The sequence below is a fragment of the Shewanella aestuarii genome (assembly GCF_011765625.1).
In the GTDB taxonomy this organism is placed as follows: domain Bacteria; phylum Pseudomonadota; class Gammaproteobacteria; order Enterobacterales; family Shewanellaceae; genus Shewanella; species Shewanella aestuarii_A.
In genome coordinates this window covers 2,835,390-2,893,060 of record NZ_CP050313.1, presented here as the reverse complement: position 1 = coordinate 2,893,060, position 57,671 = coordinate 2,835,390, and the positions used below count along the sequence as shown (strand labels likewise).

Annotated in this window: 52 protein-coding genes, 3 pseudogenes and 1 other annotated feature (2 of these 56 cut by a window edge); of the genes and pseudogenes, 38 read left to right on the top strand and 17 right to left on the bottom strand. The window is 39.9% G+C overall.

Going from position 1 to position 57,671, the window contains the following annotated elements; all coding sequences use genetic code 11:
* From lepA to HBH39_RS12675, 8 genes are all read left to right on the top strand, one after another.
* Positions 1-1,750 carry the 3' portion of a translation elongation factor 4 gene (gene lepA / locus HBH39_RS12710; protein ID WP_167678831.1) on the top strand. Its footprint begins 41 nt before the window's first position, so only the last 1,750 of its 1,791 coding nucleotides appear in the window; the start codon falls outside the window, past its left edge; the stop codon is at positions 1,748-1,750.
* 211 nt (positions 1,751-1,961) lie between these two features.
* Complete coding sequence (gene lepB / locus HBH39_RS12705; protein WP_167678829.1) at positions 1,962-2,876, top strand: signal peptidase I; 915 nt, start codon at positions 1,962-1,964, stop codon at positions 2,874-2,876.
* A gap of 2 nt (positions 2,877-2,878) precedes the next feature.
* Complete coding sequence (gene rnc / locus HBH39_RS12700) at positions 2,879-3,559, top strand: ribonuclease III (protein WP_167680077.1); 681 nt, start codon at positions 2,879-2,881, stop codon at positions 3,557-3,559.
* A complete protein-coding gene (era, locus tag HBH39_RS12695; RefSeq protein ID WP_167678827.1) occupies positions 3,556-4,563 on the top strand; it encodes a GTPase Era in 1,008 nt (335 codons plus the stop codon). Before rnc ends, era begins: the two co-directional genes overlap by 4 nt.
* A gap of 91 nt (positions 4,564-4,654) precedes the next feature.
* On the top strand, positions 4,655-5,359 hold the full coding sequence (recO, locus tag HBH39_RS12690; protein WP_167680076.1) for a DNA repair protein RecO: 705 nt from the start codon (positions 4,655-4,657) through the stop codon (positions 5,357-5,359).
* Positions 5,360-5,438: 79 nt separating this feature from the next.
* The gene (gene pdxJ, locus HBH39_RS12685) at positions 5,439-6,176 is read left to right on the top strand and encodes a pyridoxine 5'-phosphate synthase (RefSeq protein ID WP_167678825.1); all 738 of its coding nucleotides are present in this window, start codon (positions 5,439-5,441) and stop codon (positions 6,174-6,176) included.
* The gene (gene acpS, locus HBH39_RS12680) at positions 6,176-6,556 is read left to right on the top strand and encodes a holo-ACP synthase (RefSeq protein WP_167678823.1); all 381 of its coding nucleotides are present in this window, start codon (positions 6,176-6,178) and stop codon (positions 6,554-6,556) included. Before pdxJ ends, acpS begins: the two co-directional genes overlap by 1 nt.
* A 320-nt stretch (positions 6,557-6,876) precedes the next feature.
* Positions 6,877-7,401 carry a DUF962 domain-containing protein gene (locus HBH39_RS12675; protein WP_167678821.1) on the top strand — a complete coding sequence of 175 codons (525 nt, stop codon included), beginning with the start codon at positions 6,877-6,879 and terminating at the stop codon, positions 7,399-7,401.
* A 75-nt stretch (positions 7,402-7,476) separates the two neighbouring features.
* Here the strand turns inward: HBH39_RS12675 and HBH39_RS12670 are convergent, their stop codons facing one another.
* Together HBH39_RS12670 and HBH39_RS12665 are read right to left on the bottom strand one after the other, a co-directional pair.
* Positions 7,477-8,781, bottom strand: a complete 1,305-nt coding sequence (locus HBH39_RS12670) for an HlyC/CorC family transporter (protein ID WP_167678819.1) — start codon at positions 8,779-8,781, stop codon at positions 7,477-7,479.
* A gap of 222 nt (positions 8,782-9,003) precedes the next feature.
* A complete protein-coding gene (locus HBH39_RS12665) occupies positions 9,004-9,792 on the bottom strand; it encodes a cytochrome C assembly family protein (RefSeq protein WP_167678817.1) in 789 nt (262 codons plus the stop codon).
* Between the two features lie 288 nt (positions 9,793-10,080).
* Between HBH39_RS12665 and ffh the strand changes: the two genes are divergently transcribed.
* From ffh to HBH39_RS12625, 8 genes and pseudogenes are all read left to right on the top strand, one after another.
* Positions 10,081-11,454, top strand: a complete 1,374-nt coding sequence (gene ffh, locus HBH39_RS12660; protein ID WP_167678815.1) for a signal recognition particle protein — start codon at positions 10,081-10,083, stop codon at positions 11,452-11,454.
* A gap of 201 nt (positions 11,455-11,655) precedes the next feature.
* Positions 11,656-11,907: a 30S ribosomal protein S16 gene (gene rpsP, locus HBH39_RS12655; RefSeq protein WP_167678813.1), complete on the top strand. Its 252-nt coding sequence runs from the start codon at positions 11,656-11,658 to the stop codon at positions 11,905-11,907.
* A 20-nt stretch (positions 11,908-11,927) separates the two neighbouring features.
* A pseudogene (rimM, locus tag HBH39_RS12650) lies at positions 11,928-12,457 on the top strand (ribosome maturation factor RimM).
* A gap of 15 nt (positions 12,458-12,472) precedes the next feature.
* The gene (gene trmD / locus HBH39_RS12645) at positions 12,473-13,219 is read left to right on the top strand and encodes a tRNA (guanosine(37)-N1)-methyltransferase TrmD (protein WP_167678812.1); all 747 of its coding nucleotides are present in this window, start codon (positions 12,473-12,475) and stop codon (positions 13,217-13,219) included.
* A 35-nt stretch (positions 13,220-13,254) separates the two neighbouring features.
* Positions 13,255-13,608 (top strand): 50S ribosomal protein L19, encoded by a 354-nt coding sequence (gene rplS / locus HBH39_RS12640; RefSeq protein ID WP_167678810.1) that lies wholly within the window; start codon positions 13,255-13,257, stop codon positions 13,606-13,608.
* Positions 13,609-13,858: 250 nt separating this feature from the next.
* Positions 13,859-14,950 (top strand): 3-deoxy-7-phosphoheptulonate synthase, encoded by a 1,092-nt coding sequence (locus HBH39_RS12635; RefSeq protein ID WP_167678808.1) that lies wholly within the window; start codon positions 13,859-13,861, stop codon positions 14,948-14,950.
* Positions 14,951-14,961: 11 nt separating this feature from the next.
* On the top strand, positions 14,962-16,101 hold the full coding sequence (tyrA, locus tag HBH39_RS12630) for a bifunctional chorismate mutase/prephenate dehydrogenase (protein WP_167680075.1): 1,140 nt from the start codon (positions 14,962-14,964) through the stop codon (positions 16,099-16,101).
* 122 nt (positions 16,102-16,223) lie between these two features.
* Positions 16,224-16,562 carry a hypothetical protein gene (locus HBH39_RS12625; protein ID WP_167678806.1) on the top strand — a complete coding sequence of 113 codons (339 nt, stop codon included), beginning with the start codon at positions 16,224-16,226 and terminating at the stop codon, positions 16,560-16,562.
* A 73-nt stretch (positions 16,563-16,635) separates the two neighbouring features.
* Here HBH39_RS12625 and HBH39_RS12620 read toward each other — a convergent pair whose 3' ends face one another.
* Positions 16,636-18,582, bottom strand: a complete 1,947-nt coding sequence (locus HBH39_RS12620; RefSeq protein ID WP_167678804.1) for a chorismate mutase — start codon at positions 18,580-18,582, stop codon at positions 16,636-16,638.
* A gap of 36 nt (positions 18,583-18,618) precedes the next feature.
* Positions 18,619-18,739 (bottom strand) — a sequence feature (Phe leader region).
* A gap of 114 nt (positions 18,740-18,853) precedes the next feature.
* On the bottom strand, positions 18,854-19,204 hold the full coding sequence (gene hpf, locus HBH39_RS12615; RefSeq protein ID WP_167678802.1) for a ribosome hibernation-promoting factor, HPF/YfiA family: 351 nt from the start codon (positions 19,202-19,204) through the stop codon (positions 18,854-18,856).
* 454 nt (positions 19,205-19,658) lie between these two features.
* Between hpf and HBH39_RS12610 the strand changes: the two genes are divergently transcribed.
* Complete coding sequence (locus tag HBH39_RS12610; protein WP_167678800.1) at positions 19,659-20,324, top strand: cytochrome b/b6 domain-containing protein; 666 nt, start codon at positions 19,659-19,661, stop codon at positions 20,322-20,324.
* Positions 20,325-20,399: 75 nt separating this feature from the next.
* Here HBH39_RS12610 and HBH39_RS12605 read toward each other — a convergent pair whose 3' ends face one another.
* Positions 20,400-20,849 carry a c-type cytochrome gene (locus HBH39_RS12605; RefSeq protein ID WP_167678798.1) on the bottom strand — a complete coding sequence of 150 codons (450 nt, stop codon included), beginning with the start codon at positions 20,847-20,849 and terminating at the stop codon, positions 20,400-20,402.
* Between the two features lie 281 nt (positions 20,850-21,130).
* On the opposite strand from HBH39_RS12605, the gene trpR reads away from it, so the two are divergent.
* The gene (gene trpR / locus HBH39_RS12600; protein WP_167678796.1) at positions 21,131-21,409 is read left to right on the top strand and encodes a trp operon repressor; all 279 of its coding nucleotides are present in this window, start codon (positions 21,131-21,133) and stop codon (positions 21,407-21,409) included.
* A 174-nt stretch (positions 21,410-21,583) separates the two neighbouring features.
* On the opposite strand, the gene HBH39_RS12595 is transcribed toward trpR, so the two are convergent.
* Both HBH39_RS12595 and slyD read right to left on the bottom strand, forming a co-directional pair.
* A complete protein-coding gene (locus HBH39_RS12595; protein ID WP_167678794.1) occupies positions 21,584-21,958 on the bottom strand; it encodes a hypothetical protein in 375 nt (124 codons plus the stop codon).
* A 217-nt stretch (positions 21,959-22,175) separates the two neighbouring features.
* On the bottom strand, positions 22,176-22,727 hold the full coding sequence (gene slyD, locus HBH39_RS12590; protein WP_167678792.1) for a peptidylprolyl isomerase: 552 nt from the start codon (positions 22,725-22,727) through the stop codon (positions 22,176-22,178).
* 600 nt (positions 22,728-23,327) lie between these two features.
* On the opposite strand from slyD, the gene thrA reads away from it, so the two are divergent.
* From thrA to HBH39_RS12570, 4 genes are all read left to right on the top strand, one after another.
* Positions 23,328-25,796: a bifunctional aspartate kinase/homoserine dehydrogenase I gene (gene thrA / locus HBH39_RS12585; RefSeq protein WP_167678789.1), complete on the top strand. Its 2,469-nt coding sequence runs from the start codon at positions 23,328-23,330 to the stop codon at positions 25,794-25,796.
* Positions 25,796-26,746 carry a homoserine kinase gene (gene thrB / locus HBH39_RS12580; RefSeq protein ID WP_167678785.1) on the top strand — a complete coding sequence of 317 codons (951 nt, stop codon included), beginning with the start codon at positions 25,796-25,798 and terminating at the stop codon, positions 26,744-26,746. The genes thrA and thrB overlap by 1 nt, the downstream gene beginning before the upstream one ends.
* 59 nt (positions 26,747-26,805) lie before the next feature.
* Complete coding sequence (gene thrC / locus HBH39_RS12575; protein ID WP_167678782.1) at positions 26,806-28,089, top strand: threonine synthase; 1,284 nt, start codon at positions 26,806-26,808, stop codon at positions 28,087-28,089.
* A 182-nt stretch (positions 28,090-28,271) separates the two neighbouring features.
* A complete protein-coding gene (locus HBH39_RS12570; RefSeq protein ID WP_244325650.1) occupies positions 28,272-28,847 on the top strand; it encodes a hemerythrin domain-containing protein in 576 nt (191 codons plus the stop codon).
* Between the two features lie 80 nt (positions 28,848-28,927).
* Here the strand turns inward: HBH39_RS12570 and HBH39_RS12565 are convergent, their stop codons facing one another.
* The 5 genes and pseudogenes from HBH39_RS12565 to HBH39_RS12545 all read right to left on the bottom strand — a co-directional run bounded on the left by HBH39_RS12565 (position 28,928) and on the right by HBH39_RS12545 (position 36,021).
* The gene (locus HBH39_RS12565) at positions 28,928-29,113 is read right to left on the bottom strand and encodes a DUF3545 family protein (RefSeq protein ID WP_167678779.1); all 186 of its coding nucleotides are present in this window, start codon (positions 29,111-29,113) and stop codon (positions 28,928-28,930) included.
* Between the two features lie 194 nt (positions 29,114-29,307).
* Positions 29,308-30,941, bottom strand: a pseudogene (gene pgi, locus HBH39_RS12560) (glucose-6-phosphate isomerase).
* Between the two features lie 15 nt (positions 30,942-30,956).
* Positions 30,957-31,910, bottom strand: a complete 954-nt coding sequence (tal, locus tag HBH39_RS12555; RefSeq protein ID WP_167678776.1) for a transaldolase — start codon at positions 31,908-31,910, stop codon at positions 30,957-30,959.
* Between the two features lie 303 nt (positions 31,911-32,213).
* Entirely contained in the window at positions 32,214-33,317 is a 1,104-nt protein-coding gene (locus tag HBH39_RS12550; protein ID WP_167678774.1) for an OmpA family protein, read from the bottom strand.
* A gap of 337 nt (positions 33,318-33,654) precedes the next feature.
* Positions 33,655-36,021 carry a phosphoketolase family protein gene (locus HBH39_RS12545; protein WP_167678771.1) on the bottom strand — a complete coding sequence of 789 codons (2,367 nt, stop codon included), beginning with the start codon at positions 36,019-36,021 and terminating at the stop codon, positions 33,655-33,657.
* Positions 36,022-36,529: 508 nt separating this feature from the next.
* On the opposite strand from HBH39_RS12545, the pseudogene HBH39_RS12540 reads away from it, so the two are divergent.
* Positions 36,530-37,965, top strand: a pseudogene (locus HBH39_RS12540) (alanine/glycine:cation symporter family protein).
* A 123-nt stretch (positions 37,966-38,088) separates the two neighbouring features.
* Positions 38,089-38,865 carry a peroxide stress protein YaaA gene (gene yaaA, locus HBH39_RS12535; RefSeq protein WP_167678768.1) on the top strand — a complete coding sequence of 259 codons (777 nt, stop codon included), beginning with the start codon at positions 38,089-38,091 and terminating at the stop codon, positions 38,863-38,865.
* Between the two features lie 83 nt (positions 38,866-38,948).
* Here the strand turns inward: yaaA and HBH39_RS12530 are convergent, their stop codons facing one another.
* The gene (locus tag HBH39_RS12530; protein ID WP_167678766.1) at positions 38,949-40,379 is read right to left on the bottom strand and encodes a M20/M25/M40 family metallo-hydrolase; all 1,431 of its coding nucleotides are present in this window, start codon (positions 40,377-40,379) and stop codon (positions 38,949-38,951) included.
* A 134-nt stretch (positions 40,380-40,513) separates the two neighbouring features.
* Here HBH39_RS12530 and HBH39_RS12525 point away from each other — a divergent pair, with 134 nt between their 5' ends.
* On the top strand, positions 40,514-40,810 hold the full coding sequence (locus HBH39_RS12525; protein ID WP_167678763.1) for an ArsR/SmtB family transcription factor: 297 nt from the start codon (positions 40,514-40,516) through the stop codon (positions 40,808-40,810).
* Positions 40,811-40,967: 157 nt separating this feature from the next.
* Here HBH39_RS12525 and rpsT read toward each other — a convergent pair whose 3' ends face one another.
* A complete protein-coding gene (gene rpsT / locus HBH39_RS12520) occupies positions 40,968-41,234 on the bottom strand; it encodes a 30S ribosomal protein S20 (RefSeq protein WP_167678760.1) in 267 nt (88 codons plus the stop codon).
* A gap of 257 nt (positions 41,235-41,491) precedes the next feature.
* Between rpsT and murJ the strand changes: the two genes are divergently transcribed.
* From murJ to HBH39_RS12460, 12 genes are all read left to right on the top strand, one after another.
* A complete protein-coding gene (murJ, locus tag HBH39_RS12515) occupies positions 41,492-43,057 on the top strand; it encodes a murein biosynthesis integral membrane protein MurJ (RefSeq protein ID WP_167678758.1) in 1,566 nt (521 codons plus the stop codon).
* A gap of 225 nt (positions 43,058-43,282) precedes the next feature.
* Positions 43,283-44,218, top strand: a complete 936-nt coding sequence (gene ribF, locus HBH39_RS12510; protein WP_167678756.1) for a bifunctional riboflavin kinase/FAD synthetase — start codon at positions 43,283-43,285, stop codon at positions 44,216-44,218.
* A gap of 31 nt (positions 44,219-44,249) precedes the next feature.
* Complete coding sequence (gene ileS, locus HBH39_RS12505; protein ID WP_167678754.1) at positions 44,250-47,072, top strand: isoleucine--tRNA ligase; 2,823 nt, start codon at positions 44,250-44,252, stop codon at positions 47,070-47,072.
* Between the two features lie 12 nt (positions 47,073-47,084).
* Complete coding sequence (lspA, locus tag HBH39_RS12500) at positions 47,085-47,603, top strand: signal peptidase II (RefSeq protein WP_167678752.1); 519 nt, start codon at positions 47,085-47,087, stop codon at positions 47,601-47,603.
* Positions 47,600-48,043 carry an FKBP-type peptidyl-prolyl cis-trans isomerase gene (gene fkpB, locus HBH39_RS12495; protein ID WP_167678750.1) on the top strand — a complete coding sequence of 148 codons (444 nt, stop codon included), beginning with the start codon at positions 47,600-47,602 and terminating at the stop codon, positions 48,041-48,043. The genes lspA and fkpB overlap by 4 nt, the downstream gene beginning before the upstream one ends.
* A 10-nt stretch (positions 48,044-48,053) precedes the next feature.
* Entirely contained in the window at positions 48,054-49,013 is a 960-nt protein-coding gene (gene ispH, locus HBH39_RS12490) for a 4-hydroxy-3-methylbut-2-enyl diphosphate reductase (RefSeq protein WP_167678748.1), read from the top strand.
* 296 nt (positions 49,014-49,309) lie between these two features.
* Complete coding sequence (gene pilV, locus HBH39_RS12485; RefSeq protein WP_167678746.1) at positions 49,310-49,855, top strand: type IV pilus modification protein PilV; 546 nt, start codon at positions 49,310-49,312, stop codon at positions 49,853-49,855.
* A gap of 8 nt (positions 49,856-49,863) precedes the next feature.
* A complete protein-coding gene (locus HBH39_RS12480) occupies positions 49,864-50,835 on the top strand; it encodes a PilW family protein (RefSeq protein ID WP_167678744.1) in 972 nt (323 codons plus the stop codon).
* Between the two features lie 10 nt (positions 50,836-50,845).
* The gene (locus HBH39_RS12475; protein ID WP_167678743.1) at positions 50,846-51,295 is read left to right on the top strand and encodes a pilus assembly PilX family protein; all 450 of its coding nucleotides are present in this window, start codon (positions 50,846-50,848) and stop codon (positions 51,293-51,295) included.
* A 24-nt stretch (positions 51,296-51,319) separates the two neighbouring features.
* Positions 51,320-54,886, top strand: coding sequence for a pilus assembly protein (locus HBH39_RS12470; RefSeq protein WP_167678741.1), 3,567 nt, complete (start codon positions 51,320-51,322; stop codon positions 54,884-54,886).
* A gap of 3 nt (positions 54,887-54,889) precedes the next feature.
* Positions 54,890-55,279, top strand: coding sequence for a type IV pilin protein (locus HBH39_RS12465; protein ID WP_167678739.1), 390 nt, complete (start codon positions 54,890-54,892; stop codon positions 55,277-55,279).
* A complete protein-coding gene (locus tag HBH39_RS12460) occupies positions 55,279-55,566 on the top strand; it encodes a TapY2 family type IVa secretion system protein (RefSeq protein WP_208764158.1) in 288 nt (95 codons plus the stop codon). The genes HBH39_RS12465 and HBH39_RS12460 overlap by 1 nt, the downstream gene beginning before the upstream one ends.
* Before the next feature lie 27 nt (positions 55,567-55,593).
* Here the strand turns inward: HBH39_RS12460 and HBH39_RS12455 are convergent, their stop codons facing one another.
* Both HBH39_RS12455 and HBH39_RS12450 read right to left on the bottom strand, forming a co-directional pair.
* Entirely contained in the window at positions 55,594-56,085 is a 492-nt protein-coding gene (locus HBH39_RS12455) for a GspH/FimT family pseudopilin (RefSeq protein ID WP_167678736.1), read from the bottom strand.
* 76 nt (positions 56,086-56,161) lie between these two features.
* Complete coding sequence (locus HBH39_RS12450) at positions 56,162-56,683, bottom strand: GspH/FimT family pseudopilin (RefSeq protein WP_208764157.1); 522 nt, start codon at positions 56,681-56,683, stop codon at positions 56,162-56,164.
* A gap of 239 nt (positions 56,684-56,922) precedes the next feature.
* On the opposite strand from HBH39_RS12450, the gene glnB reads away from it, so the two are divergent.
* Positions 56,923-57,261, top strand: a complete 339-nt coding sequence (gene glnB, locus HBH39_RS12445) for a nitrogen regulatory protein P-II (RefSeq protein WP_167678734.1) — start codon at positions 56,923-56,925, stop codon at positions 57,259-57,261.
* Positions 57,262-57,366: 105 nt separating this feature from the next.
* Here the strand turns inward: glnB and HBH39_RS12440 are convergent, their stop codons facing one another.
* On the bottom strand, positions 57,367-57,671 hold the end of the coding sequence (locus HBH39_RS12440; RefSeq protein ID WP_167678732.1) for a LacI family DNA-binding transcriptional regulator. The gene runs 712 nt beyond the window's last position; only the last 305 of its 1,017 coding nucleotides appear in the window; its start codon lies beyond the right edge, outside the window — the gene reads right to left on this strand; it ends in the stop codon at positions 57,367-57,369.

Sequence of the window (57,671 nt, the reverse complement as noted above, 5' to 3'; positions counted from 1 at the left end):
CCATGGTAAATCCACTCTGTCTGATCGCTTGATCCAGGTCTGTGGCGGTTTAGCTGACCGTGAAATGGCTGCGCAGGTTCTTGATTCAATGGACATTGAACGTGAGCGTGGCATTACTATTAAAGCGCAAAGTGTGACATTGGACTACCATGCCAAAGACGGTAACACCTATCAATTAAACTTTATTGATACCCCAGGTCATGTTGACTTCTCATATGAAGTATCACGTTCACTTGCCGCTTGTGAAGGCGCGTTATTAGTGGTGGATGCTGGTCAAGGTGTGGAAGCGCAGACGTTAGCAAACTGTTATACAGCATTAGAAATGAACTTGGACGTGGTGCCAATTTTAAACAAAATTGATTTACCTCAAGCTGAACCAGAGCGTGTTGCTGCTGAGATTGAAGATATTGTTGGTATTGAAGCCAAGGATGCGGTTCGCTGTTCAGCTAAAACTGGTCTTGGTGTTGAAGACGTATTAGAAGAAATTGTCGCTAAAATTCCGCCACCAGAAGGTGATGAGAACGCACCGTTACAAGCATTGATTATCGACTCTTGGTTTGATGCATATTTAGGTGTGGTATCACTTGTTCGTATTAAGCACGGTGTGCTGAAAAAGGGCGAAAAGTTCAAAGTGATGTCAACAGGTCAAAATTACAATGCTGATCGCGTTGGTATTTTTACGCCTAAGCAAGTTGATAAAGCTGAACTTCGTGCTGGTGAAGTAGGTTATGTTATTTCTGGCATCAAAGAGATCCATGGTGCACCTGTGGGTGACACATTAACCCATGCTAAGCATGGGGCGGATAAGCCATTACCAGGCTTCAAAAAGGTCACGCCTCAGGTTTATGCCGGTGTATTCCCTATTTCTACTGACGAATATGAAAACTTCCGTGACGCGTTAAACAAATTATCGCTAAACGACGCATCTTTATTTTTCGAGCCAGAAACATCAAGCGCACTAGGTTTTGGTTTCCGCATTGGGTACCTTGGCTTACTTCACATGGAAATTATACAAGAGCGATTAGAGCGTGAATATGATCTTGATTTAATTACCACTGCGCCAACCGTGGTGTATGAAGTTGAGATGACTAACGGCGATGTGATTTATGTTGATAACCCATCAGATTTACCCGCTTTAAATAATATCGCAGAAATCCGTGAGCCGATTGTTGAAGCTAATATATTAGTGCCAAAAGAATACCTAGGTAATGTGATTACTTTATGTATTGATAAACGTGGTTCGCAAACCAACATGGTTTACCACGGTAATCAAGTAGCGGTAACTTATCACTTACCTATGGGTGAAGTGGTAATGGATTTCTTTGATCGTCTAAAGTCGACCACTCGTGGTTATGCTTCATTAGAATATAACTTTATTCGTTTTGATCCTGCAGATATGGTTCGCTTAGATATCTTAATTAATGGTGACCGCGTTGATGCATTGGCGATGATTATTCACCGCAGTAATATTCGTCATCGTGGATTGGCATTAGTGGATAAGATGAAAGAGCTTATTCCAAGGCAGATGTTTGATATCGCGATTCAAGCCGCAATTGGCAGTCAAATTGTGGCTCGCTCTACCATTAAAGCTTTACGTAAAGACGTAACGGCTAAGTGTTATGGTGGTGACGTATCGCGTAAGAAAAAGCTGCTGAACAAGCAGAAAGAAGGTAAAAAACGCATGAAGCAAGTTGGTAACGTTGAAGTGCCTCAAGAAGCATTTTTAGCGGTATTGAAGTTAAATGATTAATCATAATTAACTAAAATGCTTCACTTATAACGCCGCTTTTAGCGGCGTTATCGTTATACTCGAAAACTTCAAGCGTTGTAGGATACAACTTTGAAGTGTTAAATATATAAAATCTCAATGACTAGCTAAATATCAGCGGCAAATCTGACGCTTTTAGTTGCTGATAAAATGGGGTTTAACGTGTCAGATTAATTTAGGAGTTTCATTAGAAATGGCAGCGCATTTTTCTCTTATTCTTGTTCTTGTCACCCTTATAAGTGGACTTATTTGGTTGATTGATGTGGTTTTTTTTGCTCCTAAGCGAGCAGAGAAATTAGCCCTCGCGCAAGCCGGTTCAGAAAAGCTGACTGACGAAGCAATTGAAAAAATTATTCGTGAACCTGTAGTCGTCGAAACCGCACATTCGATATTTCCCGTTATCGCCTTTGTGATGATTTTGCGCTCTTTTATTTATGAGCCATTTCAAATCCCATCAGGCTCAATGATGCCGACGCTATTAGTGGGCGATTTTATTCTAGTTGAAAAGTTTAGTTATGGTTTACGTGACCCTGTTTGGCGCACTAAATTAATTGAAACTGGTGAGCCTGAGCGTGGTGATGTGTTTGTATTTAAGTATCCTGAAAATCCGAAAATTGACTACATTAAAAGAGTCGTAGGTTTACCCGGTGATAAAGTCATTTATCGCAATAAGCAGCTATCCGTTCAGCCTAAATGTACGGCGACGAATGAATGTCCGGAGCCGATTGTTATCAAGCATACTGAAATTAATCGTGGCCAATTTACTCAAGACCGAACGCCGTTGATTCGCTATACTGAAAACTTAGGCGATGTTGAACATGACATCTTAGTTAATCCATCGCGTCCTGATTTTAGTCAGCATTTTTATCAACAAGCCGGAACACAAACCGGTGAGTTTATCGTACCAGAAGGACAATACTTCGCGATGGGTGATAACCGTGATAACAGTACTGACAGTCGCTTTTGGGGGTTTGTACCTGAAGAAAACTTAGTCGGTAAAGCTGTCGCCATTTGGATAAGTTTTGAGTTTGATCGTACCCCTAATGATTTTTTACCTACTTGGGTACCAACTGGTGTGCGTTTTGAGCGTGTAGGTGGAATTAAGTAATGATGGAACCGATTAAAAATTTACCGCGCTTATGCCGAACTTTGGGCTATGAATTTAAAAACATTGAGTTACTCACGCAAGCTTTAACCCACCGCAGTGCTGCTAATAAGCATAATGAGAGGTTAGAGTTTTTAGGTGATTCGATTTTATCAATCGTGATTTCTGATGCGTTATATCATCAGTTTCCTAAAGCCACAGAAGGCGACTTAAGCCGCATGCGCGCGACTTTAGTAAAAGGTGATACCTTAACTCTTATCGCCAAAGAATTTAAATTAGGCGATTATCTTTTTTTAGGTCCTGGTGAGCTTAAAAGCGGTGGTTTTCGTCGTGAGTCCATTCTAGCGGATGCGGTTGAGGCTATCATTGGCGCTGTTTACCTTGATGCCAATATTGAAGCCTGTCGAACCTTACTATTAAACTGGTATGGGAAACGCTTAGAAACCATTAAACCCGGCATTAATCAAAAAGATCCTAAAACCATTTTACAAGAGCACTTACAAGGTTTTAAAAAACCTTTACCTGAATATGAGGTCGTAAAAGTTGAGGGTGAAGCCCATGATCAAACTTTTACTGTTGAGTGTAGCATCGCTGATTTGCCTAACGTTGTGATTGGCGTAGCCAGTTCTAGAAGAAAAGCTGAACAGCTTGCCGCCGCTCAGATATTGGAGTTACTTAAGAAATGACCAAAAAAACTGACTTGCCACAAACACAAGCTAATCAAGAGCCTAGCTTAGATGAATTATTGGCAAGAATGAATCAAGCCGCGCCGCAAGCCACCGCTCAATATGATGTGACTTACTGCGGTATGGTTGCTATTGTTGGTCGCCCCAATGTGGGTAAGTCGACTTTGCTTAATAAGTTATTAGGCCAAAAAGTCAGTATCACTTCTAAAAAGCCGCAAACAACTCGTCATCGGATCATGGGGATCCATACGGACGAAGCGAGACAAATTGTATTTATCGATACTCCGGGTCTCCATATCGAAGAGAAACGTGCCATTAACCGTTTAATGAACCGTGCTGCTGCAAGTTCTTTGGCCGATGTTTCTATGGTTGTGTTTGTCGTCGATGGCATGACATGGACCGCTGATGATGAGATGGTGCTGCAAAAATTAAAGCATCGAAATGATGATCGTAAAATTGTCTTAGCGATCAACAAAGTTGACAATATTAAAGATAAAGAAGCGTTGTTTCCTTATTTACAGCAATTAGGGCAAAAATTCGATTTTGATGAAATATTGCCAATTTCAGCTAATAAAGGCACCAATGTTCAGCGCATTTTAGAATTAGCACAAAGCTCATTACCTGAGGCGCCATTTTATTTTCCTGAAGATTATGTGACCGACCGCTCACAGCGTTTTATGGCATCAGAGATTGTCCGTGAAAAGTTAATGCGCTTTCTAGGTGATGAGTTACCCTACGATTGCACTGTTGAAATTGAACAATTTAAAATGATGGAAAACGGTGTTTATCAAATTAATGCATTAATTTTGGTTGAGCGTGATGGCCAAAAACGCATGGTAATTGGTAACAAAGGTGAGCGTATTCGTACCATTGCTACCCAAGCTCGCTTAGATATGGAAACCTTATTTGATAATAAAGTTTTCCTCGAAATTTGGGTCAAAGTTAAATCGGGTTGGGCTGATGATGAACGCGCTTTACGCAGCTTAGGTTACGGTGAAGATTAAAAGTAACTAAAATAATGCCTAGCATGTCGAATAAAGGATTGATTGATGCATAACCACTTTTCATTAATGCGATAGAAAGATAATGAGCAATATGAAACGTGGTTATGTATTACACCATCGCCCCTATCGAGAATCTAGCGTTATCGTAAATCTTATTATTGACGGTGTTGGCCGTGTTGATGCCATTACACGATTAGGCAACGGGAAACGTTCTATCAAATCGATTGTACAGCCATTCCAACCGCTAATTATTCAATTTAGTGCCCAATCTGAAGCTAAAAATTTATCTTTAAAAACCGTCACTCACATCGAGCCTGCATCACCACCAATTCCATTAACGGGTAATAGTTTATATTCTGGTTTTTATCTTAATGAGCTGTTGGTGCGTTTATTAAGTGTAGATCACCAAGCTGATAGCCTATTTTTAGCTTATCACCGCGCATTGATGTCACTCGCTGAGTCATTTTGTTCTAGTCATTTACGTTATTTTGAAAAAGCGCTATTACTTGAGCTTGGTGCTTTACCGTCTTTGCAATATGACTGTGATGGCAATACTATTGAAGCACTAAATTTTTACCGCTTAGTGGCAGATAGTGGATTTATTCCAGTACTTCAGCAATCTATTGGCCATTTTAGTCATGGTAAAAGTGTCGTGCCAGGAGCGATGCTGATCCAGTTGCATCAACACGACTTACAAGCAGAATATTTAAATTCCGCAAAAGGCTTAATGCGCTTCTTATTAAAGCCACTACTGGGAAGTAAACCACTATTAAGCAGACAATTATTTGTTAAATAATGTCGAAATCCCGCGCTTTGCCGATTACAATGACCAGCAATAACAATCCTACTCTTATCCCGCTGTTAAGGAATTTATCGTGAGCGCCATTTTATTAGGTATAAATATCGATCATATTGCCACCCTACGTCAGGCTCGTGGCACAAATTACCCAGATCCTGTTCACGCTGCCGCGGTTGCTGAACATGCAGGAGCAGATGGCATTACCATTCACTTGCGAGAAGATCGCCGTCATATCCAAGATAGAGATGTTTATCTACTGGCTAAAACACTAAAAACGCGGATGAATTTTGAGTTTGCTGTTACCGAAGAAATGATTGCTATCGCGTGTGATGTTAAACCCGCTTATGCCTGTTTAGTGCCTGAAAAGCGTGAAGAATTAACCACAGAAGGTGGACTAGATGTAGCTGGGCAACTCGAAAAAATTACTTCTGCAGTAAAGCGCTTGGCAGCGCAAGGGATTAAGGTGTCATTATTTATTGATGCGGACAAAGCCCAAATTGATGCTGCAGTCGCCTCTGGTGCCCCATATATTGAGATCCACACGGGTTGCTATGCTGATGCGCATACAGATGCCGAGCAAGCGGCAGAATTAGCGCGAATTACTGAAATGGCAAAGTATGCTCATAGTCAGGGTTTAGTCGTTAATGCAGGGCATGGTTTGCATTACCATAACGTCAAGCCTATCGCCGCTATCCCTGAGTTATATGAATTAAACATTGGTCATGCCGTTATTGCTAGGGCTGCGATTGATGGTTTAGAGACGGCTGTACGAGACATGAAGAAGTTAATGTTAGAAGGTCGTAGAGGCGAGTAATGGCAATTGTTGGCCTTGGTACTGATATTGTTGAAATATCTCGTATTAGCGAGCAACAAGCTCGCATAGGTGATAAGTTGGCAAAGCGGGTGTTAACGCCTGAAGAGTTTGCAGTTTACCAAGCGTCAAACCAAGGTGCACGTTACCTAGCAAAGCGTTTTGCTGCAAAAGAAGCTGCAGCTAAAGCCCTAGGCACAGGTATTGGTCGTGGTGTGTCGTTTCAGCATATTCATATTAGTAATAATGAATATGGTGCGCCCTTAATCCGTTTTACCGATGGCGCATTATCAAGGCTTGAGCAGCTTAAAGGTAAACAGGGATTTATTAGCATTGCAGACGAGCAGCATTACACGGTTGCCACCGTCATATTGGAAGGTTAGTAACTTTCCTATTCAAATCATAGGCGCCTAGGCGCCTTTTTTATTTCTAGGAATAATTAAACCAATTGTAATAAATAATTGATCGCCCTAGCTTGTTAAAACGCGCGATAATAGCGTTAATTTTTTGATTGTAAAATAAATGCTTATCGAAAAAATCTGCCTTGTTTGCAAGTGTTTTTCCTACGCTATTTTTGATCACTTATTTATCGTGATTAGGATAAAACCTTTAATTAGACTTTTTTATTTAGAGTAGTTACGCTAGATTAACAAAATAACAACAACATCTTTAAAATAAGATCAACAAGAGAAAGAGAATCGTTATGAAATCAGCCGTTGAACAATTATCGACTTACAAAAGTGTCCATCTCAACCCTAAGAATATTCGTACTCATTTTTTTGGCGTACCTATGATTATTTGGTCAGTTTTTGTGATGTTAGCCACAATCAGGTTTGAGGTGGCAGGTTTGCCATTAAGTAGTGCAATTGTGCTTATGTTAATTTCGCTAGCATATTATTATAAGCTCCATGTGCGTTTAGCCTTAGGACTAACAATATTTATCATCCCAGTATTCTATACCGCCAATATTGTTGCTCTATCTGATTATCCTTTTGCAATAGCCATTACGACCTTTGTTGTGGGTTGGATTATTCAATTTATCGGCCATAAATATGAGAAAGCCAAGCCAGCTTTTATAGATGATTTGAATCAGTTATTGATTGGTCCTTTTTTCTTAATGGCAGAGTTGTATTTTATGTTTGGTTGGGAAAAACAGTTAGATGCACAAATTACACCGATTGCCAGAGATAAAAGAAGAGCGCTAGAAGCTGCAAAACGTACTGCTTAACCCCATTCATTTTCTTCATTAAAAAAGGCGCTAAGCGCCTTTTTTAATGAAGAAAATTTAACTTATCGTAGAGTGTTAATCATCTTCAGTATCATTTGTGCTTGGTAATGAATTAGGCATAATACGCACTGATTTAATCATGTTATCAGCGACTTCAATCACTTCAATATGATAATCCGCTAAGCGTAAGCTGGTGTTGGCGACTGGAATATCTTCAAGATACTCAATAATCAAGCCGTTTAGGGTTTTAGGACCATCGGTAGGAAAATCCCATTTCATTTCTTTATTTAAGTCACGGATGTTAATTGTGGCATCAATGAGAAAACTACCATCTTGTTGCACATTAATATCCTCACTTGGCGTTGTGATCATTGAGGTCGTAAAGTCTCCGACTATCTCTTCCAAAATATCTTCAAGTGTGACTAAACCTTGTATGTCACCATATTCATCAACAACAATACCAATACGTTCTTTATTTTGCTGGAAATTGGCTAACTGAACATTTAACGGCGTGCCTTCAGGGATAAAATATATTTCCTTCACTGCACGTAGTAATGACGATTTACTGAATTGCTCTTTTGATTGTAAACGCAGCGCATCGCGTAAGTGAATGAAACCGACTACATCATCAATGTTGTCGCGATACACAAGTACCCGAGTATGTGGGCTTTGGGTCACTTGCTTATTAATCAGTTTGAAATCATCGTTAACATTGATTGCGTAAATATCTGAACGTGCAATCATAATATCCTCAACCGTCACCTTTTCTAAATCTAAAATAGACAACAACATTTCTTGGTGACGTTGTGGAATTAATGCTCCGGCTTCATGAACGACAGTTCGAAGTTCTTCCTGACTTAAAGCATCGTTCGTTTGCACCGATTTTATGCCTAATAAACGCAAAAAGCCTGAAGTGATAATATTCAGTCCCTTTACCAAAGGTAATAGAAGTAATAGTAACCACTTTAAAAGTAGACTTGACGGAAAGGCTATACGTTCAGGATGTAGCGCGGCATAAGTTTTTGGTGTCACTTCGGCAAATATCAAAATTATCACGGTGAGTACACCGGTAGTAATAGCGATACTCGCGGCTTCATCAATATTGTATTGGGTTAATACGCGCATCCCTATAATCGTTGCGATAGAAGAGGCCAAAATATTAACTAAGTTGTTGCCTATGAGGATTAAACCAATCAATCGATCGGGTCTATCGAGCATTTTTAATGCTCTTTTAGCTCCCTTGTGCCCATTGCCTGCTAAGTGGCGTAAGCGATAGCGGTTTAGGGTCATCATGGCGGTTTCTGAGCCAGAAAAATAAGCTGAAATCAGAATTAAAACCAAAAGAAAAATCAGGAGTGCGCTGGTTGATATAGCGTCCAAAGATGGGGCTCCGTTGTAACTAGTGAACTGGAGAGTAAGCCAGTATTTGTGTGATTAAGTTAGACATTATTAATGACCTGCGAAAAGAGTCAAGTCAGTTTAGTTTAATTCGTTTAACAACCAGAAGATAAAAATAAAATATAGCGATATCTTTTGATAACAATTAGGAATAAAAAAAGGCAAAGTAATACTTAATTTGCCTTTTAAAATAATATCTTATGATTAGGTTAATATGAGTTCTTTAACGATTCTGGCCCCAAAATAACCTAACGATAATAAGGTTGCGCCAGATAAGCTATAAATAACTGCCGTTCTAATTCGACAACCAATAGTGAAGTGTTGCCATAACATGGCTCCGTAAACTACCCAAGCCGCGATAGATAAAATGGCTTTATGCCCTTTACCATCAGCAAACATATCCTCTAAGAACACAAATCCAGTAATTAACGATAAACTAAGTAAGAAGAAACCAATCAAAATCAGGTGGTATAGCTGCCGTTCTACCGTCATCAAAGGCGGCATAGCAGGGCTCATGATCATCTTTTTATCTTTGAGCTTCTTTTGGATTAACCATAATTGTATGGCATACAAAGCGGCAATCATTAATGCGCTGTATGCCATTAACGATAACACCACATGAGCTAAAATTTCAGGATGTAATTCAAAGTGGGTGATGTACTGTGGTGGTAATAGCCATAGCAAAGCAACTGAGATAATCGAGAAAGCATAAATAACCGGTAAAATTACTACCACTTTTAAGCGTGGTAATGTCACAGTAAAAGAGAATGCAATAATCCAATTGACTAACGAAATTACATTGGTAAGGCTAAAATTTTGTCCTTCAGCAGTAAATATGGATGCAGATAGCAAAAACGCATGCATTACCACACCTAAACCTGAAAACAACATAACCATTTTGCGATTAGGTCCATCAGCATGAAATAGCCTACTGGTAACTAATACCAAAGCGATACAGTAAAACAACATAGCTGAAGCTGAAAAAATAACCATCTAATTTAAACCTATTAAGTTGTTTGTGCTCGTGTTGTAAAAGCTATTACCGTAATGAGTACGATGCTAAATGAATCACACGCTAATCTTTTACTAAGATTAACATGAACCGCCCTAATATGGTCAGTGACCTATTACGCAAAATTTAACAGTATCTTAGTGTTAGCGCCAAATTATTTACTTTATTTTTTTAACTGCCTGTTCTACGGGCGATCAAGTATCGTATTTGGGCGCTAGTTGGGTATAATAGCTTCCATTATATCGATTAGCGTAAATAAGAGCGGTTTAATGTTTGAGAATCTATCTGACAGATTGTCGCGAACACTAAAGAATATCAGTGGTCGTGGTCGATTAACTGAAGACAATATCAAAGAAACGTTACGTGAAGTCCGCATGGCTTTACTTGAAGCGGATGTTGCTTTACCAGTAGTACGAGAGTTCGTTAACAGCGTTAAAGAACGCGCTGTCGGTCAAGAAGTTTCAAAAAGTTTAAGTCCTGGACAAGCTTTTATTAAGATTGTTCAAAGTGAACTTGAACGCGCAATGGGCGAGGCTAATGAAGCTTTAAATCTTGCAGCCCAGCCGCCTGCCGTTATTATGATGGCAGGTTTACAAGGGGCGGGTAAAACCACTTCCGTTGCAAAACTGGGTAAACTGCTTCGTACGCGCCATAAAAAATCGGTACTAGTGGTGAGTGCCGACGTTTATCGTCCTGCTGCAATTAAACAGCTTGAAACATTAGCCACTGAAGTCGACGTTGAGTTTTTCCCATCTGACGTAAGTCAAAAGCCACTGGATATTGCTAAAGCTGCAATCAGCCATGCTAAGTTAAAGTTTATTGATGTTGTTATTGTCGATACCGCAGGTCGCCTGCATGTTGACGAAGCAATGATGGACGAAATTAAGCAGCTCCACGCTGAAGTTAACCCAGTTGAGACCTTGTTTGTTGTTGATGCAATGACAGGTCAAGATGCGGCGAATACCGCCAAAGCGTTTAATGAAGCTTTACCATTAACCGGTGTCATCTTGACCAAGGTTGATGGTGATGCGCGTGGTGGTGCCGCTTTATCGATTCGTAGTATAACAGGCAAACCTATTAAGTTCTTAGGTGTAGGTGAAAAAACCGATGCCTTGGAGCCGTTTCATCCCGATCGTATTGCATCACGTATTTTGGGCATGGGTGACGTATTGTCGCTTATTGAAGAAGTTGAACGCGGCGTTGATAAAGACAAAGCAATGAAGCTTGCTTCTAAAGTCAAAAAAGGAGGCAGCTTTGATCTTGAAGATTTCCGTGAGCAATTGCAGCAAATGAAAAACATGGGCGGCATGATGAGCATGATCGAGAAACTTCCCGGTGTAGGGCAATTGCCACCTGAGGCGCTAGCTCAAGTTCAAGATGGTAAAATGACTGGCCAAATGGAAGCTATTATCAATTCAATGACCGCTAAAGAACGCAAAAACCCTGATCTTATTAAAGGTTCTCGTAAACGCCGTATTGCTAATGGTTCAGGTACTCAGATTCAAGATGTGAATCGTTTATTAAAGCAGTTCACCCAAATGCAGAAGATGATGAAAAAAATGTCTGGCAAAGGTGGCATGAAAAAAATGATGCGCGGAATGAGCGGCATGTTGCCGCCAGGTATGAAGTTTCCTGGCCGCTAATATCATCAAAAATTAATTTATCACTCGGAAGTGACAACCTGATTTTTCTCGCAAACAAAATGGCGCTGTAAAAAACACCGCTTTTGGTTGCAATAGTTTCAAAGTCAGGTAAAATCTTCCGGCTTTCTTTCTGGGACCTTCGCGAACACGGGTTCCAGTTTTTATTTTTGCTTCTAGCAAATCATTAGAGGAATAAAACGCATGGTTACCATTCGTTTAGCTCGTGGCGGCGCAAAAAAGCGTCCATTTTATAATATCGTTGTTGCTGATAGCCGCAATGCTCGTGACGGTCGTTTCATCGAACGCGTTGGTTTTTTCAATCCTTTAGCTAAAGGCCAAGAAGAAACTTTACGTTTAGATTTAGACCGCGTTGACCATTGGGTAGCTACTGGCGCGGCAACATCTGAGCGTGTTGCTAAGTTAATCAAAGACGCACGTAAAGCTGCTGCTTAATTGCGTTTAGGTATAGATAGATGAGTAGTAACCAACAGCCAGTAGTACTGGGTAAATTAGGCTCTAGTCATGGCATTAAAGGTTGGCTAAAAATCACTGCCTATACCGATTCTGTTGAAGGCATTTTTGATTATTCTCCTTGGCTTATTTTTGACCAAGGACAATGGCGTGAAGTTAAAGTCAACCAGTGGCGTCCTCAAGGTAAAGCGGTTATCGCTGAACTTGAAGGAGTAACCACTCGGGAACAGGCGCAAATGCTCACAAATTGTGAGATTGCCATTCTGCCTGAGCAGATGAAAGAACTCGCTGATGATGAATTTTATCACCGTGATCTTATCGGTTGTGAAGTGACTAATAGTAACGGCTATAACATGGGGTTGTTGATCAGATCGTGGAAACAGGATCTAACGACGTACTTTTTGTTAAAGCTAACGCCAAAGATGCTTTTGGCAAAGCGGAACGTATGATCCCCTTTGTCCCTGAACAATTCATTTTGAAAGTGGATTTGCAAGGTAAACAGATATTAGTGGATTGGGATCCTGACTTCTAAGTCGAGGTACAACAAATGTGGTTAGGGGTAATAACCCTGTTTCCAGAGATGTTTCGTGCCGTTACAGACTTTGGGGTAACGGGTCGAGCCGTTAAAAACGGCCTGCTTGAGGTGCAAACGTGGAATCCTCGTGATTTCACCCATGATAGACATAACACGGTTGATGATCGCCCATACGGCGGTGGACCAGGTATGTTAATGATGGTGCAACCTTTACGTGATGCCATTCATGCTGCTAAAGCAGCAGCAGGTGACAGAGCGAAAGTGATTTATCTATCTCCTCAGGGACGCAAGCTGGATCAGCAAGGCGTGTCTGAGTTAGCTAAATCAGACAGTTTGATTTTGGTATGTGGTCGATACGAAGGTATTGATGAGCGTATTATTCAAACTGAAGTGGATGAAGAATGGTCAATTGGTGATTACGTGCTTTCGGGCGGAGAGTTGCCGGCAATGACCTTGATCGATTCAGTCGCGCGTTTGGTACCTGGGGTACTAGGCAAGCAAGCATCGGCAGAGCAAGACTCTTTCTCTGACGGTTTACTGGATTGTCCTCATTACACTCGCCCTGAAGTCTTAGATGGTTTGAATGTACCGGCAGTGTTGTTAAGCGGTGACCACGAAAAAATTAGACTCTGGCGGTTACAGCAAAGTATCGGAAGAACTTTTCTGCGACGACCAGAAATATTTGAAAATCTAGCTCTGACTGACGAACAAACAGTACTTTTAACACAGTTTGTAAACGAATTGGATATTACCAAATAGTCATCGCTTCAGTTAATTCTAGAACGGAGTAAGTTATGAACAACATCATTAAAATGCTCAACGATGAGCAAATGAAACAAGACGTACCTGAGTTTGGTGCTGGTGATACAGTAGTAGTTCAAGTACGCGTAAAAGAAGGTGATAAAGAGCGTCTTCAGGCTTTTGAAGGTGTGGTTATTGCTAAGCGTAACCGTGGTTTGCACTCTGCATTCACAGTACGCAAAATCTCTAATGGTGAAGGTGTTGAGCGTGCTTTCCAGACGCACAGCCCATTAATTGCTAGCATCGAAGTTAAGCGTCGCGGCCGTGTTCGTCGTGCTAAACTTTACTACTTACGTGAGCGTTCAGGTAAATCTGCACGTATCCGTGAAAAATTGGCAACTAAGTAATAGTTTTCAATTTAGTTTAAAAGATGCAGTGTTCGCACATAGACCCGCCGAAAGGCGGGTTTTTGTTTTATGGATTAAATTTTGAATAACTATTTGATCAAATCTGCAAAATAACACTTGATCTCAATCCAACACAAAGGCATAGTTACCTTACTATGTAATGGTGTAGCATTACGGTGTTACAGTAACTATTTAATTATAAATCAAGCTTGCTAACTTTAGCAGCTTAAACCAAAAGCGAGTCGATATCATGCAGCAAGATACTATCAATAACGTCCATATTAGTTCTGAGCAGGTGTTATCAACACCTGCTCAGCTTAAACAAGAATTACCGTTATCGGCTCATGCTTATCGCTATATTCTCAATGCTCGTAGAACCGTGGCTGACATTGTGCATAAATGTGATAATCGCGTGCTTGTGGTCACAGGCCCTTGTTCAATTCATGATATTGATGCAGCAAAAGAATATGCCTTAAAGCTGAAAAAGTTACATGATGAACTTAGTGATGAATTTTATATTTTGATGCGTGTTTACTTTGAAAAGCCACGGACGACTATTGGCTGGAAGGGACTGATTAACGATCCCGATATGGATGAATCTTTTGATGTTGAAAAAGGTTTACGTATGGCGCGCGAGCTAATGATTTGGTTGGCTGAATTAGAATTGCCTGTTGCCACTGAAGCGTTAGATCCAATCAGCCCACAGTATATTTCTGAATTGGTTACTTGGTCTGCCATAGGCGCTCGGACTACTGAGTCGCAAACGCACCGTGAAATGGCGTCCGGTCTATCTATGCCTGTTGGGTTCAAAAATGGTACAGATGGTAAATTGGATGTGGCAATTAATGCCCTTAAATCTGCGGCAAGTAGCCATCGTTTTATGGGCATTAACCAAGAAGGTCAGGTGTCATTACTACAAACAGCGGGTAATCCTGATGGACATATTATTTTGCGAGGCGGTTTAACACCAAATTATGATGCCCAAAGTATTGCTGATTCAGAAGAGCAGATCCATAACGCTAAATTAAATGCTCGTTTAGTGGTTGATTGTAGTCATGGAAATTCATCTAAAGACCATAATCGCCAAAAACAAGTCTGTGAAGATGTATTTAATCAAATTGTTAGAGGCAATAAATCCATTATTGGTGTTATGCTAGAAAGCCATTTAAAAGCAGGCAATCAAAGTGCTAACAAGCCACTCAGTGAACTTGAATATGGCGTATCCGTAACAGATGCTTGTATTGATTGGGCAACAACTGAAACTATTTTAAGAGAAGGCGCTAACCAATTATCTGCAGTTTTACCCACTCGGTTTGATGAACTACAAATAGTTAATGGTTAATGAAGAGCATGATGAACGAGAAAACGACCGCTGATTTAGAAAAACTTCGTGATTTAATTGATGGTGTTGATCAGCAGTTACTGCTATTGCTTCGTAAACGTTTAGATTTAGTTGCCCAAGTTGGCGCGGTAAAACATGCTGCAGGAGTCCCAATTTATGCGCCTCAACGTGAAGCGATGATGTTAGCAAAACGTCGTGATGAAGCTGAGAAGATGAATGTTTCCCCGCAGCTAATTGAAGATGTACTACGTCGTTTAATGCGTGAATCTTATTTAAATGAAAAAGACGTTGGCTTTAAACAAATTAAACATGATTTGGGTCATGTTGTCGTAGTGGGTGGTGAGGGGCAGTTAGGGCAATTGTTTACCCAAATGTTGAGCTTGTCTGGTTATGAAGTTAAAAGCCTAGATAAAGGCGATTGGCACCAAGCGGATAGCTTATTTGACGGCGCGGGGATGGTATTGGTGACTGTCCCAATTAACGTGACCTGTGATGTGATCCGCGAGCATTTAACAAACTTGCCTGAGGATTGTATTTTAGCTGATTTAACCTCAATTAAAGAACAACCTGTTAAAGCAATGCTCAATGCACATAAAGGGCCTGTGGTTGGTTTACACCCTATGTTTGGTCCAGATGTTGGTAGCTTGGCCAAACAAGTTGTTGTGGTCTGTCATGGCCGTCAACCGCAAGCTTACCAATGGCTACTTGAACAAATTGCCATCTGGGGAGCCAGAATTGTTGAAGCAGAACCTGAGCGTCATGATAAAGCCATGCAGTTAGTTCAAGCTATGCGTCACTTTTCAAGTTTTGTTTATGGTATGAATTTGTGTAAAGAAGAGGCTGATATTGATAGTTTGTTGCAATTTAGCTCACCGATTTATCGGCTTGAACTTGCGATGGTAGGCCGCTTATTTGCACAAGATCCCGAGCTTTATGCCGATATTATCTTTGCTCAGCAAGGTAGTCAGGATGTGATCAGTGATTATCTAGACAATTATCGTGATGCATTATCAATGCTTAAAGAAGGAAATAGAAACGCTTTTGTTGAAGAGTTTAAGCGGGTAGCGAAATGGTTTGGAGATTTTGCACCGCAATTTCAGCATGAAAGTCGCGCAATGTTGCAATCAGTTAATGATATGAAGGCAGGTTAATCATTTTTCATTCTTTGTTGTTTGCGTAATTGTCATCTAAGGCTTATGTTTACAAGGCGGTGATATTAATCACAGTCTTGTATACTAAAACCGTCAATCAACTCACCATGGAGAACGTGCTCATGCTCCCTTCGAACACGCTGTCTAAACAGACCACGCAAGATAACACTGTCGGTCATTTTCTATATGCGCTGATGAGTGCGTTCCCACTATTTTTTATTCCGGTGCTAGTGAGCCTTTGGTTTAATTTAATCCAAAAAAATATTAAACCAAACAGTTTGTTGGCGACTCATTTACGTTGGCAGCGTTTAAGTATCATAGGTTTGTGTCCTTTTTTTGTATTAGGTTATTTAATTAGCCCTATGTGGTTGAGTATTCCTGTTTACCTTTTAGGGATCAGTTGGTTTAGCTATCGCATTTTTAAAGGCTGGATAAGCTTAAATGAAGGGGTGATGGTTTAGTCTTCTCATGTTTTAATTAGATTCATCAATAATGCCGGTAGCTACCGGCATTTTACTAAATGATTATTAACGATCAATCTTGATACATCTGCCTAAGTAGCTGGCTATTTGCATCATACTCCATAGCATTTAATACTACGCCATCTGCATTAAGTTGCTTTGCAGCTTTAATTTGTGAATATTCGATGTCAGTGGCATTGGCTGCAATATTACAGATTATCGGTAAATGGCTGGTATCTTTAACTTCAATAAGCCCTGCTAAATCTAAAGTTACCCGTTCAGGTTGGGCAAAGCTTCTAATACCAGACTCGCACAGCACCACTTGTTGATTACCTTGATCTAGTACTCTATCTGCTGCCGCTAACCAATCTTCTATGCTGGCCATATTATTTCTTTCGATAATCACCCCAACATTCATTTTACCTAATTGGCTCAATAGTCCCTGATTAAACATTTGTTGGCCACTTAGCATCAACATATCTGCTAAATGACCATGGACTAGATCTGAATCTTGTTCTATATAAAGCACACCGACTAGACCTGCTTGTTCAATGATTTGTATATACTTTTTAAATTGTAACTCATTTAACTGTCCATGAAAGTCGGTCAATATCACCGCCTGAAAACCAGCCTCTTTGTTTTGTTTTGCAAGGGAGGTAAATTCAGTTTCAGTTAAAGACATATTTATCAGGGAGAAAGCTGCAAAATGACCATCACCTATGTGTAATTGTTTACAAATTACTTGAGTGTTTTGCTGGCGATATTCACGACTATATTTATGTTGTAGCTGATTGGATGTTTTTTTCTCTGTTATTTCAGCTGCTTTAGAGCTGCTAGGCTCAATAAGTAACTGTGCTTGCGATAACTGAGTGGGTTTAACCGTTTCGCTTGGGTAGCAGCCTAACACTTTGATAAATCGAGTCAGACGTTCTAATTCCTTAATTGCTTGCTGTAAATCCTGAGTCGCTAAATTGCCGTCAATATCAATATAGAACATCTCTTCCCAAGGTGTACCTGGAATAGGGCGAGACTCTAATTTTGACATATTGAGATTATGTGCTTTAAGTACTAACAAAGCTTCCACTAAAGCTCCAGGCTTTTGGCCTGTTGCCATAATCAAGGTTGTTTTGGCTGGTAGTTGTGACGGTACTGCAACGGCTTTTCGAGCTACGACAATAAATCGACTTTGATTAATTTTTTGATTTGCTAATCCATCTTCAATTGCCGTTAATTGATATAAAGCGCCACCTTCAGCACTGCCAATTGCAGCAACGCTGTTGTTATTAGCTTCTATTACCTTACTCATTGCCTCTGCACTGCTAGAGCAATACTCAAGCTTAAAATGCGGGTGCAAACTTAGATAGCGACTGCATTGACTAATTGGTTGTGGATGAGCATATACGGTTTTAATATCTGCTAAGCTGGCTCCAGGTTGACCTAATAAGCAATGGCCTACTTCGATAGTTGTTTCACCAACAATTGATAAGCTAGTGTGCTGTAAAACATCGTATACTTCATTGATTGAGCCTGAAGAGGTATTTTCAATCGGTAAGAAACCATAATCGGCATGTCCTGACTCAACTGCATTAACAATGTCATCAAAGCTTTGGCAGCCAAAATCTATCATACTTACTTGGCGACGATTACAGTATCTACTGGCAGCAAGATATGAATACGATCCACGAGCGCCTAAATAAGCAATAGTATATTGCTGTTTTTGAGTATCAGGGTTTGCACGACCATGTAAAAAAGCTTGTTGATTGAGTACTGAGTCTTCAATAATGCTTTGATAGAGTGATATTACAAAGTGAGCATCAAGACCTTTTTCACGCCCTTGTTGAACTAACCTTTCTAGCAACTCTTTTTCTCTTTGGGTATCACGAATTGGGCGAATATCGATTTCTTTACTTTTAGCGACTTCTAAACTTAACTCACGTCGCTTGGATAGTAAGGTTAGTAACTCATTATCTAATGCGGTTATTTGTTCTCGAGTGAGATTTAACCCTTGTGGTTGACTCATGCTAACCTCTTAAATTGATCTAGTTTAATCTGATAAAACTAAAAAGCCTCCCAGTTGGGAGGCTTTGGTATTTTCATTTTCTTTTTGATACAGAAAAACCGCCTCCCTAAATGGGCTGCATAAAAAAGAAAATAAAAACGCGAGATAATATTTTGTTCATGAGGTAAAACTAAAACTAAGCGGGTTAAGTGTCAATGTAAAATTTCTCACTTTGATTAAATCAACCATAAAAAAGCGCACCCGAAGGTGCGCTGTGTGGTTAATGTTAATATCAAGCTGCTGTGTCCTCCTTATAAACATACTCAAAATCATCTTCTGCATCTTCAAATGTAGCATGACGTTGAGCTTGGGGCTTATGAGTCAGGCGATTTAGCTGTTTTTCCAGCTTTTGTCCCATTGCAGTAATTGCTGCATAAAGGTTTTCACTTTTCGCCTGGGCGAATAATTCTCCACTTGGTAAACCAACAGAAGCTTCAATTTTAAATAACTGCTTTTCCTGCGTGATAATAATATGGGGATTAATTAACTGGATATCATGACGGCTTAACTTTTCTAATCGTCCTTCGATGCGTTCACGGATAAGGGCAGTGACTTCAAGTTGCTTGCTTGTAATTTTCAGCATAATTTGAACCTTCTGTTATTTGCTTAAGTTCAGATTAGCAATCTACCGGATAAAAAACGAGATATAAGTCACACTTTTGTGGTGTTAATCTACTGGGCGCTGCTTATTTGATCGCTTAGTCATTTTGGTTCAATTTAGCTATTTTTTTACTTGAAATACTGCCTGACTAAGCGCATATTTGAATGAATAGCTTGCTTTCTATGTTGTGTTTCCTTCATTTTTTTGAGTGAAATTCATCCACTTCTAGTTTTCTGCACAAAGTCATTTAGCTTTAGCCTTAATTTGGTTTTAATGAGTGTTTTGTTTTATGACCTGCAGGTTACTTAGCATTACAAATCTTTACGTTTACCCCCATCACATGACTCCTTAAAAAATTTATACTAATCAATAAACCTCCTAGTCTATTGTTATTTTAGTAACAATGACCGCACAGTTAACTTGAGAGAGCGAATTAATGACAATAAACAATGCTAAAATTAAAGTTTGGGATTTCCCTATTCGGTTATTTCATTGGGCTATGGTCATCTTATTAGGTGGTCTTTGGTGGAGCGGTGAAACCGGTGAGATGTCACTTCACCAAGTATTTGCTTATGTATTAATGGTGTTGTTGGTCTTTAGAATTATTTGGGGTTTTATTGGCAGCGATACCGCACGTTTTAGACAATTTGTTCGTTCTCCTAAAGCGGTTTTCCAATACGCGATAAGCAAACAAAAAAGCGAATCTGTTGGTCATAACCCAATGGGGGCTTATATGGTTATCCTGTTATTAAGCTTATTGAGTTTGCAACTTGTGACAGGCATGTTTGCAACAGATGATATTTTTACTGAAGGACCACTATATAGTTATGTTTCATCAGATGTTGCTAGCACCTTAACTTGGCTTCATAAGCAGAACTTTAATTTAATTTTAGGCTTTGCTGCAGTTCATATCTTTGCGGTGTTTGTGTATTTGTTCAAAGGTGAAAATTTAATAAAAGCGATGATCACCGGCTATAAATCATTATCAAGTAGGAATCATGCCCCGCAAATAACATCTATATGGCGAGCCGTTTTAGTTGTTGGGGTTGTGTTTGCGACGGTTTGGTTCACATTGCTTGGAGATGCAATTCGCTATATGTGATTTCTGTTCTAAAGTTATTTGATGAAAAAAACGGATGCAGAAACTGAACATCCGTTTTTAATTTAGATGTACAAATTAATCTTTTTTGTATACGTCGTGGCAGCCTTTACAGCTTTGACCAGTATTACCAAACGCTTGCTTGATTTGATTTTGATCTGTTCCTTTTGCTGCCACAGCCAGTTTTGCTGCATTTTCCTGAAACGCGGTCATTTTTGCATCGAAATCGGCCTTGTCTGACCAAATTTTGGCTAAAGCATCTGTGTTGCCTTTATCTGATCCTGCAATAAAGCCTTCGTGAGGAATTTGTGATAATGCCGCAACGTTACTTGCTCTTTGGGCGAACACGTCTGCATTGAAATCTTTCTTGCCTTTAATCATGGCTGCCATGTCGCCAAAATTATAAGCGATTAAACCGAAAGCTGCTTTACGATATTTAATAGCATCATTCGCATCTTCAAAGTTGTTGGCATATGCGCTTGGAATGAGTATGGCTGCCGCTGAAATAGCAAGTAAGGTTTTTTTCATAATTTTTCTCTTTATTTTTCAGGTTGATGACAAGGCATTTTACACAAAAAATGATGCATATCACGTTATTATATATTTCGTAAAATTGTAAGTTTTTATGTTGTCATTGACAATGTCACCTTCAGAGTGAAGTTGTTTGGTTGTCACTTTAATTGCTTATCGATTGATTTAAGGTGATTTTGTGAGTGATTATGTACTTTATGTTCATAAAACTTATGCTATTTTTTGCATTCAGCTTTTTCCTTGTTATCATCTATTGGTCTGAAAAAGAGAGAGTATTTATGAGAGCGAATTGGAGCTTAGTGGTTGATAAAATATTGACCCATTCTAATCAAGATGATCTAGCCGTTTTATTTCAGCTTTTATTAACTGAAGAAGAACGCAGTGCAATCGCTGGTCGTTTGAAAGTGTTTCAGAGTTTGTTAGCAGGAGAACTTAGCCAACGACAAATTGCAGCAGAATATCAGGTAAGTATTGCGACGATTACACGTTGTTCAAATTATTTGAAGAACATGAGTCCACAGCAGCGCGATCTTATTCAAACTTTAATATTAGATTAAAGTTTGTGGGTAAGCTATTAATTATAAAATGGTTTGTTGAGTTTGAAGCTTTGTTTACAGAAATGTTTATAACCATATCCTCGCCATAAAAGTGAGTGTTGTCTAATCTATTCAATTTCTTGTTTTTGTGTCAGATTCATCGTTAACAATAAAAGATAAATTTCGCTATTATTACTAGATTTTGTAAGCTGGCATTTTATGATGGCGATAACTTGAGCGCCTTAGCAACAGGTAAACCCCAAATGTAACTAAGCACAAGGCAAATAAGGTAGTAGAGCCTTTAGGGTAGAAGCGATATAATATCGCTGCTGAAATAATGTAAATGAATGGAATAAAACCATAAAACCAGTCCGGCCAAATCCCTGTTTTTCGTCTTCGCTTGTGATCGGTACGGCGATTTTGAGAGCGCAGATTGTAAATTCTTGCTCCGAAGAAAAATACCACTATTGATGCTGCAATCGCATAGTTTTGCTCTAGTAAGAGTATGCTAATCCCACCTATGCCAAGATAGGTAAAAGGGAGTAATTCATAAACAGGTTTAATTAACATAAGCACTCCGTCGCTGACTATTAATTCTTATTGTTATGTCAATTTAATTTTGCTTGTACCTGTGTTTAAAAAGCATTTTCCATAACATTAAACACTTAGGCTAATTACAAGCGAATTTTGGATGGTTTGACATAAAGTATAGATTAAAAAAAATCCCAGTGAGCATTTATTGTTCACTGGGATTACTTTTCAAACTAAATACTGAGCGTTAAAAACCCTAGTGGCATCCACATCCGCCGTTGCCGTCACAACCTGGTTTTTGCGTGTCACATGGCTCATGGTCATGTCCCCCACAGCTGCCACCATGTGCGTGAATATGGCCATGAGCAAGCTCTTCAGCGGTTGCTTCACGTACTTCAACAACTTCAACATTAAAAGTTAATGCTTGGCCAGCTAAAGGATGGTTGCCATCAACAACTACAACATCATCTTTCACTTCAGTAACTTGTACTGGGCGTTGACCCATTTCAGTTTCTGCAATAAAACGCATACCTGGAACGATATCTTCAATATCCCCAAATGCTTCTAATGGTACTTCTTGTTTTAGGCCATCGTGATATTCACCATAGGCTTGGTCTGCAGGAATTGTCGCTTCAAACTTGTCACCAGCAACTTTGCCATCTAATTCATTTTCTAAACCTGGAATAAGGTTTTCAGTGCCATGTAAATAGATCATTGGCTCAGAATCAAAAGAGCTTTCTAGTAATAGACCTTGGGCGTCGGTTAAACGGTAATGAATGGTAACCGCGGCGTGTTTTGAAATTTTCATAATGACTCCAATAGCTGATATTTGCGCATAATACCTGTAAACCTTTTGTGCTGGAATGATTAACATCAGATTTTGCTAAATTGATCTTGTTTTTATGCCATTAAGCAATTTTTAGCTGTTTAAAGAATATTTATGAAGTTATTTTAAGTGACTACCAAGTAAGCGTTTACGTTAAGGTAAATGTAGCTGAATCATATAAATATGCTGCAAAAAGCAACGTTTCATTTTTTGAAATATGAAATCTTAAATAAATCAACCTAAATGTTAATTATTATTTAAATAAGTTGGCAACTGGGCTTGACAATCAAGGGGTAAAAAAGCAATTCTGTAGTCATTAGCATAATTGGGATGTAATGAGTTAGCTATCCATTCAAGTCGATAACTAACCCGTGTGCATCTAGCAGCATTAAAGAGAATTATTATGTCAGTCCTTCATCATGTTGTAATTACTACCATTACAACCACCACTATTAACATAGTGGGGGCGGGCTGATACACCCTAAAAGAATTTAATAACAAGCCCGCTTCCCGACTATGAAGCGGGCTTTTTTATTTAAAAATTTGCATTAATGTCATGGTAAATGACAAGGAGAAGACGGTATGAAAGTTATGAAGTTTGGTGGTACGTCATTAGCCAATTGGCCAAGGTTTTTGATGGCGGCAGATATTATTGCTGACTCATCTGCAACGGAGCCTGTTGCAACGGTACTTTCTGCTCCCGCGACCATTACCAATGCATTATTGGAAATGGTGGATTTAGCCGTTTCGGGTAAAGATTTTCAAACGGTTATAGACCATATTGAAACTGTGTTTACAGATTTATATACCCAAGCCGGTGAATCATTACTATCTGATCCACAACAAGATTTATTAACACAAAAGCTCGAACAGCAAATGCTAATGTGGAAGCAAAAGCTTGAAGGTATAAGTTTACTAGGCGAATGCCCAGATTCTGTGCGTGCATCAGTTGTTGTGTCAGGCGAAAAGCTATCAGCGGCATTGATGGAACAAGTTATGCTGGCTAAAAACATCACCGCTTCAGTGCTTGATCCTGTGGCATTATTCTTAGCACACGGACAACCTCTTGAATCTGTGGTGGATATTATTGTCAGTAAACCACGTTTTGGATTACTCCCACTCAACGACTATCAAGTTTGGGTGATGCCAGGTTTTACCGCCGGTGATGTGCACGGCAAGGTGGTGACCTTGGGACGTAATGGTTCTGATTATTCTGCCGCTGTACTTGCTGCTTGTTTAGATGCATCAAGCTGTGAAATTTGGACTGATGTTGATGGTGTTTATAATACTGATCCTCGCGTGGTGACTGATGCCAAGTTACTGTCGCAATTAAGCTACCAAGAAGCCATGGAGCTTTCTTATTTTGGCGCTAAAGTATTGCATCCAAAAACTATTGCGCCAATAGCTCAATATCATATTCCTTGTTACATCAAAAATAGCTTTAACCCTAAGGCTCCAGGCACTTTAGTTTCTAATGACGATGATAAAACTGGTTTGCAAGTTAAGGCGATTTCAAATCTAGATAATCAAACAATGTTTAACGTATCAGGCCCAGGCATGAAGGGCATGGTAGGTATGGCGAGCCGTACACTGGCTGCGATTTCTCGTAGTGGTATTTCGGTATCCCTTATCACACAAAGCTCGTCTGAATATAGTATCAGTTTTTGTGTTGCAACCAGTGATGCTCATAAAGCTAAGTGTGCTTTAGAACAAGAGTTTGAGTTAGAAATTAAGTCAGAGCTTTTAGAGCCAATCGAACTTCGTGAAGGTCTAGCCATCGTGTCATTAATTGGTGATGGCATGAAAACCCATAAAGGGGTTGCGGCTAAGTTTTTTAGTGCACTGGCTAAAGCTAGCGTCAATATTGTTGCCATTGCACAAGGATCTTCTGAGCGCTCTATTTCAACTGTTATTCAACAATCGAAAACCAAGCATGCTATTGGTGCGTGCCATCAAGCATTTTTCGATGTTCAACAGTACGTTGATGTGTTTTTGGTCGGCGCAGGTAATGTTGGTGCAGGCTTGTTAGAGCAAATTAAACAACAAAATGAGATGCTTAAAGAGCTTCATATCAGTATTCGTGTGTGTGGAATCGCTAATTCACGTCAAATGTTGTTAGACAGTAATGGTATTGATTTGGCTAATTGGCAGTCGTTATTGGCACAGCAAGGGCAAGCTTATGATTTAGCTGGTTTGTTACTTTGGGGGCAAGAGCAGCAACTACTTAACCCTGTGTTGGTTGACTGTACTTCAAGTGAACAAGTCTCTGATGGTTATTTAGATGTAATGAATGCTGGTTTTCATGTTGTTACGCCGAATAAAAAAGCCAACACGCGGGATTATGATTATTACCAAGCGCTTCGTCAGGTTAGTTTATCGCAACGTCGACAGTTCTTGTATGAAACCACTGTTGGTGCAGGTTTGCCAGTTATTGATAACCTTAAAAAGTTATTGTGTGCAGGAGATAAGTTACATAAATTCAATGGCGTATTGTCTGGTTCGTTATCGTTTATATTTGGTATGTTAGATGAAGGGATGAGTCTTTCACAGGCTACCACAATAGCGCGTGATAAGTGTTTTACTGAGCCAGATCCTCGTGATGATTTAAGTGGTATGGATGTTGCTCGTAAAGTATTGATTCTAGCCCGTGAAGTCGGGCTACAGTTAGAACTGTCTGACATTAATATCGAGTCAGTATTACCTGCTGATTTTGATGATTCAGGCGATGTTAATACCTTTATGGCGAATCTACCTAGTTTAGATGCTCAAGTATCACAACGTGTTGCGAATGCTAAAGCGCAAGGTAAGGTATTACGTTATGTAGGCCAAATTGATGATGGTAAGTGCCATGTTCGCGTTGTTGAAGTGGACGCCTATGATCCACTATATAGCGTTAAGGGCGGGGAGAACGCGCTCGCATTCTATAGCCGCTATTATCAACCCATTCCATTCGTGTTGAGAGGTTACGGTGCGGGCACAGATGTTACTGCTGCTGGTGTATTTGCCGATGTATTGAGAACCTTAAACTGGACTCGTGAGGTAGGTTTATAATGGCTAATAGTAACCAAGCTCCTTTACGTGTTTATGCGCCAGCATCAATGGGCAATGTTGGCGTGGGTTTTGATTTGCTTGGCGCCGCGCTAGCACCTGTTGATGGCAGTTTATTAGGGGATATAGTCACCATTAGTCAAATAACATCTGGTGTTGAGTTTGAGCAAGTTGGGCCTTGGGCACATAAATTGCCGGATGATTTACAGCAAAATATTGTTTATCAATGTGCAGTATTTTTTCTCGATAAACTCAAGCGTCAAGATGGTGTTAAATTAACGTTACAAAAGAACTTACCTGTTGGCAGTGGCTTAGGCTCTAGTGCCAGTTCTGTAGTTGCGGCACTTTATGCCTTGAATGAACATTTTGGCCTACCTTACGACCAGCAAGCTTTGTTGTTACTAATGGGCGAGTTTGAAGGGCAAATATCTGGCAGTGTGCATTATGATAACGTTGCCCCATGTTATTTAGGTGGCATGCAATTAATGCTTAATACAACAAAGCAAGCGTGTGCAGCAATTCCGAGTTTTAAAAATTGGTATTGGGTAGTTGCATATCCGGGCATTTCATTATCGACAGCCAAAATGAGAGCTTTGCTTCCTCAGCAATACGATAAAGCGGTGGCAATTGATTTTGGTCGATATCTCAGCGCATTTGTACACGCTAGTTATCAGCAAGATGAGAAGCTCGCGATTGAAGTATTAAAGGATGTTTTAGCAGAGCCATATCGCGCAGTTGCGATACCCGGTTACTTAGCTGCAAGAGAAGCATTAGCTGAGCAAGGTATGTTAACCACGGGAATTTCAGGAAGCGGGCCAACTTTATTTAGTGTGACCGACTCATTAACCAAAGCTGAGCAAGCTAAGTTATGGCTTGAACAGCATTATGTCACTGAGCAAGGTGGGTTTGTGCATGTTTGTAAACTGGATGAGCAGGGTACTCGCAGAGTGTAAAACAATTTTTCGTCGCTCACAGTTCAGGTTTAATATTTTAATTTAAGTAGGAAGCAGTAATGGAATTATATAATTTAAAACACCCTTCACAGGTGGTGAATTTTAGTCAAGCAGTTCAACTGGGCTTAGGTAAGGATAGAGGGTTATTTTTTCCTAAGTCTATTCCTGTGTTGGATAATGTTGATGCATTACTTGAAATGCCATTCGCAGAGCGTAGTAAACAAGTCTTAGGTGCATGGCTAGCGGATGAACTTGGTCAAGCTGCTGTTGATGCTTTGGTGGATAAAGCATTTACTTTTCCTGCACCATTGGTTGATGTTGATCACCATCGTGGCTGTTTAGAGTTATTCCATGGTCCGACTTTGGCTTTTAAAGATTTTGGCGCTCGCTTTATGGCCCAATGTGTGAACTTACTAGCAGGTGATCAAGGGCTAACTATTTTAACTGCCACTTCGGGCGATACTGGAGCTGCTGTTGCGGATGCGTTTTATGGTTTAGATAAAGTGCAAGTTGTCGTGATGTATCCGAAAGGAAAAATCAGCGAGTTGCAAGAAAAGATGTTCACAACTTTAGGCAAGAATATCCATACTGTCGCTGTTCACTCTGATTTTGACGCTTGCCAACATCTAGTAAAACAAGCGTTTGATGATCCTGAAGTGCGTGAGGGCTTAGCGCTTAACTCAGCAAATTCGATCAATATCAGTCGCTTACTTGCTCAAATTTGTTATTACTTTGAGGCCATCGCTCAAGCTAAAAAAGCGGGACACAATAACTTTGTTGTATCAGTTCCCAGTGGTAATTTTGGTAATTTAACCGCAGGATTATTTGCTAAGGCCATGGGCTTGCCAATTAACAGATTTATTGCTGCTACTAATGCCAATGATACCGTGCCGCGTTATCTTGAAAATGGTACTTGGGCACCACATGATACGGTTGCGACTATGTCGAATGCGATGGATGTCTCAGAACCAAGTAACTGGCCACGTGTTGAAGCGATATGTGAACAAATGGGGTGGCCATTGTCTTTAATATCAGGCTTAGCTTTAAATGAGCTACAAACATCTGAGTCATTACTAAACTTATATAATTTAGGTTATCAGTCAGAGCCTCATGCAGCGATAGCCGCGCAAGGTTTACGCCAGTTATTGACTAAAGATGAATATGGGATATTTTTAGGAACAGCACATCCAGCTAAGTTCAAAGATGTAGTGGATAGAGAGCTTAAGCTTGATTTACCTTTGCCACCTGAGTTAGAGGAAGTCGTAAACAAGACCATTTTATCTGTTGAGTTGAATGCTGATTTTGCTATGTTGAAGGCGCATCTTTTCAAAATGTTACGCTAATTATATCTGACATTTTATTTTGTTCTTCATTATGAAAGCACCTAGTAGTGCTTTTATTTTTTTAGATCTGTTAGAGGTTATTTGAACTGAAGCATGATCTTGGTCATAAATATAATTTCTCAATATAGTAAATTGGGAAATAGTGGTATTTTTTCGACTAAGATTTAAACTGTTAGGAACACATGACGGAGAAGACTATGCTTAAACGTTTAAAGCGTGACCATCAACATATTGCTATTTTGTTGGATATTCTCACTGGCAAACATATCCGTTTAGCAGAAGGAGAGGCTGTTAATTTCAACTTAATTAGGGATATTGTGGAGTATATGCAAGGATATACCGAGCATAGTCATCACCCACTTGAAGATATTACTTATGATTATTATGTCAAAAAGATGGCAAACATAGGTAAGCCATTGGAAAGTAACGATCAGCTACATCGTGAGCACGATAAAATAACGCAGGCGACTAGCTCATTGATGTATAGCTTGAATATGATTCTGTCAGATGTGGTAATTTCAAGAGAAAAACTGATTTCAGACTTAGTTAATTACACCCAACTTCAACTTGCTCATATGCAGTTTGAGGAGAAGCTTCTTTTCCCTCAATTTGCTCAGCACTTAGACGAAGACGATTGGCAAGCTATTGAAAAGATTTGTTATACAAAACTGGTAGATGATCCACTGTTTAGTGACAATGATAATGTGATTTTTGAAGAGTTACGTGAGCATATCGCAAGAGTGGATAAGAAACGCTAGCTTCTTTTAACAATAAAAAGAGCGCAATTAGCGCTCTTTTTTAATTTTGGTTGCTGCATAAATATTCAAATTTAGTGCAACTACAACATTAGGGTGTTAACATCAAAATCAAAAGAATCATCGATTTCTTGTAATTCTTTTAGTAAACGCTGTTTATCCTTAATTGCTTCTATCTCCCGCCATTTACGCTTTTTGTTAGAACTTTTTGTACGGCTTGGTCTTTCAACAACTTCGTCTAACGCACCACCATAGTCTAATCGATCCATGGTAACCTCCTTTGTTATTATGATGTCTATGCAAATAAGTATCATATTTCAGTTATAGGGTGCAACACTTATGTTTCACTGGTGTTAATGCGAGGTGGTGTTTTTGTGACAATGAAACTTGCCGAAGAGTATGGCGTGCTAAATAAGTAATAAGTTGAGCACTAAAAAGCCAGCAAATGCTGGCTTTTTAGTGTTTATATCTGTCCGCGACGATATAAATTTATTAAATGATTACTTGAAGAATCGAGCTCATCGGCATCTTTATCTGCACCTATCCGATCTAGCACATCATTACCAAGTACTTTACCTAATTCGACACCCCATTGGTCAAATGAATTAATTTGCCAAATTACGCCTTGAACAAAGGTTCTGTGCTCGTATAGCGTAATCAGAGAGCCTAATGTTTCAGGCGTTAGCTTATCCATTAATAGGGTATTGCTAGGCTTATTCCCCGCCATCACTTTATGTTTGGCAATTAATTGCTTTTGAGTATCATCAATAACCGAAGTACTCATTTCTGCTAATGCTTCTTCGTAAGTACGACCTTGCATTAATGCTTGTGTTTGACCAAAGCAATTAGAGGCTAGTTGATTGTGATGCTCGCCTAAAGGGTTATGGCTTTGAAGCGGCATTATAAAATCAGCTGGAATTAATGCTGTACCTTGATGCAGCAATTGATGGTATGCATGTTGGCCATTCGTCCCTTCACCCCCCAAATAACAGGACCAGTGCTGTAATCAACTTGGGTACCATTGAGGGTAACTGATTTACCATTACTTTCCATATCCAATTGTTGGAAGTAGGCGGGTAAGCCACGTAAGTAATGATCATAAGTTAAGATAACGTGTGATTGTGCACCATGGAAGTTGCTATAGAGTACTGAAAGTAACCCCATGATCACTGGCATATTCTGTTCGAGCGGAGTTTGTTGGAAATGTTGATCCATTTCAAACGCACCTGACAACAATTTGCTGAAGTTATCCATGCCAATAACTAAGGCGATAGGTAAACCAATAGCTGACCATAAGGAGTATCGACCACCAACCCAATCCCACATGGGGAATATGTTGTCTGCATCCATGCCGAATTCGGTCGCTTTGCTCACATTTGAGGTTACCGCTACGAAATGCTTGGCGATATCTTGCTGGCTTGCTCCTTGAGACAAAAACCAGTCTTTGGCGCTAAGGGTATTGGTTAATGTCTCTTGTGTACCAAAAGATTTTGAAGACATCACAAATAATGTGGTTTCGGCGTTTAAGCCTTTTAGCTTTTCACAAATTGAACTTGCATCAACATTGGCAACAAAATGGCAGTTGAGATCTTTCCAATAAGGACGCAAAGCTTGAGTAACAATTTTAGGGCCTAAAAATGAGCCACCAATACCGATGCTAACAATGTCGGTAATTGCTTTACCTGTGTAGCCTTTCCATTCGCCATTTTGCACTTTTTCAACAAACGCACGCATTTTGGCAAGGGTTTGTTGTACTTCAGGAACAATGTTTTGTCCGTCAGCTAAAATGGATTGTTCTGGTCGGCTTCGGAGCGCGGTATGTAACACTGCTCGATGTTCTGTGTTGTTAATGATTTCACCAGAGAACATTGCTTTAATTTTGTTAGATAAGTTTGCTTCGTTAGCCAGCTTAAATAACAGTGAAAGGGTTTCATTGTTCGCGCGATTTTTAGAGTAATCTAATAGCAAACCACAGGTTTTTACATGCATTTGCTCAAAACGAGTAGCATCTTGAGCAAATAATTCCCGCATATGTGGTAACTCAGCTGCATTTTTTACAAGCTGTTGCCAAGTTACTGATTTAGTGAGTTGAGTCATCAAATCCTTCCTTGGTTAGTTTAGTTTCTCTTGCAACATAACTTCTAATTTGCCCTGATCGATAGCAAAGTTACGGATTCCTTCCGCTAGCTTGTCAACAGCCATAGGGTCTTCATTAAATTCCCAACGGAATTGGGCTTCAGTTAGAGCAATTGGCTTGGTAGAGGCAGATGAAGTTGGTTTCAGCTTTTGGCTAACAACGAGGTCAGTATTAGCTAATTCTTCTAGTAAGGCAGGGCCAATGGTTAAACGGTCACAGCCAGCGAGTTCGATGATCTCACCGATGTTACGGAAGCTCGCACCCATAACTACCGTTTTATAGTCATGTTGTTTGTAATAGTTGTAGATTTCCGTTACCGAGACAACACCTGGGTCAGTGTGTGCAGCATAATCTTGACCAGTATCTTTTTTGTACCAATCGAGAATGCGGCCAACAAATGGCGAAATAAGGTATACACCCGCTTCGGCACAGGCACGTGCTTGTGCAAAACTAAATAATAAAGTGAGGTTACAGTTAATTCCTTCTTGCTCAAGCTCTTTGGCGGCGCAAATACCTTCCCAAGTAGAAGCAAGTTTGATTAAGATGCGAGATTTATCAATACCGGCTTCTTTATAAAGCTTAATCAGCTTATGCGCTTTGGCGATAGACTTCTCTTTATCAAAAGAAAGACGTGCGTCAACTTCGGTAGAAATACGACCAGGAACAATTTTTAATATTTCTACGCCGATGTTTACAGCTAATTTATCACCTGCATCTTCAATCTGTTGAACTTGGTCATTGCTCTGGGTTTTAGCCCATGCAATGGCATTATCAATTAAAGAGGAATATTCAGGAATTTGTGCTGCTTTTAAAATAAGTGATGGGTTGGTGGTGGCATCTTCTGGTTGATAGCGTTTAATCGCTTCAATATCTCCAGTGTCTGCGACAATAGTTGTGAATGATTTTAGTTGCGCGAGTGCGTTGGCCATGGAACGTTCCCTCTCGATAAGCAAAAACAATGTATCAATAGATTTTAAGATATTAGAAGCGATTTTAACCTGTATTCCAACTGATTTTGTAAAAAAATTACGAAAAATAGTATCTTTTTACTCATAATATGCTTTTTATTGTTGTAATTAGTCAATTGAAACACTGACAAAGGCTATTGTTGAATGACAACAATGCCACTGGTAGCGTTAACATATCAACGTGGTAGCGGTTTGTAATATTGTTTACAAAATAAAAAAGTCGCTGAAATCAGCGACTTTTTATGAAACTTAAAAATAATTAAATTATTTTAGCACAGCTCGTTTTTCTGTCTTTGTTACTATCGCTTCAATACGACGGTTTTGCTTATGAGCTTCTGGTGTATTACCTTCAACGATTGGTTTAGTCACACCGTAACCTACAGCTTTAACACGGCTAGATTCTATTCCATATTTTGATGTTAATACTTCAGCTACAGCTTGAGCACGACGCTCTGATAGATCCATGTTGTAATCTGGTGTACCGACATTAGAAGCATGACCTTCGATAACAACAGTAAACTCAGGATTTTTCTTCATGTAGTTAGCTAGTTTTTCTATATCAGAATAAGAAGCTGACTTAATCACAGAAGAATCGTTATCAAATAAAATACCACCTACATCACTTTGTTCAGTGATGGCTTCGTAAATGGTACAACCATTAGCATCTACTCTATGGGTGCTTGGCGTTGCTGGACATTGATCAACATCATCATTTACGCCGTCATTATCAGAGTCTACAGGTGCAACTACAGGTGCAACCGCTGCAGCAGTTGGTTTGTTTGATCCAAAACGGTAGCTAAGTTCAAGTCCCCAATAGTTACTGTCTAATTCAAGTGTTTTCCACTTATCTTCATCTAAATTCTCATAACGACGATATTTTGCCTGAAGCTTAAGGTTATCAGTAAAATTATAACCGATACCAGCACCAATGAACGGCGCAATACCATTATCGCTATAATATTCTGTATTCCACTGCTTTTTGTTTGAAATGATATAGCTCATTGCACCAGCTTCTGCTGAGAATGACCACTTATTGGCAAATGGGTAAAAGCCCACTAAACCTAATGTCATTCCATCAGCGCCGACATCATTTAATTTATTGGAGTAATCTACCCATTGAGCGCGCCCTAGAGCACGGTAACCGAGTTCTATACCAAAGTAATCATTGAATAAATATCCTGCTAGTACATCCCAAGCATATGGAGAGTCGTCGTGACAAATTTTCATTGTTTTTTGGTCGCAATTAGGTTCGTAATTATTTACACCTAAACCTGCACCAATGTACCAAGGTGTTAATTCTTCTGCGGCATTTGCTGCAAGAGGTAACATTGAGGTGAGTAATACTACTTTTAAAGTGTTCTTCATCATAAATAAGTCCATTGTTATTTTTACTCCACCAACAAGTGTGTGAGTAAATTGTTATTACCACACATTGCTGACCCTTAGCGTGGTGATCCTTTGGTTTAGTCGCCAGCGCACTAATTATGATAGTTAATATTATGATTCGCCATAGTAAAAGGTAAAAATTCACAAAAACTTGTTAAATAAACGATATCGTCAGTATTTTGTATGTTGTATAAATTTTGATGTTTTTAAGTGGGAGATTGTAGCTTGACGGTAAATATTGTTGTTTTGCTGTGTAAAGTGATAAAAACGCCCACTAAAGACGTTTTTATCACCTGGTTAGATCGTATTGGCGATTAAATTATCGCGTCCAAACCCAGTTTTCAATTTCACTTGGGTCAACACCATTGGCTTTAATGTAATTACGGTGTTCGACTAATCTTTGCAGCATATCTGTTGTAATAGCTACATGTTGAGTTTCATCTATGACACCTTGTTGGAATAACTTGTATGCCATATCGATCACTAAGTGGTAACGTGATGTTCCGTTACGGACACCCATATCAAATGGTGTTGTCGTCGAACCTTCTTCTTCATAGCCTTTGATACGGAACCGACGACTACCTTTGTAATCAAAAATTAATTTTTTGATGGTGTTTGGATAGCCATGATAATTAAAGACCACACCTTTATCTTCGGTGAAAATCTCGTCCATTATCCAAGGCTTGCTTTGGAATTTAAGGCTACCTAAACCACTGCTGTGTAGCTCGGATACACTCACAAAACGCACTTTGACTCTGGGTAATAATTCACGCACTAATACTAATGCAGCCATGCATTCTTGTGTTGCGTAGTCGCCACAACCAGCAAGTACCACATCTGGATTATCATCAGAGGCGAAGTCCCAAACCATTACCCCGTCTTCAGCTTGTTTGCGAGCTTCATCTAAAGATAACCATTGTGGTAATGACTTTTTACCTGCAACAATGATGTTAAGCTTGTCCCTATCAGCAAAGGCTTTTTCAGTATAAACCAAGGTACTGTTTGCATCAGCAGGTAAGTAAGCTGAAATAATATCTGGGTGCTTTTCTAACATGGCGCCTAAGAAAGAAGGGTTCTGATGCGAGTAACCATTGTGATCTTGACGTTCAAGTAAAGATGACAGCACCACGTTACAAGATGGTATAGGCTTGCGGAAATGGATCCCTTGGCTAGCGTGCACATATTTACAGTACTGATCAGCCATTGATGAGATCACTTGTGAAAACGCTTCATAAGTTGGGAACATACCATGGCGACCGGTAACCGTATATCCATGCAACATACCAAATAATAGGTTTTCTGACAGCAGCTCAATCACCCTTCCATCGCGAGACATATCTTGATCCCACTCTTCAATAGGCCATTGCCAAGCGCGCGTGGTTTCTTCAAATACTGCTTGTAATTGATTTGAATAGGTTTCATCTGGACTGAAAATTCGTAGATTTTTTTGATCTCGATTCAGCTTAAATGCATCACGCATCCACTGACCCATTTTAAGCATTGAGTAACCACGTTGTCCTCTTGGCACTTCAGGGCCATAGTGCAGCTTGTTTAAATCAGGGTTAGCAAGGGCGCGTACTACTTCTCCACCATAACTTAGACGTTGGCGACCGCAGCATAGTTCTTTTGGGGGGATCAGTGATTTGATTTCATCATCAAAGATTAAACCTCCTTCCGGACTAAGCTTATAGAGTTCATCAAACTTGTAACTTGCTAACCAAGCATCTAGAGCATCTAAATGGCGTTTATCAGTAGCGCAGTGATTAACGATTACTTGGTGAGATTCACAGTTACCTTCAAGTTTAACTCCATCAAATTCACTGGTGCCAGTCCAACCTTTTGCTGTTCGCATCAAAATAACAGGCCATCGTGGCTTAACAACATCTTCACCGCCACGAGCACGTTGTTGAATGTCATTAATCATTTCATAGGATTTATCCATGGCGTTTATCATTTGCTCATAGATGTCTTCACTATCTGCATCATCAACAATAATTGGCGCGTATCCTAAACCTCGAAACTCAAGATCGAGTTCTTCATGGCTCATGCGTCCCATTCTTGTTGGGCCAGAAATTTTATAACCATTGATATGAACAATTGGTAATACTGCGCCATTCGTTGCTGGAGAGACTAGTCGGTTTGCATACCAAGATGCGGCTAATGGGCCCGTTTCAGACTCACCATCGCCAATTAAACAGGTTGCAATTAGGTTTGGGTTATCAAGTACCGCTCCCCAAGCCACTGACAATGAATAGCCTAACTCTCCACCTTCCAAAATTTGTCCCGGAGCCTCTGGATTTGCATGAGAAGGGTAGCCATATGCCGCAGAGAATTTTTTACAAATGTCTTCAATGCCGGTTTCTGTATAGGGAATAACCTCAGGGTAAAAGTGGCTTAATGAACCTTCAACAAAAAGGTTTGCTTGGACGGCTGGAAAACCATGACCTGGGCCAACTAGGTATAGGAACTCGCGTTTATGTTTAACGATAAGGCGATTGATATTGGCATATACAAAATTGATTCCAGGGCAGGTTCCCCAATGGCCTAATAAACGTGGCTTAATATCAGCATGTTCCAATTTACGTTTATAGAGCACGTTTTGCTTTAAATAAATTTGCGAGGTGGCTAAAAAGTTAGTCGCTCTAACAAATTTTTTCAGTGCTTCAATTTCATTTTTAGTTGTCATCTTAACCCCTTTACAGTTTGATTATTCGATTATTAGCCTTCTAGTGAGAACACTGTATTCTTGTTTTGTTGTTAATAATGTGGGCAAGATCTAACTTTTATGCTTTTAAGTGGTAAATAAGATATTGTTAATGTTGGAATTTGGATGAGGGTTGTATCTTAGTTTTTATGATTTGCCATACTGAATGTTAGTGATTTGGTGGGGGGATGAATTTTTGTGATCTAGATCGGCTATAAAAATGATCTCGCTATGATACTTTGCGGAAGCTTTAAATTGAGCACTGTTAAAAATGCAGCCTGAATCACCTATTATCAACACAAACTAAATTAGAGTTAGTGATTTGTTTAGGTATAATGCTCAATTAAACTAATAATATTTAATCATATAATTATAAAAACATATAACAATCAATCAATTAAAATAATTTTATTTTGTAGTTGTTACGCTGATTTATCAATGACAAGCATAAAATAAAGTTATTCCAAAGGAATAGACAAGTATTATGGCAATGTTAGAAACGATCGTTAATTTTTTAAATGACCTCTTATGGGGCAAATTATTAGTCTACGGACTAGTGGGTGCAGGCTTGTATTTCACCATTAGACTAGGCTTTATTCAGTTTAGCCAGTTTGGACATGGTCTTAAGTTACTTTCTATAAGTCGTCGACCCGGAAAAAGTGGCTTGTCATCTTTCCAAGTATTTTGTACCAGTATGGCTGCCCGTGTCGGTGCAGGTAATATGGCTGGCGTAGCCTTTGCGATTGGCGTTGCAGGGCCGGGGGCTGTTTTTTGGATGTGGGCTATTGCTGTTTTAGGTATGGCTACAGCAATGATCGAATCGACACTTGCTCAAGTATATAAAGTTAAAGATGTGGATGGACAATATCGCGGCGGCCCTTCTTATTACATGGAGAAAGGTCTTGGTCAGCGTTGGATGGGGATTTTATTCTCCATTCTACTCATTATCTGTTTTGGTCTAGTGTTTAATGCCGTTCAAGCGAATACTATTGCTGGCGCAATGACGACGGTATTTGATTTTAATCCGCTTTATGTCGGGATTGGGATCACCGCCTTTAGCGGTATCGTTATCATGGGCGGTTTAAAGAAAGTTGCTAAGGTTTCGGAATTTATTGTACCCGTGATGGCACTGGCTTATATCTTTATGGCATTTGTCGTTGTAATGATGAATGTAACCGAGCTGCCTAGCGTATTTATGCTCGTTATCAATAGCGCATTTGGTTGGCAGGAAGCAGCTGGTGGTGCCATCGCTTATAGTGTTGCGCAAGCTATGCAAGCTGGTATCGCACGTGGTTTGTTTTCAAATGAAGCGGGTATGGGTAGTGCAGCAAATATTGCAGCTAGTGCATCCCCTAATCCTAATCATCCTGCATCACAAGGTTATATTCAAATGATGGGGTATTTTTCGATACCATCGTGATTTGTACCGCGACAGCTGCAATTATTTTACTATCGGGTGACGCAGCTGGCTCTGGTGAGGGTATTGGTATGACAATCAATGCCTTATCTTCGCATGTTGGCAGTTGGGGCGGCGGATTTATTGCTGCGGCAATTCTGTTATTTTGTTTTACTTCGATTATCGCAAACTACTCTTATGCTGAAACCAATGTGATGTTTTTATCAGGTAATAGTAAAAAAGCGTTACCCATTTTTAGATTGATTGTATTAGGCATGGTAATGTTTGGTGCTATGGCTAAAATTGGTTTGGTGTGGGATTTAGCCGACGTTTCAATGGGCTTAATGGCCTTGGTGAATATTGTCGCAATTTCATTACTCTCTGGTTTGGCTATTCGAGTGATTAATGATTATCGCGAGCAAGTTAACGCTGGTAAAGATCCCGTATTTGATACCAGTAAGTTTCCGGAGTTAGCAGAACAATTAGAAGAGAAGATTTGGCCTGATGGATCCGCAAAACATAAGTCATAAACAGTAGAACGATATAATGCATTGAAAATGTGCGTTAACGTAATCGAAAAAACCATGCTGGATTAGCATGGTTTTTTTTTGTCACTAAAGTATGATGACTTTATCAGAATAAAGGAGTTAATCATGCTGGTTTTAGTTTCACCTGCCAAAACATTAGATTTTGAAAACCCACCGATTACACAAGAATTTACCCAGCCTACGCTGCTAGAACAGAGTGCTTCTTTAATAGAGGTTTGTCGCGAGCTTACACCTGTCGAGATTGCGAGTTTGATGAAGGTTAGCGACAAGATTGCCGGGCTCAATGCTGCCAGATTTGCACAGTGGCAACCCAAGTTTACTCTTGATAACGCTAAACAGGCTATCTTTGCTTTTCGTGGCGATGTTTATACCGGTTTTGATGCGGACAGTTTATCTGAAACACAAATGCAATCAGCCCAGCAGCATTTACGCATATTGTCTGGTTTATATGGTCTGCTTAAACCCTTAGATCTTATTCAGCCCTATCGCTTAGAAATGGGGACCCGATTAGTCAATCCTGAAGGAACTAACTTATATGCATTTTGGGGCGATAGCATTACCCAGGCGGTGAATGAAGCGCTTGCGGAACAAGGTGACGATATTATTGTCAACCTTGCCTCAAACGAGTACTTCAAGTCAGTGAAGACAAAACAACTTAAAGGCAAGTTAATTACCCCAGTATTCAAAGACTGTAAAAAAGGTCAGTATAAAGTTATTAGTTTTTATGCAAAAAAAGCCCGTGGATTAATGGCGCGTTACATTATTGACAACCAGCCTAAAACTCTTGAGCAATTGAAGCAGTTTGATTTAGAAGGTTACTACTACAGTGAGGAACTTTCTTGTGATGATTCACCAGTATTCTTGCGAGAAGAGCAAAACTAAATAACTGGCAGGGTTGGTTAAATACTAAGTTGAGATAAATAAATGCCCTTAATTTGTTAAGGGCATTGTTGTTTTAAAAGAAATTATTGCTGAGTAAGTGGACGTAATTCAACGTCTGATTGCGCCATCATATAAGCAAATTGCACATAAGCTGCCACATTTTGGGCTAGTGATTTAGGATCAATTTTATCCAAGGTATCATTTGGCGTATGGTGATAATCGAAATAATCAGTCCCATCTTGTCTGAGTGATGCAACCGGTACGCCAAGGCTTGGCATCATTGATACATCCGGCCCACCAGAGGCTTTATTGTTACCCAGTGCAACACCATTTAGTGTCATCGAAGACACTTGATGTTGAATTTGACTAAAGCTCGCTGGAGCGACATTAAAGTCGATTTGATAGATTGGGCCTGCACCAAAATCAGATTCAGCTGCAATATAATGTTTTTCGAGGTCATCAGCGTGTTGCTTAACGTAAGATTTACCACCGATTAGGCCTACTTCTTCTGCCGCGTACAATACCACGCGAATTGTTCTAGCAGGTTTTTGAGGTAAGTCTTGAATGAGCTTTGCAGCAGCTGTAACGATTGCCACGCCTGCGCCATCATCAATAGCGCCTGTGCCTTCATCCCATGAGTCTAAATGTGCACCGATTAACACTAATTCTTCTGGTTTACTGCTGCCTGTTACTTCTGCTATTACGTTGTAAGACGTCGCTATCCCAAGGTTTTCTGACGACATTTTGAGTGACATCATAATGTTTGGATCCCGCTTGAGCATACCGTTAATTAGTTCTGCATCAGGGAATGACATTGCCGCAGCAGGAATTTTAGCTACGTCGTCTTGATAGCGCATTACGCCAGTATGTGCCATACGGTCATGATTTGTTCCTATCGAACGAATAACAACAGCAACAGCGCCTTTTTTTGCCGCTTCAACAGCTCCTTTAGAGCGACCTCCAACAGTTACCCCATAACCATTGCCATCTTTATGACGCTCTGTAATATGGTCGATAAACACAATTTTACCTTTAACTGTGCTTGGTTCAGCTAACTTTAGTGCAGCCAAAGAGTCAAAGCGAACAATGGGGGCGGTAATCCCATTAGTTGGTGTGGCAACACTGCCGCCTAATGCTGTAATTACCAATGGTTGTTGAAACGGCGCCACGATACTGGCTTCTGCTTTTCCTCGAGACCAAGCGGGAACTTGAACCGATTCTTTATACACTTTATCAAATCCCATCGAGCGCAGTTTTTCCATGGCCCAATCTACGGCCATTAAATCTTTATCACTACCCGCTAAACGAGGGCCGATTTCGACAGTCAAGGATTCAACGATGTCATAAGCCAAATTGGAGTTGAGTGCTTGCTTGGCTAGTTGCAGACTTATTTGTGCATCTGCGGAATTATTGACCACTAATTCAGGAGGTTTGGGGTCATTTGTTGTTTGTTGGCAGCCAAATAATCCAACCAATATTAGGGCACATAAGGCTGTGCTTTTATAGTCTTTCATGAGTTTCCTTCAATTATTCTAACTAAGTCTCATTTTTTCAGACAATCTACCAAAAAGTGTGCTTTATGTCCCGACTCTATTTGTAAGGGAACGCTATATTAGTCAGAGGTTCGATGAGGAGAGTATTACGAGTGATGAATATTGAAAAAATGCAACAACAAGCCGATCATGCTGTTGTGTTGCTTAAAGCGTTAGCCAATGAGCGCAGATTGTTTATTTTATGTCACTTATTGAACGATGGTGAGATGTGTGTCGGTGAAATGAATAAAAAATTGGGTTTAAGCCAGTCTGCCTTGTCTCAACACTTAGCGTGGTTACGAAAAGATAATTTAGTTTGTACACGTAAAGAAGCACAAACAGTTTTTTACTCATTAAAAAGCGATGAAGTGAAAGAGCTTATTGAAGTATTAAATAAAATGTACTGTCACTAAAAGTTACTGTCATTAAAAACTAAAACAACGATAAGCAAAAAGTTAAACCTTAATCTAAGCGATTAAGGTTTTTTTTGTGCCTGAAATGCAAAAATAAGCTTAAATTACAGACATAAAAAAACCGGCCTAAGCCGGTTTTTTAAAATAATCGTTAAAATTAAGCTACAAGAGCTTTGATTTTAGCGTTTAAACGTGCCTTTTGACGAGCAGCTTTATTCTTATGAATAAGGCCCTTAGTCGCCATACGGTCAACGATTGGTTGTGCAACCGCGAATGCTTCTGTAGCCGCTTTGTGGTCACCGCTCTTGATAGCAGCGATAACTTTTTTAACGTATGTACGTAACATAGAGCGACGGCTTGCGTTATGCTGACGACGCTTTTCAGACTGAAGCGCGCGCTTCTTTGCAGACTTGCTATTAGCCAAGGTGCAACTCCTAAAAACTGGATTTGATACTTTTAAAGGCCGAGGAATATGCCTGCTTTTAGTTCGTTTGTCAACGACTATGAAAGAAATACCTACATAAAGATAAATATTTCAATCGGGCGTGCTTATCTTCAACCCACTCGTGTAAAATGTGGCGCAATTCTACCAGCTCTTGCGCGTATGTGACAGTGTTGGATTAGAATATTTGCTACAAATCCCACTAAATTATTTTGTATGGAAGCGCTCTAGGGGGCCAATTGAGTAAAAAGTTAATTAAATCGGGTGTCATTGTTAGTTCTATGACATTGATTTCTCGAGTATTGGGCTTAGTGCGTGATGTAGTGGTTGCCAACCTGATGGGAGCGGGCAGTAGTGCGGATGTTTTCTTCTTTGCTAATAAAATTCCCAACTTCTTACGGCGCTTATTTGCTGAAGGTGCTTTTGCGCAAGCATTTGTTCCGGTATTAACTGAATACCAAGAGCGTCAATCTCCTGAAGAGACTCGAGAATTACTCAGTAAAGTTGCCGGTACTTTAGGGGGACTGGTGACACTTGTTACTTTGGTCGGGGTGATAGGTTCTCCGATACTAGCGGCATTATTCGGTGGCGGCTGGTTTATTGATTGGTTAGAAGATGGCCCTAATGCCGAAAAGTTTACCCTAGCGGCATTAATGCTAAAAATCACCTTTCCTTATTTATGGTTTATTACATTTACTGCGTTAGCCGGCTCGATTTTGAATACTCGAGGGCGTTTTGCGGTTTCTGCGTTTACGCCTGTTTTTCTTAATATTGCAATTATCTCCTTTGCTTTGTTTTTATCGCCTAACATGGAGAACCCTGAAATCGGATTAGCATGGGGTGTATTTGCAGGTGGTGTAATCCAATTCCTTTTTCAAATTCCTTTTTTGATCCAAGAGCGTGCTTTAGTTAAACCTTCATGGGGCTGGAACCATCCTGGGGTTGTGAAAATTCGTACTTTGATGATCCCCGCTTTATTTGGGGTATCGGTTTCACAAATTAACTTATTGTTCGATACCTTTATCGCTAGCTTTCTGATGACGGGCTCAATCAGTTGGCTTTACTATTCTGATCGATTATTAGAATTCCCTTTGGGCTTGTTTGGAATTGCCATTGCGACGGTTATTTTACCTGCTTTATCTAAGAAACATGTGAATGCTCAGGGGGAGGGCTTTAGTCAAACAATGGATTGGGGCGTTAAAGCCATTTTATTGTTGGGTACCCCAGCTATGCTGGGCTTGATTATTTTGGCTCAGCCTATGTTAATGGTGCTATTCATGCGCGGTGCCTTTAGTTTGAATGATGTAGAAATGGCTTCGTACAGTTTGATTGCTTACGGCTGTGGCTTGCTGAGTTTTATGTTAATAAAAGTGCTGGCACCAGGGTATTACTCTAGGCAAGATACTAAAACTCCTGTTCGATTTGGCATTATCGCAATGATTAGCAATATGGTTTTCAACTTAATATTTGCCATTCCTTTTGGCTATGTTGGTTTAGCGATTGCAACATCCTTATCTGCTTTATTGAATGCGAGTTTACTTTATCGTGGTCTACATAAAGCAGGCGTTTATCAATTAAGTCGTGGGACATTAATATTTGCTTTAAAAGTTGCAACAGCCACGGCTGTGATGGTCACAGGGGTATTGTTCATCTTACCTGAGCAAGCACAGTGGTTATCTTGGGAGCTTAGCCAGAGAATGTTGTCATTGATCATGCTCATTGTTGCTGGTGCGGGGAGTTATTTGATTGCATTACTGCTGCTGGGGATCAGGCCTTGGAAGATGAAGCCTGTGGTTAAACCATAATGGCGTGATTTGTTTTAATGATTAATGCTGCAGATTTAATGAGCTGTCTGGACTGTTATATGTACATAAGTTTACCGATATTATGATTAGTTGGACAATATAACGCCTTAATAGCGTGAGTGGGTTTAAGTGAGTAAGGTTTTGGGTATATAATCTGCCGATTTATAATCGACAGTCAGCTAGACAAATTTGCACTAATCGAATGGCTAGGGAATTAATGGCGTAATGGAATTAATCCGCGGTATACACAATATATTGCCCGAACATCATGGGTGTGTGCTGACAATTGGCAATTTTGATGGCATTCATCGTGGCCATGCTGAAGTGATCCGCAATTTGATAAGTAAAGCGCATCATTTTCAGTTACCCGCAACGCTTATGACCTTTGAACCTCAGCCGCAAGAGTTATTCAAAGGTGATAGTGCCCCCGCTAGATTAAGCTTGTTACGCGATAAAATACGATTACTTGATGAGTTGGATATTGATCGGCTGCTGTGTATTAATTTTACAGCATCCTTTGCTAATCAACCTGCCCATGAGTTTATTGAAGAGTTATTAGTCAAAAAACTCGGGGTTAAATATCTCGTAGTAGGAGATGACTTTTGCTTTGGTAAAGGTCGTGAAGGTAATTTTGACATGTTGGTCGCAGCTGGAAAAGAGTTCGGCTTTACCGTGGTAAGCACACAAAGCTTTCTGGTAGGGACGCAACGAGTGAGCTCAACCCTAGTGCGACAGCAATTACAACTCGGTAATCTTGAGCAGGCTCGTCGATTATTAGGGCATCCTTTTATCATGAGTGGCAAAGTTGCTCATGGCCAAAAAATTGGTCGAACGATTGGATTTCCAACGGCTAATATCGCCTTAAAACGTAAAGTTGTTCCTGTAAGAGGTGTGTTTGCGGTTAAGTTGTATTGGCAAGATAGTGATATTTATGAAGGTGTTGCAAATATTGGTTACCGACCAACCGTGCAAGGCCAAGTTTGCCAGCTAGAAGTTCATTTGCTTGATTTTTCTGGTGATTTATATGGTAAACGAGTAGAAGTTGAATTAGTGGCTAAAATCCGTGACGAACAACCTTTTGAGTCATTGGATGCACTAAAAAAACAAATTTTGAATGACGCGAATGAAGCTAAGGCTTTATTCAGCTTTGATGCAAGCTGATTTAATTAGCTTAAACAATGGTATGGGATAAATGAGCGACTATAAACTGACTTTGAATTTGCCGGAAACTGAGTTTCCGATGCGTGGTAACTTAGCTAATCGCGAACCAGACATGTTAAACCGCTGGACGCAAGATGGGCTGTATCAACACATTCGCGACAGCCGCAGTGGTCGTAAGCCTTTCATTTTGCATGATGGCCCTCCTTATGCGAATGGTGATATTCATATTGGTCATTCAGTTAATAAAATCCTTAAAGACATCATTATCAAGTCTAAAACCATGTCAGGTTTTGACGCACCATATATTCCTGGCTGGGATTGCCACGGTTTACCAATCGAGTTGAAAGTAGAACAAAAGGTGGGTAAACCAGGTCAAAAAATCTCTGCTGCAGAGTTTCGTGAAGAATGTCGTAAATATGCCGCTGTGCAAGTAAACGGTCAGCGTGATGACTTTATTCGTCTTGGTGTACTTGGTGACTGGCAAAACCCATACCTAACCATGGACTACTCGACTGAGGCGAATATTGTTCGTTCACTTGCTAAAGTGATTGAAAGTGGTCATTTGCATAAAGGTGTTAAACCTGTTCATTGGTGTACTGATTGTGGTTCAGCACTGGCTGAAGCGGAAGTTGAGTATGAAGATAAGACATCGCCTGCGATTGATGTTGCCTTTGAAGCCACTGATAGCGGAGCAATAGCAGCTAAATTTGGTGTCGAGCATTATTCGCACCCAGTTTCGATGGTTATTTGGACTACAACACCTTGGACGTTACCAGCCAACCGTGCTTTATCATTAAGCCCTGAATTAGATTACAGCTTAGTGGAATACACCAAAGACGGTGTTACTGCAGCGGTTATTCTGGCTGAAGTGTTAGTTGAATCATGTGTTGAACGTTATGCTTTTGAGTCGCATAAGGTTTTAGCTAACATTAAAGGTGCTGAGCTTGAGCTAACCCGTTTCAAACATCCATTTTTAAACTTTGATGTACCGGCTATTTTAGGCGATCACGTTACCACGGATGCGGGTACGGGTATTGTTCATACCGCCCCAGGTCATGGTCAAGATGACTTTGTTGTTGGTCAAAAGTACGGTTTAGAAGTGGCTAACCCTGTTGGTGATAATGGTGTTTACAAGGCTGACACTGAATTTTTTGCCGGTCAGCATGTCTTCAAAGCGAATGATAATGTAGTCGCGCTTTTGAAAGAAAAAGGCGCTTTAGTTCACCATGTTGCGTACCGTCATAGTTACCCGCATTGCTGGCGTCACAAAACTCCAATCATTTTCCGCGCAACACCGCAGTGGTTTATCTCAATGGATAACAATGGCTTACGCACCCAAGCGTTAGCGGAAATTGACAAAACTCAGTGGTTGCCTGATTGGGGACAAAGCCGTATTGAAAAAATGGTCGAGAACCGTCCAGATTGGTGTATTTCTCGTCAACGCACTTGGGGCGTGCCCATTACACTATTTGTACACCGTGAAACTGAAGAGTTACACCCAGATAGTGTCGCGCTAATGGAGCGTGTTGCACATCGAATAGAGCAGCAAGGTATTCAAGCTTGGTGGGATTTAGATGATTCAGAACTACTCGGTGAAGATGCGGCTCAATACCGTAAAGTAACGGACACTTTAGATGTATGGTATGACTCAGGCTCAACCTTCTCATCTGTGGTAGCATCACGACCTGAATTTCAAGGCCATGAAGTTGATTTATACCTAGAAGGTAGCGATCAACACCGTGGTTGGTTTATGTCATCCTTGATGATTTCAACGGCTATGAATGGCAAAGCGCCATATAAGCAAGTGTTAACCCATGGTTTTACCGTTGATGGTAAAGGTCGCAAAATGTCTAAATCTATCGGTAACGTCATTGCACCATTGCAAGTGACCAACAAGTTAGGTGCCGATATTTTACGTCTATGGGTTGCGGCTACTGACTACAGTGGTGAAATGACAGTCTCTGATGAGATTTTGAATCGCAGTGCAGATGCGTATAGACGTATTCGTAATACTGCGCGTTTCTTATTGGCTAACTTAAATGGCTTTAACCCTGAAACCGATATGGTTGCACCACAAGATATGGTGGCTTTAGATCGTTGGGTTCTTCGTCGTACTGAAGCATTACAAAATGAAATTATTGACGCATATGAACAATATAATTTCCATTTAGTGACCCAAAAGTTAATGCAGTTCTGCTCAGTTGAGTTAGGTGCGTTTTACTTAGACATCATTAAAGATCGCCAATATACCGCTAAGCAAGATGGTAATGCACGCCGTAGTTGTCAGTCGGCTTTATTCCATATTGCTGAAGCGATGGTTCGTTGGATCACTCCAATTCTTAGCTTTACTGCTGATGAAATTTGGCAGTTACTGCCAGGTGAACGTGAAAAATATGTGTTCACTCAAGAATGGTATCAAGGTCTTGAGTCAGTCACTCTTGATTCCGATTTGAGTGATGATTACTGGCAGCAATTATTATCAGTGCGTAACGAAGTGAATAAAGTGATTGAGCAAGCACGCCGTGATAAGCGTATTGGTGGATCGTTAGAAGCTGAAGTTACTTTGTATGCAGATAAAGCATTAGCAACTGAACTTGCCAAACTAGATGATGAATTACGTTTCGTTTTATTGACATCTAAAGCGTTAGTTGCTGATATCAGCACCGCGCCACAAGACGCTGTCGAGACTGAATTAACAAGCCTTAAGCTAGTCGTTGTGAAAAGCGAAGCACACAAGTGTGAACGTTGTTGGCATCACCGCGAAGAAGTTGGCACCATTGAATCTCACCCAACATTATGTCAGCGCTGTGTGACAAATATTGAGGGTGAAGGTGAACAACGCGAATTTGCATAAGGGAAAAGCGCTATGAGTTCTGCTCCATTAACTTGGAAAGACAGTGGCTTGCGTTGGTATTGGTTAGCTGTGTTGGTATTTTTTGCCGACCAGCTATCAAAACAATGGGTATTGGATAATTTTGAGTTATATGAATCAATCCAATTGCTGCCATTTTTTAATTTTACTTATGTGCGTAACTATGGCGCAGCCTTTAGTTTTTTAAGTGAAGCTGGTGGCTGGCAACGTTGGTTTTTTGCCATCATTGCGGTTGGCTTTAGTACAATACTAACGGTTTGGTTACGCAAGCAATCTCATCAACTATTGCGTACCAACATAGCCTATACACTGATAATCGGTGGAGCACTGGGCAATCTTATTGATCGTTTAATGCACGGTTTTGTTGTCGACTTTATTGATTTTTATTGGAAAACTAGCCATTACCCAGCATTTAATATTGCCGATTCAGCAATTTTTATCGGTGCTGTATTGATTATTTGGGAAGCCTTTAAGCCCGATGTTGCTCAATCAGAGCAGGAGCAAACAAAGTGACCGATTTAAATAAAGCAGATGTTCAGGCCATTGTTTGCCATATGAATATTTTGTTAGAAGATGGCTCAACCGCTGATAGTACAAAAGCATCAGGTAAACCAGCCAGATTAAACCTGGGTGATAACAGTTTGAGCCCTGCTTTTGAAGCGCAAATTAAAACGCTAAAAGAAGGTGATAAGCATACTTTTACCCTTAAGGCGAAAGATGCATTTGGTGAGTCAAATCCTGATGCAATTCATCATATGGATAGAAGTCGCTTCCCTGCAGATATGAAGCTTGAAGCTGGGGTTATCGTGAGTTTTGCAGGCCCAGGTGGCAGTGAAATTCCAGGCATTGTGCGAGAGACCTTGGGCGATTCAATTACCGTGGACTTAAACCACCCACTTGCAGGACACAATATTACTTTTGAATTAGATGTTGTTAAAGTAATGACTGAGTAAAAGGTATTTTATGCTTAAAGTTGACCCTACTTCTGCTGAATTAAGCATTTTATTAGCCAACCCGCGCGGTTTCTGTGCTGGTGTTGATCGTGCTATCAGTATTGTTGAGCGAGCTCTTGAGTTATTTGAGCCCCCGATTTATGTACGACATGAAGTGGTTCATAACCGTTACGTGGTACAAAATTTAAAAGATCGCGGCGCGATATTTGTGGAAGAGCTAGATCAAGTGCCTGATAACTGTATTGTGATTTTCAGTGCTCATGGCGTATCGCAAGCTGTACGTAAAGAAGCTAAAAAACGTGGACTTAAAGTATTTGATGCCACCTGTCCGTTAGTCACTAAAGTACATTTGCAAGTGACGCGAGCCAGTAGAAAAGGAGTTGAGTGCATCTTAATTGGTCACGAAGGGCATCCTGAGGTGGAAGGCACAATGGGTCAGTACGATAACCCAGAGGGCGGTGTTTACTTAATCGAGTCCCCAGAAGACGTTGATAAGCTAGTCGTTAAAGACCCTGAAAACTTATGCTTTGTTACCCAGACAACATTATCTGTTGATGATACGTTAGATATTATCGCAGCGCTGCAAAAACGCTTTCCGTCAATCGAGGGGCCGCGTAAAGATGATATCTGTTACGCAACTCAAAATCGGCAAGACGCAGTGCGTAATTTATCAGTAGATGCTGATTTATTAATTGTAGTGGGCTCTAAAAATAGCTCAAACTCAAATCGCTTACGTGAGTTAGCTGAAAAGTCGGGTACTGAAGCTTACTTAGTCGATACTGCAGCAGATGTAGATTCAGCATGGTTTAAAGGCGTTAGTAAGGTTGCTGTTACCGCTGGTGCATCTGCGCCTGAAGTTTTAGTGCAGCAAGTGGTAAATGCAATAGCTAATCATGCGCCTAGTGTGATCACTGAAGTTGAAGGACGTAAAGAAGATGTCGTTTTTGCGGTACCTGCAGAACTAAGATAATGACTTTATTAGCAGTTATAGCTGCAGAATAAAGTTGTAACAAAAACCACACAATTGTGTTAGGATTGTCTAAACAAACCCAGTACTAAGCATACTGGGTTTTTTTGTGCTTGCTTGTAAACAAGCTATACTTAAGTGTTAGATTTTTTGTTTATAAAAGTTTGCTTTAAACCTGCTGGAATGTTGATGAATTGTCAGTTAGTATTGTTGAGTTTTATAATGCTAAGTTAAAGATTTTTAAGCGTAAATTGCAGTATTAATCGTCAATAATGTGACGATAGTTGGAGGCTTGACACATGTCACCTAAAAGGAATGGATTTTCCTTAATTGAAGTTATGGTATCACTAGTCATTCTGGTGATAGGACTTATTGGTATTTTTAATCTTCACATTGTTGCCAAAAAGGGCAGCTTTGAATCCTTTCAGCAAACCCAAGCTTCTTATTATGCCAATGATATTATTAATAGAATGAGGCTAAATGTGTCTCAATTGGCAAGTTATTCTGGGACTTATAATGGTTCGCTGTCTTCTACTAAAGCCTGTGATGTAGCCGTTGGAGCTAATAGTATCTGTTCAAATGTTGAAACTCGTTTGTGGGATTTGTATCAATGGGAGCGTTCGTTCCAAGGTGATAACGAAATATCTAATGAAATCGGGGTTGGTGGATTAGATAGCGCAACGGCGTGTATCAGTGTTTCAGGAAGTGATGTGTCTGTGGTTATGACTTGGAGAGGGATTAGAGAAACCTCTGATGGTGGTGCAGATAGAAGTCAAGCAGTTAAAGAATGTGGTGTCTCAGATAAAAGGCGGCGCGCTTATGAGATTAACACGGTTATTATGTAGGAACTTAAATGCGTATTTATCATAACAGTCAAGCCGGGTTATCACTTGTTGAGCTAATGGTAGCAATGCTAATTAGCTTATTTTTAACGGCTGGCATTTTTACTATGTTTAGTATGTCTTCAAGCAACGTCACCACAACTACGCAATTTAGCCAACTTCAAGAAAATGGTCGTATTGCACTAGCCATTCTAGAAAGAGATTTAAGCCAACTTGGCTTTATGGGTGATGTAACGGGTACAGATTTTGTTTTTAATGTAAACGCAACCGTATCAGCAACAATTCCAACAAGTGATTGCATAGGTGGCGGGATAAACAACAGAAGTTTTCCAATTAACCAGCCTGCGCATTTTAGACGATTATGGGGTTATGAGGCAGATGTTAGCCCCTTTGAATTAGCTTGTATTAGTCCTAATAGTAATACTGATGTAATACAAATTAAACGGCTGGTAGGGCCTGATGTGCTTGCCGCAGACATGACCTCAACACGATACTATGCTGCAGCCACTTCTAACCAAATCGAGTTTTTTGATGGTGGCGCTACTCCCCCTGCTTTATTCAACAGTCGAATTTGGGAGTACCAACACCATGTTTATTTTATTGAAAATGAGGGTGATATTCCTGTTTTAAAACGTCGAACCTTATCAACCGGTAATGGCATGAATAATGAGGAGCAGCTAGTCGAAGGTATCGAGAATATGAGAATTCTATATGGTTTTGACAGTAATGGTGATGATACCGCTGATAGTTATATGCCGGTGCAAAATGTTTCTTCATTGATGTGGGATAATGAGTTGTTTCAACGTTTGGTTGCTTTGAGGGTATATTTGCTGGTTCGTTCTACATCTCAAGATAGAAGTTATACCAATGATGTGACATATCAGCTTGGTGATAAAGAGATAGCACCATCAAATGATAATTACCGGCGCAAAATTGTGTCAACAACCGTGGTTTTAGCTAACCCTATTATTATTCGAAACTAAGGTGATATACATGAATATTAAGCTAAAACACCAACAAGGTATTGTATTGTTTTTCTCTTTAATTGTGCTGGTTATGATGACTGTTATTGGTGTGGCTTTGGCTGTTAGTTCTACGCAATCTCTAAGAATGTCTGGTGCAGGCTCAGAAAGAGTTGAAGCGATGGCAGCTGCCCATGGTGCACTTGAAAATGCAATTAAAAATTCGAGTGGCGCGGGGTTTGTAACCATGGATATGGACAATGGTATGACCATTACAGATGCGACTTTAGGGGTGAAAAGCTCAGTAAAAGCGTTAACAAAAGCTGACGTGAATTGTCAGCGAAGTGCTGATGCATCGAGTGGTGATTTAATCAAGTGCATCAGAATACAAATTGAAAGTACCGCAGAGTTTGGTCGAGATAATTTAGGTAGTTTAACAACCGTTAATGGTGTTGAACAAGAAGTGCTGAACATTAAATAGTGTTCAATATCACTGGAGTTTATTATGAATATTCGAAAGTTAGCTTGTACATTTTTGGCAGCAACGCTTGTCATGTCCTCGCTGAGTTTTGCCGATGATACAGAACTTTATGTTTATGAATCGACTGTCCGTACTGGAGCTCGCCCACAGGTTCTGATTATTTTTGATAACTCAGGGTCAATGAAAACCATTGAAGAAGATGCGGTTAAGGGCTATAACCCAGATCAAGTCTATCCCGCTGTCGGCAACGAAAATGCCTTACAAGAGCGGATGGTTTATTTTACCAAGGGCGGAATTGATAACTCAGCCTTACCTGTACCAGATAGCCCATCTGAAAGTCGTCGTTTTCTTGCTGAAATTAACGGTTGTGAATCTTCTTGGGAGTATCTCGACAAATACGGTATTTTTACAGGCTTTTTCCGGGAATACACTTTCTCCGGTCAAAATGGTACCTGGAGTGAAGTGCCTGATAACAATGGCGCAAACATTGAAATTTTAGATTGTTTTGAAGATATCGACGCAATCAAATTTAAGAATGCTGATGGACAACCTCTTGGCTTACCTGTCGATAGCCAAGGTAATAAGCAAAATCCTGTTCGTTATTCTGAAGTTAATGAAAGTTCAAGCCCATCAGAAATTGAGAATGCAATTAAAGCCGCCAAGTTAACCGCTTTTGGTACCGGACAACCTCTGACCTTGTATACAGATAATTATCTGCGTTGGTTTAATGGTGACCAAGAGTTAGTGCCCAAATCTCGATTAGAGATTGCGAAAGAGGTGATTACTAATACTATTGTGACCACGCCAAGTGTTGATTTTGGTATGGCAGTATTCAATATTAACTTCCGAAATGAAGGTGATGCAGATGGCGGACGCATAGTTTCTGGAATTAAGACAATGACAGATGCCAGTAAAATCTCACTTTTAGATACAATTGCCGATCTTGATTCTGAAACGAATACACCATTATGCGAAACCTTATATGAGGCCTATAGCTACTTTGCCGGAAAAAGTGTCACTTTTGGAGATAAAGACAAAAAACCATCTGACTATAGTTATACACCAAATACCCCTCCAAGGGATAGAAGTATTGAAAACTCAGGGGTTTACGTATCGCCATTCAATAAGTGCCAAAGCCGAGCTTATGTCGTTTATATTACTGATGGTGCACCGACATTAGATCAGAATGCCGACAGCTTAATTAAAGCATTGCCTGGAGTTAAGCAAACGGGGTTTGTGAATGAAAATCCGAATTTTACTAACTTTTTGCCTAATTTAGCAGGATGGATGAACACAAATGATGTTAATCCAAATTTAGCAGATAACCAACATGTCACCACTTACACAATTGGTTTTAGTGACGGTGCTGATGATGCGGCAGCGTTATTGCTAGAAACTGCAAAGCAAGGTGGTGGGGAGTATTATGCCGCTAAGAATGCATCTGCTTTGCAAGTGGCATTACAGAAAGTATTTAGTGATATTTTAAAAGTAAATGCCAGTTTCACAGCGCCTTCAATTGCCAGTAATAACTTTGATAGAACAGAGACGTTTGACTCTGCTTATTATGGGATGTTTTTTCCTAATAAAGGGCCAAGATGGACTGGGAATCTAAAAAAATTCAAAATTACTTCCGATGGTTCAATTGTAGATAAAAAAGGTGTTAATGCCATTGCTTCTGATGGTGGCTTAAAGTCTTCTGCATGTTCTTATTGGACACCTGATTCTGTTTGTAATTCTGCCACAGATGGCGGTGATGGCAATGATGTTTCATTAGGAGGGGTTGCTTATAATTTAGCTCAGCAAGCTCAACGCAAACTTTATATGAATTTTGGCGACACATTAAAAGATTTTACCAAACAAAATGCTGCAAGTTATGCTGGTGGTGAAGATGATCTGGCTGATTATATGGCGGTAGCAGTAGATGAGTTATCTAATACATTTGATTGGGCTGCAGGTAAGGATGTTGACGATGACATACCTAACTCTTCAGTTAGGACCGATATTTTCGGTGACCCGCTCCACTCTAAACCCTTGGCGATTAATTTAGGTACAGCAGGTAGTCCTGATATACGGGTAATTGTTGGAACCAACCATGGCTTCTTACATATGTTTAAAGACTCTGGGGACAGTGTGTCTGAGAGCTGGGCATTTATGCCGTACGAGTTATTACCTAATGTAAAAGAACTGCGTGATAATTTCCCCACTGGCGTTCATTCGGTTTACGGAATGGATAGTTCGCCAGTCGCATATATTAAAACGGGTGAAACCGGTATTGAAAAAGCCTGGGTATTTGTTGGTATGCGCCGTGGTGGTAAATCTTACTATGCAATTGATGTAACATCACCTGATGCCCCTAAGTTTATGTGGAAAGTCGATGCAAATTCAGATGGCTTATCTGAGCTAGGTCAAACTTGGTCTGAGCCTGTTGTTGGTCTCATTCCAGGCTGGCCAGCAGGTAATACTAATCCTGAAAACGCCAAGCCTGTTATTATTGTCGGAGCGGGATACGCCCCTTCAACCAAAGACGGTTCAGCAGTTGGTGTTGATGATACTAATGCCAGAGGGGTTTTCATATTAGATGCTGAAACAGGCAAGCTTGTAAGATCGTTCACCCCTACATCGGGAACTAATAATACAATTCTGACAGGAATTGTTGATAGTGTACCTAATAAAGTCGCGGTTTTAGACTCTAACAGTGATGGTCTGATTGATCGAATTTATGCTACCGATACTGGTGCTAATGTTTGGCGTATAGATTTACCTAGTGCCTCACCAACATCAAGTGATGGTTTTTGGTCTGCGTTTAAGTTTGCTGAGTTAGGAGGCGATGCCATAGAATCTGATCGTCGCTTTTTTGCTGGTGCGACAGTTGCTCAAACAGTCTTTACCAATGTGACAGAAATTACAGTAACAGACCCTGCGGGAGGAAGTTCAACAACCACTAAGTCATATCAAAATGTACCTTATGATGCTGTGGTAATTGGCTCTGGTCATAGGCCTCACCCAAGCGATCGAATTAGAAATGATAAGTTTTATACACTACAAGATAGAAATGTAATTACAAAATCATTTGGCGGAGCGTCAAGTAATAAGATCCCTGATCCAATCACACTTAATCAGTTATATGATGTTACCAGTGCTGCGCCAACTACTGATGCTGAACAGCTTAATTTTGGCCAAAAGTTAGGTTGGTATTATAGTCTTCCGTCAGTTGGTGAAAAAAGTTTGTCAGCGGCTTCTATTGTGAGAGGCAAGGTTTATTTTACCTCTTATGTACCTGCAGATACGACTGTGACTGATCAATGTTTAGCCGAAGGTCAAGGTAATCTTTATGTGTTTGACTTACATAAAGGTGGATTATTCAAAACGTGGAAAACAGGGACTTTTATTCCGCCAGAAATTCCACCTGTGATTCCACCTAAACCACCAAAAGATCCCGATGACCCTGATGAACCTGAACAGCCGACAGATGACGGTAAAATCTATTTGATTGTTGGCTGTGGGGAATCCGACGGAGTTGATTGTAAAGGTACCATTGAAGCAGGTAAAACACTTGGTGTTAACAAGATTTATTACCATATTGAAGAGTAGAGTATGAAATATCGGCAGGGTTTTACATTAATTGAAGTCATGATAACAGTGGTTATTGTTGGGATTTTGGCATCCATTGCATATCCTAATTATACGCAGTATGTTGCAAGAGGGGCTAGGGCGGATGCCTTAGCCGGCTTAATGAATGTCTCTAATCTCCAAGAGCAATATTATTTAGACCATCGAGCCTATACTGATGATATGACTAAATTAGGTTTAAGTGCTGATCCTTGGCTTGTTGAAAACAAACATTACAAAATTGACTCTGCAATCAATGGTGCAAGTTTTGTTTTGACCGCTACAGCTGAATCAATCCAAGCCGGAAGAGATCCTGACTGCAAAAAGATTGAGCTATCGTCAACAGGTGCTAAATCACCAGAGGAGTGCTGGTAATGAAGTATGTAGCTTTATTATTTACCTTGTGCTTTGCATTAAATGCACAAGCTAATAATTCGAAAGAAGAATATAAATGCCTTTTAGAGACAACTACCGGAAGCCAAATTGGTTTTTATAATTGGAAAAGAAATCAAGTAAAAAGTAAAAGTCAGTTACTGGTTGCTAAAAAAATAAAGTCAGATAAGAAAAATGCATACATTAAAGATGTGATTGAATGTGTGCCTTTAAATGAAGATTTTAGCAGTGCTGATGCTAAACGTATTGATAAAGCTACAGTGAGATAAAAAAATGAGCCTAATGGGCTCATTTTTTTAACAACTCTTGCCATCTGTTCCAAAAGTAACTTTTCCGCTTGTTAGAATAGATATACTTTTGGAATTACTAGATTTTCCACCAGGGCAATAAATTATCTCTCCACCAGAAGATAGGCCATCTGGTGAAAAAGTAATAATAGATGATGGACCACTAATATCATCTTGAGAGTTAAATGAATTAATTGTTCTTAACTCAACTTCTTTATTATCTCTATCTACCGCAAATACACGAATACCGTCTTGCCAATCATTGCTAGATTTGCAGGATGTGTCTGAAGCTCTTGCACATACTGACACTGTTGTACCATAACTAACGGCTTGATTTCGGGCAAAAGACATTAAATTTAGGACGTTTTCGGCATTATTATTGGCTCTTATTCCTTCGTAAACACTAGTTAAAGACGGCACAGCAACCCCAATTAAGATTGCTGCAACAGTAATTGTGACCATCAATTCAACCAGTGTGAACCCATGACTATATTTATTCATTTTAAATCCTTAATGTGACTACTATTGAGTATAACAAATAGTGGCATGAAGGCGATAAATGATGTCTAGGATTGAATTACTTTTTACAACTTATGCTTTTCTTAGTTGAAAACCTTGCTCTACCAGCTTGGTTAATAATGATGGCTTTTGAATATGGACTAGTATGTTCTTTAGGACAGTAAATAAGTGTTCCATTTGTTCCTGATGCTAACCCATCAGGTTGAAATCGAATGGCTTTTCGATTGTATTGGACAATATCCTCATCATGAAATGGATTCATTATGTGAATAATTTTATCATTGCCTTCTAATTGAAACTTTTTCCCGGAATCAGTAAACACTGCTAAACCTAATTGCCAATCAGTTGAACATTGATTTTCAACGATAGGGCAAACCGTTACTGGAATATTATAATTAATTGCGATATTTCTCGCTAAAGTGACAGTATGCTGAATTGCCTTTATATTACTTTCGGATCGTACTTGTAGTTGAATTGCCTGCAGTGAAGGTAAAGCAATAACTGCTAGTGCGCTCATAATGACCATTGTGGTGACTAATTCAACTAAATTGAAACCCTGATGTTTTAAAATGCTTTGCATGCTATAACGTCCTTTGTTGTAAATAAAATTGCCACATCCTGTGGCGCAAGCAATAATTATAGCCATTGATTAAGTTTTTGCCCGAAAAGCGCGTTTTAAATTAAGTATAAATAGCTGCAGAAACTGACATTTCTTTAGCGTAATATGTTTAAAAGTTGAATTTTTTACGATATAAATCAATGTCTATAATAACTTTAGATATACTTATGTACCGTAATTGCCTGTGAATGGAGAAAAGAATGAAAAAAGTAGAAGCCATTATTAAACCGTTTAAATTAGATGATGTGCGCGAATCACTGGCTGAAATCGGTATAACGGGTATGACAGTTGCCGAGGTAAAGGGATTTGGTCGTCAGAAAGGACATACTGAGCTATACCGTGGTGCTGAATACATGGTCGATTTTTTACCTAAAGTGAAAATTGAACTTGTGATTCAAGATGAATTATTAGAGCAAGCTATTGATGTGATTGTAGATACTGCAAGAACAGGCAAAATTGGTGATGGTAAAATTTTCGTCACTGATGTTGAGCGTGTTATTCGTATTCGTACTGGTGAAGAGAACGAAGAAGCGGTTTAAACTGTTATTAAGCCCTTTATTCTGAGTTTACAGTTGTTGATAAAAAATGCCTCATATGAGGCATTTTTTATGGGCGAAATAGTCGATACAAACTGGTTTTGCGTATTACGATTTAGGTGAAGCCGAAGAGTCTCTTATCACCGGACGCGGGGTAAATACTTTCATATTGGTGCTGTTTTTTTCTCGGCGTCTTGCAATCAATAGTTCCGTCGCAATCTGGGCAATTTCGATATTGGGTTGATGAACTGTGGTCAATTTGGGCCAAGTTTGGCGTGAAAATGGGCTATCTTCAAAGCCGACAATGGATAAGTCAGTAGGGATATCAAGACCTGATAATCTAGCTGCAAATAAGGCGCCAGCCGCAATTTCATCGTTACAAGCGACAATGGCAGAAGGGCGGTTCTTCATTG

Bases quoted from the DNA above. Each gene is read 5' to 3' on its own strand.
- lepB (WP_167678829.1), top strand. From the start codon at position 1,962: ATGGCAGCGCATTTTTCTCTTATTCTTGTTCTTGTCACCCTTATAAGT.
- rnc (WP_167680077.1), top strand. From the start codon at position 2,879: ATGGAACCGATTAAAAATTTACCGCGCTTATGCCGAACTTTGGGCTAT.
- era (WP_167678827.1), top strand. From the start codon at position 3,556: ATGACCAAAAAAACTGACTTGCCACAAACACAAGCTAATCAAGAGCCT.
- recO (WP_167680076.1), top strand. From the start codon at position 4,655: ATGAAACGTGGTTATGTATTACACCATCGCCCCTATCGAGAATCTAGC.
- acpS (WP_167678823.1), top strand. From the start codon at position 6,176: ATGGCAATTGTTGGCCTTGGTACTGATATTGTTGAAATATCTCGTATT.
- HBH39_RS12675 (WP_167678821.1), top strand. From the start codon at position 6,877: ATGAAATCAGCCGTTGAACAATTATCGACTTACAAAAGTGTCCATCTC.
- HBH39_RS12665 (WP_167678817.1), bottom strand. From the start codon at position 9,792: ATGGTTATTTTTTCAGCTTCAGCTATGTTGTTTTACTGTATCGCTTTG.
- ffh (WP_167678815.1), top strand. From the start codon at position 10,081: ATGTTTGAGAATCTATCTGACAGATTGTCGCGAACACTAAAGAATATC.
- rpsP (WP_167678813.1), top strand. From the start codon at position 11,656: ATGGTTACCATTCGTTTAGCTCGTGGCGGCGCAAAAAAGCGTCCATTT.
- trmD (WP_167678812.1), top strand. From the start codon at position 12,473: ATGTGGTTAGGGGTAATAACCCTGTTTCCAGAGATGTTTCGTGCCGTT.
- rplS (WP_167678810.1), top strand. From the start codon at position 13,255: ATGAACAACATCATTAAAATGCTCAACGATGAGCAAATGAAACAAGAC.
- HBH39_RS12635 (WP_167678808.1), top strand. From the start codon at position 13,859: ATGCAGCAAGATACTATCAATAACGTCCATATTAGTTCTGAGCAGGTG.
- tyrA (WP_167680075.1), top strand. From the start codon at position 14,962: ATGAACGAGAAAACGACCGCTGATTTAGAAAAACTTCGTGATTTAATT.
- HBH39_RS12625 (WP_167678806.1), top strand. From the start codon at position 16,224: ATGCTCCCTTCGAACACGCTGTCTAAACAGACCACGCAAGATAACACT.
- HBH39_RS12620 (WP_167678804.1), bottom strand. From the start codon at position 18,582: ATGAGTCAACCACAAGGGTTAAATCTCACTCGAGAACAAATAACCGCA.
- hpf (WP_167678802.1), bottom strand. From the start codon at position 19,204: ATGCTGAAAATTACAAGCAAGCAACTTGAAGTCACTGCCCTTATCCGT.
- HBH39_RS12610 (WP_167678800.1), top strand. From the start codon at position 19,659: ATGACAATAAACAATGCTAAAATTAAAGTTTGGGATTTCCCTATTCGG.
- HBH39_RS12605 (WP_167678798.1), bottom strand. From the start codon at position 20,849: ATGAAAAAAACCTTACTTGCTATTTCAGCGGCAGCCATACTCATTCCA.
- trpR (WP_167678796.1), top strand. From the start codon at position 21,131: ATGAGAGCGAATTGGAGCTTAGTGGTTGATAAAATATTGACCCATTCT.
- HBH39_RS12595 (WP_167678794.1), bottom strand. From the start codon at position 21,958: ATGTTAATTAAACCTGTTTATGAATTACTCCCTTTTACCTATCTTGGC.
- slyD (WP_167678792.1), bottom strand. From the start codon at position 22,727: ATGAAAATTTCAAAACACGCCGCGGTTACCATTCATTACCGTTTAACC.
- thrA (WP_167678789.1), top strand. From the start codon at position 23,328: ATGAAAGTTATGAAGTTTGGTGGTACGTCATTAGCCAATTGGCCAAGG.
- thrB (WP_167678785.1), top strand. From the start codon at position 25,796: ATGGCTAATAGTAACCAAGCTCCTTTACGTGTTTATGCGCCAGCATCA.
- thrC (WP_167678782.1), top strand. From the start codon at position 26,806: ATGGAATTATATAATTTAAAACACCCTTCACAGGTGGTGAATTTTAGT.
- HBH39_RS12570 (WP_244325650.1), top strand. From the start codon at position 28,272: ATGACGGAGAAGACTATGCTTAAACGTTTAAAGCGTGACCATCAACAT.
- HBH39_RS12565 (WP_167678779.1), bottom strand. From the start codon at position 29,113: ATGGATCGATTAGACTATGGTGGTGCGTTAGACGAAGTTGTTGAAAGA.
- tal (WP_167678776.1), bottom strand. From the start codon at position 31,910: ATGGCCAACGCACTCGCGCAACTAAAATCATTCACAACTATTGTCGCA.
- HBH39_RS12550 (WP_167678774.1), bottom strand. From the start codon at position 33,317: ATGATGAAGAACACTTTAAAAGTAGTATTACTCACCTCAATGTTACCT.
- HBH39_RS12545 (WP_167678771.1), bottom strand. From the start codon at position 36,021: ATGACAACTAAAAATGAAATTGAAGCACTGAAAAAATTTGTTAGAGCG.
- yaaA (WP_167678768.1), top strand. From the start codon at position 38,089: ATGCTGGTTTTAGTTTCACCTGCCAAAACATTAGATTTTGAAAACCCA.
- HBH39_RS12530 (WP_167678766.1), bottom strand. From the start codon at position 40,379: ATGAAAGACTATAAAAGCACAGCCTTATGTGCCCTAATATTGGTTGGA.
- HBH39_RS12525 (WP_167678763.1), top strand. From the start codon at position 40,514: ATGAATATTGAAAAAATGCAACAACAAGCCGATCATGCTGTTGTGTTG.
- ribF (WP_167678756.1), top strand. From the start codon at position 43,283: ATGGAATTAATCCGCGGTATACACAATATATTGCCCGAACATCATGGG.
- ileS (WP_167678754.1), top strand. From the start codon at position 44,250: ATGAGCGACTATAAACTGACTTTGAATTTGCCGGAAACTGAGTTTCCG.
- lspA (WP_167678752.1), top strand. From the start codon at position 47,085: ATGAGTTCTGCTCCATTAACTTGGAAAGACAGTGGCTTGCGTTGGTAT.
- ispH (WP_167678748.1), top strand. From the start codon at position 48,054: ATGCTTAAAGTTGACCCTACTTCTGCTGAATTAAGCATTTTATTAGCC.
- pilV (WP_167678746.1), top strand. From the start codon at position 49,310: ATGTCACCTAAAAGGAATGGATTTTCCTTAATTGAAGTTATGGTATCA.
- HBH39_RS12480 (WP_167678744.1), top strand. From the start codon at position 49,864: ATGCGTATTTATCATAACAGTCAAGCCGGGTTATCACTTGTTGAGCTA.
- HBH39_RS12475 (WP_167678743.1), top strand. From the start codon at position 50,846: ATGAATATTAAGCTAAAACACCAACAAGGTATTGTATTGTTTTTCTCT.
- HBH39_RS12470 (WP_167678741.1), top strand. From the start codon at position 51,320: ATGAATATTCGAAAGTTAGCTTGTACATTTTTGGCAGCAACGCTTGTC.
- HBH39_RS12465 (WP_167678739.1), top strand. From the start codon at position 54,890: ATGAAATATCGGCAGGGTTTTACATTAATTGAAGTCATGATAACAGTG.
- HBH39_RS12460 (WP_208764158.1), top strand. From the start codon at position 55,279: ATGAAGTATGTAGCTTTATTATTTACCTTGTGCTTTGCATTAAATGCA.
- HBH39_RS12455 (WP_167678736.1), bottom strand. From the start codon at position 56,085: ATGAATAAATATAGTCATGGGTTCACACTGGTTGAATTGATGGTCACA.
- HBH39_RS12450 (WP_208764157.1), bottom strand. From the start codon at position 56,683: ATGCAAAGCATTTTAAAACATCAGGGTTTCAATTTAGTTGAATTAGTC.
- glnB (WP_167678734.1), top strand. From the start codon at position 56,923: ATGAAAAAAGTAGAAGCCATTATTAAACCGTTTAAATTAGATGATGTG.